This is a genomic window from Rhodococcus sp. IEGM 1379, from assembly GCF_030056815.1.
GTDB lineage: Bacteria > Actinomycetota > Actinomycetes > Mycobacteriales > Mycobacteriaceae > Rhodococcus_F.
In genome coordinates this window covers 57,672-115,342 of the sequence record NZ_JASHKR010000010.1, presented here as the reverse complement: position 1 = coordinate 115,342, position 57,671 = coordinate 57,672, and the positions used below count along the sequence as shown (strand labels likewise).

50 protein-coding genes (2 of these 50 cut by a window edge) are annotated in these 57,671 nt (G+C 61.8%); 23 read left to right on the top strand and 27 right to left on the bottom strand.

Features of this window, described 5'->3' with window-relative positions:
* The 3 genes from QM600_RS08840 to asnB form a co-directional block, all read left to right on the top strand.
* The coding region annotated (locus QM600_RS08840; protein ID WP_283261090.1) for a non-ribosomal peptide synthetase crosses the window boundary (this coding region is incomplete at its 5' end): on the top strand, window positions 1-1,190 show 1,190 of its 12,170 nt. 10,980 nt of the annotated region lie to the left of the window's left edge.
* 133 nt (window positions 1,191-1,323) lie between these two features.
* Window positions 1,324-2,343 (top strand): alpha/beta hydrolase, encoded by a 1,020-nt coding sequence (locus tag QM600_RS08835; RefSeq protein WP_283261089.1) that lies wholly within the window; start codon window positions 1,324-1,326, stop codon window positions 2,341-2,343.
* An 85-nt stretch (window positions 2,344-2,428) separates the two neighbouring features.
* Window positions 2,429-4,267 (top strand): asparagine synthase (glutamine-hydrolyzing), encoded by a 1,839-nt coding sequence (asnB, locus tag QM600_RS08830; RefSeq protein ID WP_283261088.1) that lies wholly within the window; start codon window positions 2,429-2,431, stop codon window positions 4,265-4,267.
* Window positions 4,268-4,292: 25 nt separating this feature from the next.
* Here the strand turns inward: asnB and QM600_RS08825 are convergent, their stop codons facing one another.
* Window positions 4,293-5,915, bottom strand: coding sequence for a flavin-containing monooxygenase (locus tag QM600_RS08825; protein WP_283261087.1), 1,623 nt, complete (start codon window positions 5,913-5,915; stop codon window positions 4,293-4,295).
* A 109-nt stretch (window positions 5,916-6,024) separates the two neighbouring features.
* On the opposite strand from QM600_RS08825, the gene QM600_RS08820 reads away from it, so the two are divergent.
* From QM600_RS08820 to QM600_RS08805, 4 genes are all read left to right on the top strand, one after another.
* Window positions 6,025-6,639: a TetR/AcrR family transcriptional regulator gene (locus QM600_RS08820; protein ID WP_283261086.1), complete on the top strand. Its 615-nt coding sequence runs from the start codon at window positions 6,025-6,027 to the stop codon at window positions 6,637-6,639.
* 89 nt (window positions 6,640-6,728) lie between these two features.
* Entirely contained in the window at window positions 6,729-7,709 is a 981-nt protein-coding gene (locus tag QM600_RS08815) for an alpha/beta hydrolase (RefSeq protein WP_283261085.1), read from the top strand.
* Window positions 7,702-9,435: an N-acyl-D-amino-acid deacylase family protein gene (locus QM600_RS08810; protein WP_283261084.1), complete on the top strand. Its 1,734-nt coding sequence runs from the start codon at window positions 7,702-7,704 to the stop codon at window positions 9,433-9,435. The genes QM600_RS08815 and QM600_RS08810 overlap by 8 nt, the downstream gene beginning before the upstream one ends.
* Window positions 9,436-9,478: 43 nt before the next feature.
* A complete protein-coding gene (locus QM600_RS08805) occupies window positions 9,479-11,092 on the top strand; it encodes an ABC transporter substrate-binding protein (RefSeq protein WP_283261083.1) in 1,614 nt (537 codons plus the stop codon).
* Window positions 11,093-11,182: 90 nt separating this feature from the next.
* On the opposite strand, the gene QM600_RS08800 is transcribed toward QM600_RS08805, so the two are convergent.
* From QM600_RS08800 to QM600_RS08790, 3 genes are all read right to left on the bottom strand, one after another.
* Window positions 11,183-13,501, bottom strand: coding sequence for an arylsulfatase (locus tag QM600_RS08800; protein WP_283261082.1), 2,319 nt, complete (start codon window positions 13,499-13,501; stop codon window positions 11,183-11,185).
* Between the two features lie 75 nt (window positions 13,502-13,576).
* Complete coding sequence (locus tag QM600_RS08795) at window positions 13,577-14,314, bottom strand: energy-coupling factor transporter transmembrane component T family protein (protein ID WP_283261081.1); 738 nt, start codon at window positions 14,312-14,314, stop codon at window positions 13,577-13,579.
* Window positions 14,311-16,344, bottom strand: a complete 2,034-nt coding sequence (locus tag QM600_RS08790; protein WP_283261080.1) for an ATP-binding cassette domain-containing protein — start codon at window positions 16,342-16,344, stop codon at window positions 14,311-14,313. The genes QM600_RS08795 and QM600_RS08790 overlap by 4 nt, the downstream gene beginning before the upstream one ends.
* Before the next feature lie 145 nt (window positions 16,345-16,489).
* Here QM600_RS08790 and dapB point away from each other — a divergent pair, with 145 nt between their 5' ends.
* Both dapB and QM600_RS08780 read left to right on the top strand, forming a co-directional pair.
* A complete protein-coding gene (dapB, locus tag QM600_RS08785) occupies window positions 16,490-17,251 on the top strand; it encodes a 4-hydroxy-tetrahydrodipicolinate reductase (protein WP_502942917.1) in 762 nt (253 codons plus the stop codon).
* Between the two features lie 11 nt (window positions 17,252-17,262).
* Window positions 17,263-17,745 (top strand): hypothetical protein, encoded by a 483-nt coding sequence (locus QM600_RS08780; RefSeq protein ID WP_283261078.1) that lies wholly within the window; start codon window positions 17,263-17,265, stop codon window positions 17,743-17,745.
* A gap of 55 nt (window positions 17,746-17,800) precedes the next feature.
* Here QM600_RS08780 and QM600_RS08775 read toward each other — a convergent pair whose 3' ends face one another.
* From QM600_RS08775 to QM600_RS08750, 6 genes are read right to left on the bottom strand one after another with little or no spacing between them, the layout of a single operon-like run.
* On the bottom strand, window positions 17,801-18,454 hold the full coding sequence (locus QM600_RS08775) for an isochorismatase family protein (RefSeq protein ID WP_283261077.1): 654 nt from the start codon (window positions 18,452-18,454) through the stop codon (window positions 17,801-17,803).
* A gap of 36 nt (window positions 18,455-18,490) precedes the next feature.
* The gene (locus tag QM600_RS08770; protein ID WP_283261076.1) at window positions 18,491-19,150 is read right to left on the bottom strand and encodes an isochorismatase family protein; all 660 of its coding nucleotides are present in this window, start codon (window positions 19,148-19,150) and stop codon (window positions 18,491-18,493) included.
* A gap of 2 nt (window positions 19,151-19,152) precedes the next feature.
* Entirely contained in the window at window positions 19,153-19,452 is a 300-nt protein-coding gene (locus QM600_RS08765; protein ID WP_283261075.1) for a Dabb family protein, read from the bottom strand.
* Window positions 19,453-19,483: 31 nt separating this feature from the next.
* Window positions 19,484-20,266 carry a maleate cis-trans isomerase family protein gene (locus QM600_RS08760; protein ID WP_283261074.1) on the bottom strand — a complete coding sequence of 261 codons (783 nt, stop codon included), beginning with the start codon at window positions 20,264-20,266 and terminating at the stop codon, window positions 19,484-19,486.
* On the bottom strand, window positions 20,263-22,416 hold the full coding sequence (locus QM600_RS08755) for an FAD-dependent monooxygenase (protein WP_283261073.1): 2,154 nt from the start codon (window positions 22,414-22,416) through the stop codon (window positions 20,263-20,265). Before QM600_RS08755 ends, QM600_RS08760 begins: the two co-directional genes overlap by 4 nt.
* The gene (locus tag QM600_RS08750; RefSeq protein ID WP_283261072.1) at window positions 22,409-24,157 is read right to left on the bottom strand and encodes a carbon-nitrogen hydrolase family protein; all 1,749 of its coding nucleotides are present in this window, start codon (window positions 24,155-24,157) and stop codon (window positions 22,409-22,411) included. The genes QM600_RS08755 and QM600_RS08750 overlap by 8 nt, the downstream gene beginning before the upstream one ends.
* A gap of 232 nt (window positions 24,158-24,389) precedes the next feature.
* Here QM600_RS08750 and QM600_RS08745 point away from each other — a divergent pair, with 232 nt between their 5' ends.
* Window positions 24,390-25,103, top strand: coding sequence for an IclR family transcriptional regulator (locus tag QM600_RS08745; RefSeq protein WP_283261071.1), 714 nt, complete (start codon window positions 24,390-24,392; stop codon window positions 25,101-25,103).
* Between the two features lie 20 nt (window positions 25,104-25,123).
* Here the strand turns inward: QM600_RS08745 and QM600_RS08740 are convergent, their stop codons facing one another.
* From QM600_RS08740 to QM600_RS08680, 13 genes are all read right to left on the bottom strand, one after another.
* Window positions 25,124-26,584, bottom strand: coding sequence for an aldehyde dehydrogenase family protein (locus QM600_RS08740; RefSeq protein ID WP_283261070.1), 1,461 nt, complete (start codon window positions 26,582-26,584; stop codon window positions 25,124-25,126).
* Between the two features lie 67 nt (window positions 26,585-26,651).
* A complete protein-coding gene (locus QM600_RS08735; RefSeq protein WP_283261069.1) occupies window positions 26,652-27,614 on the bottom strand; it encodes an ABC transporter permease in 963 nt (320 codons plus the stop codon).
* The gene (locus QM600_RS08730; protein ID WP_283261068.1) at window positions 27,611-28,543 is read right to left on the bottom strand and encodes an ABC transporter permease; all 933 of its coding nucleotides are present in this window, start codon (window positions 28,541-28,543) and stop codon (window positions 27,611-27,613) included. The genes QM600_RS08735 and QM600_RS08730 overlap by 4 nt, the downstream gene beginning before the upstream one ends.
* Window positions 28,540-28,827, bottom strand: coding sequence for a hypothetical protein (locus tag QM600_RS08725; protein ID WP_283261067.1), 288 nt, complete (start codon window positions 28,825-28,827; stop codon window positions 28,540-28,542). The genes QM600_RS08730 and QM600_RS08725 overlap by 4 nt, the downstream gene beginning before the upstream one ends.
* A 9-nt stretch (window positions 28,828-28,836) precedes the next feature.
* Window positions 28,837-29,904, bottom strand: a complete 1,068-nt coding sequence (locus QM600_RS08720) for an ABC transporter ATP-binding protein (protein ID WP_283261066.1) — start codon at window positions 29,902-29,904, stop codon at window positions 28,837-28,839.
* A complete protein-coding gene (locus QM600_RS08715) occupies window positions 29,901-31,013 on the bottom strand; it encodes an ABC transporter ATP-binding protein (RefSeq protein ID WP_283261065.1) in 1,113 nt (370 codons plus the stop codon). The genes QM600_RS08720 and QM600_RS08715 overlap by 4 nt, the downstream gene beginning before the upstream one ends.
* 11 nt (window positions 31,014-31,024) lie before the next feature.
* Window positions 31,025-32,074: a class I SAM-dependent methyltransferase gene (locus tag QM600_RS08710; RefSeq protein WP_283261064.1), complete on the bottom strand. Its 1,050-nt coding sequence runs from the start codon at window positions 32,072-32,074 to the stop codon at window positions 31,025-31,027.
* Between the two features lie 84 nt (window positions 32,075-32,158).
* Window positions 32,159-33,709 (bottom strand): ABC transporter substrate-binding protein, encoded by a 1,551-nt coding sequence (locus QM600_RS08705; protein ID WP_283261063.1) that lies wholly within the window; start codon window positions 33,707-33,709, stop codon window positions 32,159-32,161.
* 73 nt (window positions 33,710-33,782) lie between these two features.
* Window positions 33,783-34,079, bottom strand: a complete 297-nt coding sequence (locus QM600_RS08700) for a hypothetical protein (protein ID WP_283261062.1) — start codon at window positions 34,077-34,079, stop codon at window positions 33,783-33,785.
* 43 nt (window positions 34,080-34,122) lie between these two features.
* Entirely contained in the window at window positions 34,123-35,172 is a 1,050-nt protein-coding gene (locus QM600_RS08695) for a class I SAM-dependent methyltransferase (RefSeq protein WP_283261061.1), read from the bottom strand.
* 346 nt (window positions 35,173-35,518) lie between these two features.
* A complete protein-coding gene (locus tag QM600_RS08690; protein WP_283261060.1) occupies window positions 35,519-36,727 on the bottom strand; it encodes a CaiB/BaiF CoA transferase family protein in 1,209 nt (402 codons plus the stop codon).
* A 114-nt stretch (window positions 36,728-36,841) separates the two neighbouring features.
* Entirely contained in the window at window positions 36,842-38,311 is a 1,470-nt protein-coding gene (locus QM600_RS08685; RefSeq protein WP_283261059.1) for a dihydroorotase, read from the bottom strand.
* 87 nt (window positions 38,312-38,398) lie between these two features.
* Window positions 38,399-39,781: an FAD-dependent oxidoreductase gene (locus tag QM600_RS08680; RefSeq protein ID WP_283261058.1), complete on the bottom strand. Its 1,383-nt coding sequence runs from the start codon at window positions 39,779-39,781 to the stop codon at window positions 38,399-38,401.
* Window positions 39,782-40,080: 299 nt separating this feature from the next.
* On the opposite strand from QM600_RS08680, the gene QM600_RS08675 reads away from it, so the two are divergent.
* The 7 genes from QM600_RS08675 (at window position 40,081) to QM600_RS08645 (ending at window position 46,956) form a co-directional block, all read left to right on the top strand.
* Window positions 40,081-40,875, top strand: a complete 795-nt coding sequence (locus QM600_RS08675) for an IclR family transcriptional regulator (protein ID WP_283261057.1) — start codon at window positions 40,081-40,083, stop codon at window positions 40,873-40,875.
* Window positions 40,872-41,714, top strand: coding sequence for an HpcH/HpaI aldolase/citrate lyase family protein (locus tag QM600_RS08670; RefSeq protein WP_283261056.1), 843 nt, complete (start codon window positions 40,872-40,874; stop codon window positions 41,712-41,714). The genes QM600_RS08675 and QM600_RS08670 overlap by 4 nt, the downstream gene beginning before the upstream one ends.
* Before the next feature lie 70 nt (window positions 41,715-41,784).
* On the top strand, window positions 41,785-42,612 hold the full coding sequence (locus QM600_RS08665) for a cyclase family protein (RefSeq protein WP_283261055.1): 828 nt from the start codon (window positions 41,785-41,787) through the stop codon (window positions 42,610-42,612).
* Window positions 42,609-44,030: an MmgE/PrpD family protein gene (locus QM600_RS08660; RefSeq protein ID WP_283261054.1), complete on the top strand. Its 1,422-nt coding sequence runs from the start codon at window positions 42,609-42,611 to the stop codon at window positions 44,028-44,030. The genes QM600_RS08665 and QM600_RS08660 overlap by 4 nt, the downstream gene beginning before the upstream one ends.
* A 94-nt stretch (window positions 44,031-44,124) precedes the next feature.
* The gene (locus QM600_RS08655; RefSeq protein WP_283261053.1) at window positions 44,125-45,195 is read left to right on the top strand and encodes a class I SAM-dependent methyltransferase; all 1,071 of its coding nucleotides are present in this window, start codon (window positions 44,125-44,127) and stop codon (window positions 45,193-45,195) included.
* Window positions 45,196-45,238: 43 nt separating this feature from the next.
* Window positions 45,239-45,493, top strand: coding sequence for a hypothetical protein (locus QM600_RS08650; RefSeq protein WP_283261052.1), 255 nt, complete (start codon window positions 45,239-45,241; stop codon window positions 45,491-45,493).
* 254 nt (window positions 45,494-45,747) lie between these two features.
* A complete protein-coding gene (locus QM600_RS08645) occupies window positions 45,748-46,956 on the top strand; it encodes an FAD-dependent oxidoreductase (protein WP_283261051.1) in 1,209 nt (402 codons plus the stop codon).
* 48 nt (window positions 46,957-47,004) lie between these two features.
* Here QM600_RS08645 and QM600_RS08640 read toward each other — a convergent pair whose 3' ends face one another.
* The 4 genes from QM600_RS08640 to QM600_RS08625 all read right to left on the bottom strand — a co-directional run bounded on the left by QM600_RS08640 (window position 47,005) and on the right by QM600_RS08625 (window position 51,383).
* Window positions 47,005-47,658 carry a thioredoxin-like domain-containing protein gene (locus QM600_RS08640; RefSeq protein WP_283261050.1) on the bottom strand — a complete coding sequence of 218 codons (654 nt, stop codon included), beginning with the start codon at window positions 47,656-47,658 and terminating at the stop codon, window positions 47,005-47,007.
* A gap of 19 nt (window positions 47,659-47,677) precedes the next feature.
* Entirely contained in the window at window positions 47,678-48,634 is a 957-nt protein-coding gene (locus QM600_RS08635; protein WP_283261049.1) for an NHL repeat-containing protein, read from the bottom strand.
* Between the two features lie 132 nt (window positions 48,635-48,766).
* A complete protein-coding gene (locus QM600_RS08630; protein WP_283261048.1) occupies window positions 48,767-50,059 on the bottom strand; it encodes a lysine N(6)-hydroxylase/L-ornithine N(5)-oxygenase family protein in 1,293 nt (430 codons plus the stop codon).
* Between the two features lie 160 nt (window positions 50,060-50,219).
* Complete coding sequence (locus QM600_RS08625) at window positions 50,220-51,383, bottom strand: isochorismate synthase (RefSeq protein WP_283261092.1); 1,164 nt, start codon at window positions 51,381-51,383, stop codon at window positions 50,220-50,222.
* Window positions 51,384-51,583: 200 nt separating this feature from the next.
* On the opposite strand from QM600_RS08625, the gene QM600_RS08620 reads away from it, so the two are divergent.
* The 6 genes from QM600_RS08620 to QM600_RS08595 form a co-directional block, all read left to right on the top strand.
* Entirely contained in the window at window positions 51,584-51,814 is a 231-nt protein-coding gene (locus QM600_RS08620; protein ID WP_283261047.1) for a phosphopantetheine-binding protein, read from the top strand.
* On the top strand, window positions 51,811-52,599 hold the full coding sequence (locus QM600_RS08615) for an SDR family oxidoreductase (RefSeq protein ID WP_502942916.1): 789 nt from the start codon (window positions 51,811-51,813) through the stop codon (window positions 52,597-52,599). Before QM600_RS08620 ends, QM600_RS08615 begins: the two co-directional genes overlap by 4 nt.
* A gap of 36 nt (window positions 52,600-52,635) precedes the next feature.
* Entirely contained in the window at window positions 52,636-54,294 is a 1,659-nt protein-coding gene (locus QM600_RS08610; RefSeq protein WP_283261045.1) for a (2,3-dihydroxybenzoyl)adenylate synthase, read from the top strand.
* A gap of 37 nt (window positions 54,295-54,331) precedes the next feature.
* Window positions 54,332-54,979, top strand: coding sequence for an isochorismatase family protein (locus tag QM600_RS08605; RefSeq protein ID WP_283261044.1), 648 nt, complete (start codon window positions 54,332-54,334; stop codon window positions 54,977-54,979).
* A 45-nt stretch (window positions 54,980-55,024) separates the two neighbouring features.
* Entirely contained in the window at window positions 55,025-55,477 is a 453-nt protein-coding gene (locus QM600_RS08600; protein WP_283261043.1) for a flavodoxin family protein, read from the top strand.
* A gap of 172 nt (window positions 55,478-55,649) precedes the next feature.
* On the top strand, window positions 55,650-57,671 hold the start of the coding sequence (locus tag QM600_RS08595; RefSeq protein WP_283261042.1) for a non-ribosomal peptide synthetase. Its footprint extends 9,702 nt past the window's final position; 2,022 of the gene's 11,724 nt are visible here — the first part of the coding sequence; its start codon is at window positions 55,650-55,652; its stop codon lies off the right edge, out of view.

Here is a 57,671-nt window from a genome sequence, read left to right as displayed (position 1 = left end):
CGTCCGAGCGGCTGCCGACTCACATGGTGCCGGCCGCAGTGGTCGTGCTTGATCGTATTCCGATGACCCCGGTGGGTAAACTTGACCGAAAGGCGTTGCCCGCTCCGGAGTTCGGATCACTCGCTGCCGCATTCCATGCGCCGACGACGGACACCGAGCGCGTCATCGTGGAAGTGTTCGCGGAGGTTCTCGGGGTGGAAAGGGTGGGCACGGCTGACAGCTTCTTCGACCTCGGCGGAAGCTCTCTTGTCGCCACGAAGATCGTCAGTGCCCTGCATGCCAGGTTGGATCGGAAGGTGCCGCTGCAGTGGATGTTCCTCGACCCCACACCGGCCGGAATCGCTCGACGGCTCGACATCCCCACCCACAGTGCGGATGTGGAAGAGGCACTCGCCGTGGTGATTCCGTTGCGTGTGAAGGGAAGTGGAAGGCCGCTGTTCTGCGTGCATCCGGGAATCGGGTTGTCCTGGGGATACGCGGGGCTGGTGCAATACCTACCGCCGGACAGACCTGTCTACGGGCTTCAACTGCCCACGATCAGTGGCGACGGCGAATATCGGTCGATCGAACAGCTTGCTCACCGCTACGTCGAGGAAATTCAGGCCATCGCACGGACAGGTCCGTATGACCTGCTCGGTTGGTCGCTCGGCGGGATCATCGCCCACGCCATAGCTGTTGAATTGCAGAGGGCGGGTGAAGATGTCGGGACCTTGGCTGTCATGGACAGCTACCCCGAGAACGGCGAAGAACCAGAGTCCGGGGAACTCGACATCCGGGAACTCCTCCTCGGACTCGGGCTCGACGTAGGCGCCGAGGACGTGGGGATGGAGACAAACAAGGGCGATGAGATGACTTACGAGCGTGCAGCGGACTTGTTGGGGGAGACGTTCGGAACCGACACCGGGGTACGCGCGCGCGACCTCGCCCGGATCGCTGCCGGATACAAGAACTCCCGGCGTCTTGGTCACCAGTTCATTCCCCAGATCTATGACGGGGACCTGCACGTTTTTGCCGCGATGCGTGATGGGGACGGAGCCGCCAATGCGCGATCGCCGCTGGAGTGGACGCCGCTCGTGACCGGCCGTATCGATGTGCAGCCAGTGGACTGCGGGCACAACGAGATGATCGAACCGCATGCCTTGGCGATCATCGGACCTGCGCTTGCTCGTGCAATTACCGGCGATATCTGAAAGTGCAGCCGGGTGCGTCGGCGACTGCGGATGTTTTCCGGTCACCGCGACGGGGAATGTCCTCCAGTAGTCGGATGTTCACCACAAGCGACGGTCCGGCGTACGACACCGCAACCAAGCTCGAGGAGCGACTATGCGCGCGATCAGGCACCGCACGATCAGACGCTGTCGGACACTGGCGGTCGTTGCTGTCCTGGCCGCGTCAGGCATATTCGGGCAGGCAGCCGTAGCGTCGGCCGATGGTCCCGCTCTGGATCATGTCGAGCACATCAATGACCGCCAGATGAACATGTACGTGTACTCGGCCGCGATGGACAAGGTCATTCGCCTCGAGGTAATCCGTCCCGAAGATACGAGCGTGAGCCGCCCAACGCTGTACTTGCTCAACGGTGCCGGCGGCGGCGAAGACGGTGGCGTCGACGCGGCAACCTGGCAGACCAAGACCGACGTGACCGATTTCTTCGCCGACAAGAATGTCAATGTCGTTACTCCCATCGGCGGTGCGTACAGCTATTACACCGACTGGCAGCAGCCCGATCCTGTTCTCGGCCTGAACAAATGGACGACCTTCCTGACAGAGGAACTTCCCCCGATCGTTGATGCCACGCTGGGAACGACCGGCGTCAATGCCATCGCCGGACTGTCGATGGCGGGAACTTCCGTCCTCAACCTGGCCGAGTCGGCGCCGTCGCTGTACCGAGCAGTCGGTGCTTTCAGCGGGTGCGCCGAGACGAGCACCCAACCCGGCCAGAGTTACGTCACATTTGTCGTCAGCGCACGCGGCGGAAACGCAAACAACATGTGGGGCCCACCCAGCGATCCGGCCTGGATAGCTCACGACCCCGTAGTCAATGCCGAGAAGCTGCGCGGCATCAACTTGTACATCAGCAACGGCAGCGGAATGCCTGGCCCTCATGACACCCTCGACGATCCGCAGGTCAACGGAGATATCGGTACCCTCGCCAACCAGGTGATCGTGGGCGGAGCCATCGAAGCGGGAACCAACCAGTGCACCCAGCAATTGGCCGAGCGGCTCAGTTCTCTGGGAATTCCGGCCACGGTCGACTTCCGTCCTACCGGTACCCACTCATGGGGTTACTGGCAGGACGATCTGCACAACTCCTGGCCCATGATCGCCGGTTCCCTCGGCTGATTCCGGGTGACCCGGTGGTGTCCAAGGATCTGATCAGGCCGGCGGTTTCGGTGCCGGCCGCAATCAGTGCGGGCCCGAGGAAGCCATGTGTGGAATAACCGGATGGATCTCGTTCGATCGCGACCTACGGTCCGAGCAGCCGACAGTTGACTCTATGACCGAGACGATGAAGTGCCGTGGACCAGACGCGCGCGGCACCTGGGTGGTCGAGCATGCCGCGCTCGGGCATCGACGGCTTGCGGTCATCGATCTGCCGGGCGGGAATCAGCCGATGAGTGTCGACACGGCCGGTGGGCCGATCGCGATGGTCTACTCGGGCGAGGCGTACAACTTCGGTGAACTGCGCGAAGAACTGAGCAGGCGCGGACACGTATTCGTGACCGACTCCGACACCGAGGTTGTGCTGCACGGATATCTCGAGTGGGGAGAGGACGTCGCGCAGCGCCTCAATGGCATGTACGCGTTCGCTGTCTGGGATTCACGCGTCGATACCCTCGTGATGATCCGTGACCGCATGGGGATCAAGCCGTTCTACTACTACGAGACGCCGGACGGTGTTCTGTTCGGTTCGGAACCCAAAGCGATACTTGCCAATCCGATCTCCGAGTCGACCGTCACGATGGACGGGATCCGCGAGCTATTCGCGTTCGTGAAGACACCGGGTCACGCGGTGTGGGACGGAATGCGTGAGGTGGAACCGGGCACGGTAGTCACCGTTTCACACGCCGGTCTACGCACCCATCGCTACTGGACGCTGCATACCCGGCCTCACACCGATGACCAGGACACCACGGTGGCGCATGTTCGTGAACTTCTCGACGACATCGTGCGTCGGCAACTGGTCGCGGATGTGCCACGGTGCACGCTCCTTTCCGGTGGACTCGATTCGTCAGCGATGACTGCGATTGCGGCCCAACAGCTTGCCGAGGTCGGCGAGACGGTCCGGACGTTTTCCGTCGATTTTGTCGGTCAGACCGAACATTTTGTCGCGGATGAACTGCGTGGAACTCCGGACACCCCCTACGTCCACGACGTGGCCCGAAGATCGCGGACTGCTCACGAGGACATCGTGCTTGACAACGACGCACTGGCTGACCCCGCAGTGCGGGCGAAGGTCATCCGGGCGCGCGACATTCCGACGGGGCTCGGCGATATGGACGCGTCACTGTATTTGCTTTTCACAGCGATCCGCGGGCTATCCACGGTGGCGCTGTCCGGAGAGTCGGCTGACGAGGTATTCGGCGGGTACAAGCAGTTTTTTGATCCCGACGCGCAAAAGGCCGATACGTTTCCCTGGCTCGTGCACCGCGTAGAACGTTTCGGCGATGACAGTGACATCTTCACTCCGGAGGTGACTGCGGCATTGAACCTGGATGTGTACGTTCAGGATTCGTATGACAGCGCGGTTTCCGGAGTCGACAGGCTGGGTGGAGAATCCGACTTCGAGTGGAGGATGCGCAAGATCTGCTACCTGCATTTGACGAGGTTCGTGCGAGTCCTGCTCGACCGCAAGGACCGAATGAGTATGGCTGTCGGGTTGGAGGTTCGTGTGCCGTTCTGCGATCACCGGTTGGTGGAGTACGTGTACAACACGCCGTGGTCGATGAAGACCTTCGATGGCCGGGAGAAATCGTTGCTTCGGGCCGCGACCAGGGATGTATTGCCGCAGTCGGTGATCGAACGGGTGAAGTCGCCGTATCCGTCCACCCAGGATCCCAAGTATGCGGTGGCATTGCAGAAGCAGGGCAAGGAGTTGCTCAGTGAGCCTGCACACCCGGTGTTCGGGTTGATAAGCCAGGCCTGGCTGACGCGGGCGGTGTCCGTCGATACTCCGCAGGTCACTCAGGTTTCTCGCCTTGGTCTGGAGCGCACGCTTGATCTCGCGATGTGGATGGATATGTACAACCCCACCATCCGGCTCTAGCTGGAGATGTACCCGCGGGGAGAGTTCAGGTCGTTGTCGTGAATCCTCGGTAATCGTCGTCGGCGATCTGAGTGCAGAGTATTCGGTAGTTTCCGACGCCGCCGAGGTAGGGCAAGAAGATTCTCGGCTTGCCGGGGATGTTTGCTCCCAAGTACCACGAATCAGCTTGCATATACAGGCTTTCCGCCGCAATGCCGGTCACGTGGCCCGCCCAGTCATCCTGGGCGGCGCTGGTCGCCTCCGCGAAATAGGCTCCGGTCCGGCGCATGTGATCGATGTAGTCGACGACCCACTCGACGTGCTGTTCGATCGAGACGACGACGTTGGAGAGCACCGACGGACTACCGGGTCCGGTGACGATGAACATGTTGGGAAAGCCTGCGACTGCCACCCCGAGGTATGTTCGTGGTCCGGCCGCCCACGCGTCACGCAACGCCAGGTTGTCTCGCCCGCGGATGTCGATGCTGTCCAAGGATCCGGTCAAGGCGTCAAATCCTGTGGCGTAGACGATCATGTCGAGTTCGTGGAATCCGGCTGTTGTCTCGATGCCATCGCTTTCCAGTTGTTCGATCGGCGTCGCGCGTACATCTACCAGCGTGACGTTGTCGCGGTTGAACGTCTCGTAGTAGTCGGTACCGATGCACAACCGTTTTGTTCCCAACGGATACCCCTTGGGGCACAGCGCCTCTGCGGTGATTGGATCAGACACGGTATCGCGGATCTTGGACCGGACGAACTCGGCGGCAGTCTCGTTTGCGGCAGCGTCGAACATGAGGTCACCGAACGTAGTTTGGAACGCTATTCCGCCGTCTGCCCAGCGACTCTCGTACTCTTTGTCGCGGACTTCCGGCGAGGCCTCGAGCGCCATTCCGGCGGGCGGTGGCAGTATCCATCCACCGTGGGATTCACGCTGAAGCGCTCGGCGCGACGGGTAGTGCGCCTTGATGTCGTCGAGTTCGCCAGGGCTGAGAGGCCGGTTGCGGGCGGGGATGACAAAGCCCGGAGTCCGCTGAAATACCGTGAGATGGTCGGCTTGCTCGGCAATGATCGGGATCGCTTGCACCCCGGACGATCCGGTGCCGATGACGCCGACTCGCCTGCCCGTGAAATCGACCCCGCCGGCGGGCCAGTGGCCGGTGTGATGGACTTCGCCACCGAACGCGTCCTGGCCATCCATGTGGGGTATCCGGGCGGCCGAGAGTGCACCGGTTGCCATGATCATCCACCGCGCGGTGACGGTGTTGCCGTCGTCGGTGGCGATGACCCAGAGTCCGGCGGACTCGTCGAACTGGGCGGAGGTGACTCGGGTGCCGAAGGTGATGTCGTCACGAAGACCGAAGCGGTCGGCGACGTGCTCGAGGTAGCGGAGGATCTCCGCCTGCGCCGGAAAGCGTTCGGTCCACACCCATTCCTGCTGCAGGTCGTCGTCGAACGAATACGAGTAGTCGGCACTGTCGACGTCGCAGCGGGCGCCCGGATAGGTGTTCCAGAACCATGTCCCGCCGACGCCGGTGCCGGCCTCGAACCCGTGCACGGACAGTCCGCGCTGTCGGAGGCTGTGCAGCGCGTACAGCCCGGCAAATCCGGCGCCAACGACAACTACGTCGTAGATGGCGTTATGTGACGTGTTGTTCGACAAGGTGGACATCCTCATTTCGTGGTGAGCGTTCTTGTGGTCGGTTGTAGTGCCAGTAGCATCAGTGCAGGCAGTACAGGTGTTCCGCGATACGAGCGGGTGCAACGGGAGGAATGCAAGCGTGGACGCAGGGCCCATGGACAAGCCGAATCGGGCACAGCAGCTCGATCTTGCATCGTTGCCGAAGGGGCAGCTGGCGAGACGTCAGCACATCATTGACGTCGCGGGTGAACTCCTGGTCGCGGACGAGTTCGAGCGGATCCAGATCCGTGACGTTGCCGAGGATTCCGGCGTTGCACTCGGAACCGTGTACCGCTACTTCACATCCAAGGAGCATCTGTACGCAGCGGTGTTGCAGGACTGGTCGGCGACGGATCCCGCAACTCTCGGAAGGCCGGTGGATCCGTCCGTGTCGGACTCCGATCGGATGCGAGCACGCCTGCATCACTCTGTCGACAGGTTTGAGAAGTATCCGACTTTCCTTCGCCTGCAAGGAGTTTTGCGGCAGTCCACCGATCCGATCGTGTGCGAGATTTTTGCGGAGTTTTCGGAACAGGTGCTGTCCTCGTATCGTGAGCAACTTGTTGATTTGCCCATTGAGGAGGCCGCGGACATCGTCGCGATCGTGACTGCCGTGCTGGGCCACGAGTTGAATTTGTTCGGTCTGGGGCGCCAGAGCGCCGCCGAGGTGCACCGACTGCTCGATCGCACTGTGGACTTGATCTTCACAAGCTGAGGTGACCCCAGCGCGGTACGGACTGCCCGCGCCTTCCGGCTTTGATGTGACCGTTGTCATATCGACAGACTAGAGTTAGATTCTAGTTCATGACAAGTAGTGTGCGGCGAGTACAAAGCGAGTTGGATCCCGCTCTGCGGGCCGTGGCTGACGCGGTCGAGGGCGCGGGGCTTCCGCCGATGATCGACCTCGCGCCGGGTGAGGCGCGCGAACGGATCCGCGCGGCACTGGCCATGTGTGCACCCGGACCCGAGATGTCCGCAGTCGACTCGCATGCCATCGGAGACAAAGTATCGGTTCGGATCTACCGACCGTTGTCGGTGAAGGCGTCCGGCACGGTTGTGCACTTCCATGGCGGAGGCTGGGTGACAGGGGATTTCGACTACGCCGACGCTACCTGTCGATTGTTAGCCGACGCTGCCGGCGTTCCGGTCGTGAGCGTGGATTATCGACTGGCGCCGGAACATCAGTTTCCTGCTGCTGTCGACGATGCGTCGGCAGTACTGCGTTGGGTTGCCGCCGGATCCGAAGGACTCGATCCGCGGATTGTCGTCACCGGAGACAGTGCGGGCGGAAACCTTGCGGCGGTTTGCGCACAGACGATGCGTACCGACAGTGAAGTTTCCTTGGTGGGTCAGGTGCTCGTCTATCCAGTCGTCGACGCCGATCTGACGCGAGACTCGTATGTCGCCAACTCGGGAGTGTTCCTCGGCTCCAAGGAAATGCAGTGGTTCTTTGATCATTACTGTCCCGAAGCTGCGGATCGGAATTCTCCAAGCCTGGCACCGATTCGCGCAGCAGACCTTGCCGGCCTGCCGCCTGCGATTGTGGTTGTAGGTGGTCACGATCCATTGCTCGACGAGGGCTTGGAGTACGCGGAGCGGCTGACGGCGGCTGGTGTGTCTGTGGAGCTGCTGCACTACCCGACGCTCCCGCATGGCTTCCTTCAGTTCACGGCCGTCTCCGCCGATGCCCGGGAGGCGGCTGCCACGGTGGCGTCCGCTACTGCACGACTGTTCGAAGATGCTGACCTACAGACTGATTCGATCGAAGGAGTTGCACATGCATGATCTCGTGATTCGCGGCGGGCTCGTTGTTGACGGGACCGGTGCGGTGCCGAGACAAGCGGATGTGGCCGTCGACGACGGCCGTATCACTGCGGTGGGCGAGGTGTCCGAGTCCGGACGCCGTGAGATCGACGCTGCGGGCATGCTCGTGACGCCAGGCTTTGTCGATATCCACACCCACTACGACGGTCAGGTCACGTGGGACGCGCTGCTGACGCCGTCGTCGCTGCACGGGGTTACCACCGTGGTGATGGGGAACTGCGGCGTGGGGTTTGCACCGGTCAAACCGGAACAACGGGACTGGCTCATCAGTCTGATGGAGGGCGTGGAGGACATCCCCGGAAGCGTGCTGGCCGAGGGGATGACGTGGAACTGGGAGTCGTTCCCCGACTATCTCGACGCGATCGACACCCCGCACGCCATCGACTTCGCTGCCCAACTTCCGCACGGCGCGCTTCGAACGTATGTGATGGGGGAGCGGGGCGGCGACCATCTCGTCCGACCGACCAACGACGAGATCGATCAGATGTGTGACCTCGTGGCTGAAGCTGTCGAGGCCGGCGCGCTCGGCTGGTCGACGTCGCGATCCGCAGTGCACAAGACATCAGCCGGTGAACCGACTCCTAGTTTGACCGCGTCTCGCGAGGAATTGATCGGACTTGCCCGCGGGCTGGCCAAGGCCGGTGCCGGTGTTGTCGACTTCATCTCCGACTTCATGGAAGAACCCGCGGAGATGACATTGGTGAGCGAGATCGTCGAGGCGGCGCAGCGGCCCATGTCGGTTTCGATCGTGCAGAGCGACCGCGCTCCGGACAAATGGCGATCGTTGCTTGACGGATTGGCGGAAGTTTCGGCGGAACAGAACATTCCGATCACCGGTCAAGTTGCTCCGCGAGCTGTCGGTGTCATGCTCGGCTGGGAGTTGAGTTGGCATCCGTTCATGGCGTATCCCACCTACGCTCCACTGGCGGACCTCCCGCGTGAGGAGCGCGTCGAGCAGTTGCGCCGACCCGAGGTCAAGACAGCTCTACTGGCTGATCAGCCGGTGACGGACAGTGACTTCGTTGCGAGGCTGTCGACACGATTCGAGCATGTGTACCTCCTCGGTGATCCGCCCAATTACGAACCGGGACCGGGTGATTCAGTCGCCGCACTTGCAGAACGATATGGCGTCTCGGCCGTCGAGGTTGCCTACGACGCGATGATGGCGCAAGACGGCCGTGCCCTGCTGTATTTCCCGATGCTCAACTATGCGGGCGGAAACCTCGACGCTGTCCGGGAGATGCTTGCCCGGCCGGATACCGTGCCGGCACTCGGTGACGGCGGCGCCCATTGCGGTGCGATCTGCGACGCGAGTTTCCCGACGACCCTGCTCACACACTGGGGGCGTGACCATCGGAAGAGTGAATCGCTGTTTCCGGTCGAGTGGTTGATCAAGCGGCACACCGTCGACACTGCCGCAGTGGTGGGGTTGCTCGATCGGGGTCAGGTGCGACCCGGGTACCGAGCGGATCTCAACGTGATCGACTTCGATCGACTCCAGGCGGACCATCCGGAGGTGTTGTACGACTTGCCCACTGGTGGTCGACGGTTGATGCAGACCGCCACGGGCTATGTGGCGACAGTGGTGGCAGGTGAGGTCGTCTTCGAGGAAGGCGAGCACACCGGTGCGCTACCGGGGCGGCTCGTGCGCGGCGCCAAGTCAGCTCCCGGACCAGATGTTTCTTGACCGTCATTCCCACCTTTCACATTCTCAGCGAAAGCCGAACTATATGAAGCGTTGTTCATTCACCCGAGTCGCTACTGCGCTCATCGCATTGACAACCGTGACAGCGCTGGTGGCGGGCTGCGCCGGAGGTACCTCGACAACGGCGACCGATGCGTCGGATGTGACAACGGGACTCGTCGGCAATCAGGAAAGCGGCGGCAATCCGCAATCGGGAGGAACGCTGTCGTTCGCGACGTACAACGGCGTCAGCAGTCTCGATCCGGCCGATCGACAGGACGGCGGTGCGACCGGCGGCAACGAAATGGCCGCTATCTACGACCTGCTCATGCGGTACGACCCGGAGACGAAGGAGTTCGAACCTCAGCTCGCGAAGTCACTGGAAGCCAACGGAGACAACACCGTCTGGACGTTGAAGCTGCGCAGCGATGCCAAGTTCAGCGACGGTTCAGCAGTTGACGGTGCCGCCGTAGTGTGGAGTGTCAACCATTACCTGGAGAAGAAGGGCACGCACACCCAGGTGTGGAAGGCGAGCGTCGCCGACGTCCAATCCCCGGATCTGTCGACGGTCGTCTTCACTTTGAAGCAGGCGTGGAACGACTTTCCGATCATGTTCACCACCGGTCCCGGGATGATTGTGGCGCCGTCGTCGATGGCGTCGGGTACTTTCGCTCCGATCGGTGCCGGCCCGTTCCAGGTCGAGAAGTTCGCTTCGCAAGACGAATTGGTGCTTTCCGCTAGCCCTACCTACTGGAACGGCAAGCCGAATCTGGACAAGTTGCGCTTTCCCGCGATCGTCAGTGAGCAGGCCAAGGTAGATGCTCTCCACGCCGGCGGAATTCAAGCCGCTTACCTCCGTGGTGCCGACGTCGTCCACAATGCGCTCAGCGCCGGCGATGTGGGGTACGTCTACACGGTCAACATGGGTGGCGTCGGCAACATCAATCAGCGTGAGGGGCGGGCAGGCGCCGACGTACGGGTTCGCAAAGCGATTGTCGCAGCGTTCAATCCCGAGACTTTCAACGAGCGGGTCGAGGGTGGCTACGGAATGCCCGGCAGCGACATGTTCGCTTCGTGGTCGCAATGGCACGGATCTGTGGCGGGCAACGGTTACGACCCGGATGCAGCCAAGCAGTACCTGGGTGTGGCAAAGGCGGACGGATACGACGGCAAACTTACCTACGTGGGCCTGAACGATCCGGCTGCTCAGAGGAGTGCATTGGCGTTCCAAGCGATGCTGCAGGCCGTCGGTTTCAGCGTCGAGATCGTGTACGCCACCAGCATCAACGACCTCGTGAAGGCCATGTACGCCAAGCATGACTACGACATCGGATATGCGGGATTTAACGTCCTCGACGAGTCACCCTTCGTTCGTATGTACGGAAATCTCTACAGCGAATCGTCCTCGAATGTATTGGGCTACCAGAACACGACGATGGATTCGCTGTTAGCCAAGTTGCAGAGCGCTGCATCAGATGACGACCGAAAGAAGGTTGTCGAGGAGATTCAGACTTTGGTCAACGAGACGGCGCCGATGGTGACCGTCAACACCGGCAAGTACTTCATCCCCTGGAACAAGAACGTCCATGGGATCACGCCCAGCGCTGATGGCATCATGCTGTTCGGAAGTGCTTGGATGGCTCCGGATTCCACATCCTAGTCCGGAAGCGAACTACTGCAGACAGCAGTAACGGCGGGGTCTTCACGACCCCGCCGTTACCGGTTTTCTGCACAGAATTGCGTGCCGTCGCTACTGCGTGGCAGCGCCCATTTCCCTGAAGTGGTCGAGCATCGTTGCCATGGCATCGGGCGCAAAGTTTCCCGGCCGGAAGGTAATTCGGCTGAATCGGCCCGAGTACGCGAATACGCCGCGGCGCAGATGCAGATCCCACGAGATTGGCGAGCGGCGCATTGCTCCCACGTAGAGTCCGCTGAAGGGAACCAGCCACGACAATTGGACGAACTGAATGTCGCTTCGTACGCACTCGTCGTCAACGAAAATGCTGGCCAGCCAACGAGCTTTGCCGGGGGCATCGATTGTCACGCGGATCCGCTGAGTTCCGTCGCGCAACGGCACCGGTTCAGCCGCGATCATCCGTCCCCACGCATTCTGTACGAGATGCAGGTTCCCGGCCTCGATGTAGAGCATGTAGCCGCTCTCCTGGCCGCCGTGTGCCAGCAGTACGCCTTCGTCGGCAGTGGTGAAATCGGTGAGCTCCACCTCGAATTCGAACGATCGGCCGTCGATCAGTTGGCTCGCACGGAATCGCTCGAGCGTCGGGGTTTCGGGGAGCAAGACCACGTCCGTTGCGAAGCGCGCATCCAGCGGATCCCGCTGGAACCAATGCAACGGACTGCCATTCGCCATCGGAAAAACCTGATTGCGTTCAGCTGCGTCCCGCCAGGCTGCGATCAGTTCTTCGACCCGCTCCGGATGCTCGGCGGCCAGATCGTTGAGCTGATTGAAGTCCTCGGCGGTCTCGAACAGTTCCCAGCGATCCTGATCGAAGGGGGTCATCGGAGTGCGTTGTGCGACGGCTTCCCAATCGCCGGCGTAGTAGGCGCGTTCGCCCAGGCACTCGTAGTACTGCTCAGTGTGATTGCTGACGGCGTCGCCTCGGCGCAGCAGCTCCGCCATGCTTGTGCCGTCGAGGGGACGAGCGGCAATACCGTGGCGCTCGGTGGACACCGGAAGGCCGATGAGTTCCATCAGTGTCGGTGCGAGGTCTGTGACGTGCGCGTACTGGTGTCTGATTGCGCCGGCGGACTCCGGCAAACCGGCCGGCCAGGACATCAGGAACGACACCTGATGCCCGCCGCGGTAAGTGCTGAACTTGTGGCGGCGGAACGGGGTGTTGGACACGGTCGCCCAGCCAGTTGCGTATTGCGGCCAGCTTGTGGGGCCGCCGATCTCGTCGATATGAGGCAGTTGTTCAGCGATGCGATCAGCGTTCGTCACGACGCGAGATCGATCGAGATTGGCGAGGTGATTGAAGGCGCCGACGTCGTGGCCGCCGCCGCCGGAAGCGCCGTTGTCGCTCAGGAAGACGAAGATCGTGTTCTCGAGTTTGCCGAGTCGATCCAGAACATCACGGAGCTTTCCGACGCTCTCGTCGATGGTACCGACCATCGCTGCGAAGCCTTCCATATGGCGCGCGGCGAGAGCCTTTCCGTCGTCGGAGAGTTCGTCCCAGCCGGGGACGTCGTAACTGGACTCTTCGCTCAGTGGAGAGAGATCGGTTCCGGGAGGGACAACCCCCAAGGCCTTCTGGCGTTCGAGGCGCGCTTCGCGGATCGCATCCCACCCCTGGGTGTACTTGCCTCGGAATCGTTCCAGGTCTGCAGGTTTCACGTGCATCGGCGTGTGGACCGCAGCGTGCGCGAAGTACATCATGAACGGCTTCGACGGATCCGACGCCTGGGTATCTGCAATCATCTGAACGGCGCGGTCCGTCAGATCGTCGGTGAGGTAATACCCCTGCGGGTACTGGTCGACGTGGACCGGGTTGTTGCCCTCGTAAAGCTGATGCGGAAAGTGCAGATTCGACTGCGCTTCCAAGAATCCGTAGTACTGATCGAAGCCCCGCTGCAACGGCCACGAATGGCGGTTGCCGGCGGAATGCATGTCGGATTCCCGGCACAGATGCCATTTTCCGATTGCCATGGTGGCGTAGCCGTTGTCGCGAAGCATCTCTGCGATCGTCGGCTGATTTGCCGGTAGTTCGGCAGCGTAGCCGGGGAACCCGGAGTCGACATTGGCGACGGCTCCCATGCCGACAGCGTGAGAGTTGCATCCGGTCAGCAGGGAGGCGCGCGTCGGAGAGCACGTCGGTGTCACGTGAAAGTCGGTCATGCGGACGCCTTCACCGGCAACTGCATCCAGGTGGGGGGTCGGAATTTCCGATCCGAAGGCTCCGATGTCCGAATAGCCCATGTCGTCGACGAGCATCACGATGACGTTCGGGGCGCCCGCCGGTGGAGTCGGATGCTGCGGCCACGACGGTTGGGAACTTGCGATTGATTCGGTGATGATCCCGGCAAACTCGGGACTATTCGATTGGGCTGTCATTCTCGAGACTGTAGAGACCAGGGGTCGCTGAGTCAGGTGAGAATTCCGATCATCGAGACCGAAAACGTGGTTGAGTTATCCGCGCAGAACCACCGTCAATACGATTGCGCCGACGCACGATACGGTGACAAAAAGTGTGGAAATCAGATCAGCGCGCCTGGGTCGTTTGGGGTACGCGGCGATCAAGCCGGTTCCGCCGCGGGCAGAGATCGCCTCACCCATTTCGGCGGATCGGCGGATTGCCACCGACATCGTGGTGGTGATCAGGTCGATGATCGTGTTGTCGGAAGCACTGTGCACCACACCCTTCGGCCGAAGGCGTCGCGCAGCAGCGAGTGTGAGCATCTCCTCGATCAGGAGGGGGAGTGATCGGATGCAGAGGGCTGCCGCGATAGCCCACTCGTCCACGGGGATTCGCAGGAATCGCAGCGGACGGCCGAGCGTTGCGAGTGCGGGCGCGACATCACTCATGGACGTGGTCAACGCCAACATCAGTGAGGCACAGAGTAATACGATTCCGAAAGTGATGGCTCGGAGATAGAGATAGACGGCGTCGAGGCCGATCGGAAGGTTGACCAGCGCGCCGCCCATCAACAGCAGCCAGATCCACCACGGTGGCCGCGGGAATGCGGTCAGTGGAACTCGGCCGATGATCGCGGTGACGAGAAGCAGTCCGACGATGACTGCGATGGACGGCCACGACGGTGCGATCACCAAGACGAGGCTGATGAGAACAACGGCGATGATCTTTGTACCCGCCCACAACCGGTGGATCGGCGAGGTGGTGGGTACTTCACGCAGGAGAGTGGTCATCGCTGTGCCTCTTCCATGCTGACGGGGTTTTCGGCAAGAATGCCGTCGGCAAGGTGAATTGTTCTGCTGCACACGGCGTCCATACCGTCGACGTCATGGGAGATCACGACAATGGCGGTGCCGTTGCGGCGAATCCAGGACAGGACGTTCATGATGGCTGCTCTGCCGGGCGGGTCGAGTCCGGCCAAGGGTTCGTCGAGAATGAGCAATCGGGGTTGGCGGACGAGGAGTCCGGCCAGTACGAGCCGCCGCATCTGTCCGCCGCTGAGTTGGTCGATGCTGCGGCCCGCGAGGTTCCGATCGAGGCCGACCGCGTCGAGAGCCCAGGATACCTGGGTGGTTCCGATTTCGGGTCCGCCCGCAGCTTCGATGTCTTCGGCGACGGTGCGGCGTTGGAGTTGGAGTCTCGAATGCTGGAAGGTCAGTCCCACCGAACCGACCTCCTTCGCAATGGGCTTGCCCTCGAACAGTGCGGTGCCGGCTGTGGGAACCGTCAACCCGGCCATAATCCACGCCAGTGTCGATTTGCCGGAACCGTTGCCTCCCAAGACGAGTAGACCGTCACCGGCGCCGATAGTGAGGTTCACATCGGACAGTGCAGTCCGAGACCACGGCGTCCGATGGTTATAGGTGTGCGAGACATTGTTGATCTCGAGAAGCGGACGGGTGCTACGTGGCCAGGGGGCAGAGGGCGTCGTTGGTCCTGCGCCGAGCATCCAGTGCGGCTGATGCTCGATCTGACGTCCGCCTTGGAGCTGGATTACGCGGTCGGCTCGGCGCGTATCGGCCTGATGATGCGTGACGAGGACGACCGTCATGTCATGGCGCCGCGGGAGAGTGGCCAGCAGTTCCACCAGTTCTTCGCGGCCGGCGCGGTCGACCATCGCGGTAGCTTCGTCAGCGATGAGCAACGCGGGTTTGCGAGCGAGGGCAGCGGCAACAGCCAGACGCTGCATCTCGCCTCCCGACAGCGACGATGTTTCACGCATCGCCATACCGCCCAGGCCGACCTCGGTCAGTAGTGCCTCGATGTCGGGAAGATGGTCGGGCTGCAAGCCCCACACCACGTCGTCGGCCACCCGGGTGCCGAGGATCTGACTCTCGGGCCGTTGCAGTACAACGGCTGTTCCACCAGTACGCCCGAGTCCCGCCGCTCCTGGTCGCACCACAATGCCGGTCGACGGCGCTCGTCCGGCAAGCAACCGGGTCAGGGTGGATTTACCGGAACCGTTGTGGCCGACGATGGCGATGAATTCGCCGCGGGCGATCGTGAAGTTGATGTCGGTCAGGGATGCGGAGTGGGCCCCGGAGTACGTGAAACCGACGTGTTCGAGAGCGAGCGGCAAGGGGCCGATCGGCCGAGTATCGAGAGCTGATTCCAGTTGATCCTCGGTAGGAATGGCCGCCAACCGATCAAGAACCGCGCCGAGTACGAAGTACGACACAACAGTGGTGAAGACGATGCCCAGGGTGGCAGTCGCGGCAATCCAGACCCACCAGTAGTCGACGATGGTCCCCACGCTGTTTTCGATCCACTCGGCCGCGCCGATCAGTGGCGGCCACCGTTTCAGGATTGCCGCGACGCCACGTGCCGTGTAGTCCAACGAGTCCAGAATCAGATTTCGCAGTGGAGAGAGAATCAACAGCAGAACTATCGAATACAAGGCAACGAGTGGGCCGACGACAAACGACGCCAGTAATGCGGAGAAGAACCCGCGCCCGCGTCGTTTGACGTTGCCGATAATGCCGCCGATCAGGACGCACAGCGCAACTGCCGACGCAGATCCCGAACCGGCTGCGACAAACGCCACGACCGTTGCCGATATGCCGGAGGCAACTACAGCGCGAAGCCGGAATCTCTGGGCAACGATTCCCATCGGCACCGCGGCAACAAAGTGAAGCGCACTAGCGAGTGGGATCACCGTTGCGATGACCGAGAGCGCGACCGTGAACCCGGCCATCACGGCACCGGTCGCCAACTCGAGTGGACGTAGGTTGCCGGTGGTGCGGACTTCGGGGCGGCTGCTCACCGACTCCAGTGTGCCAGTTGTGTCGAAATTGCTGAGTTGTCGAAACTGCTAGGTGATGAAACTCCCGTCCCACTGATGGTGAGACGATCTGCCCGGTTGCGTAGGCTTCGCCTTACAACAATGCATCGGACGGAGCGTGGAAGACGTGAGTGCAGCACCCATCAGGGTCGGGGTTCTGGGAGCCAGGGGCAAGGTCGGCCAGGCGATCTGCGCAGCAGTGGAAGCCGCTGCTGATCTCGAATTGGTCGCGCAGGTCGATGCCGGCGATCGCATCGAAACGTTTGTCGACACCCGCACTCAGGTCGTGGTCGATTTCACGCATCCTGACGTCGTAATGGGAAACCTCGAGTTTCTCGTAGCCAACAGGATTCACGCTGTCGTCGGCACCACCGGATTTGACGACGCGCGTCTGGCCACAGTCCAGTCCTGGCTCGACGCGCAGCCTGCTACCGGTGTGCTGATCGCACCGAACTTCGCGATTGGCGCAGTGCTGATGATGCGCTTCTCGGCGGCAGCGGCGCGGTTCTTCGATTCCGTCGAGGTCATCGAACTTCATCACCCCAACAAGGCTGACGCTCCGTCCGGTACCGCATTCCGGACCGCTGCGATGATCGCCGCGGCCCGCGCCGAAGCCGGTGTCGGAGCCAGTCCCGATGCCACGACCGTCGAAATCGAAGGAGCCCGCGGCGCCGACGTCGACGGCGTTCGCGTGCATTCGGTTCGTATGGCCGGCATGGTTGCCCATCAGGAAGTGATCCTGGGTACGCAGGGCGAGACCCTCACCATCCGCCACGATTCCATCGACCGAAACTCGTTTGCCCCGGGCGTCCTGCTCGGTGTTCGTCAGATCGGGTCCCGTCCGGGTCTGACGGTCGGTATCGATTCGTTCCTGGACCTGGACCTGTGAGTACTGCATCGATGAGTAGCAAATCCGTGAACAACAAGACCACTCGCACGCTCATCCTGATCACAGCGATCTGCCTTGCGCTCGGCGTGTACTTCGTGCTGCTCGGTCAACGCGGAATCACACTGATTCAGCAGGGCGGCGTTGTACCCATCGGCCTGGGAATCGGCGTGATGATCCTGCCGTTCCTGGGACTGTGGCTGGTGATTTCAACGCTGCGCGCCGGTTTCACCCATCAACGTCTGGCTCAGCAGATTGTCGACGAAGGCTTGGCCGTCGACGCGTCGACGCTCCCCAAGTTGCCGTCGGGCCGTATCGAGCGCGCTGCTGCCGACGAGTTGTTCGCCAAGGTCAAGGTCGATTGGGAAGCTGATCCCGACAACTGGAAGCAGAACTTCCGCCTTGCTCGCGCTTACGATTTCGCGGGCGACCGTAGCCGTGCCCGCGAAACCATGCGTCGCGCAGTGGAATTGGAGCGTCGCGAGCGCGGTAAGTAGGTAGTGGATCGTCGAACTCAGTGCGTTGTTCCGGTAACCCGATTGCGCAGGCGGGTTACCGGAACCGTTCGAGAGTGTCGGCGAGGGTCACGACATCACCGAAGCGATCCTGGATATCCCACAGAGATGCTTGCGCCGACAGAATACGGAAGTCGTCGACGCACTCTTCGACGACGCTGACGCGGAGATTGCGATAAGCGGCGTCGGTGACTGTCGCCCGCACACATCCGCTGGTGCTGGTACCGGCGACGATGATCTCGTCGATGTGCAGTTCCGTGAGCAGGGATTCGAGTCGGGTGTTGTAAAAGCCACTGGCAACGGTCTTTTCGACGATGTGGTCGCCTTCGAAAGGTGCGACCATGCCGTGGATCGCGGTCCAGGGGTTTCCGCGTTCACACACCGTGGTCAGTGACGATCGCACTCGCTGAGCAAGCATGCGGTCGTCGAGCGAGTCGAGAATCATCACCAGATAGATGACGGGAATTCCGCAACGCCGTGCCGCGTCGAGCAGAGTTGCCGTGTTCGCCAGTGCTAGGCCAGCGGATCGACTGCATTGATTGTGCTCGGTGAAGGCGCGTTGGAAATCGACCACGACAACTGCGGGTGACACACCGGGTCCGACTTTGGTTCGGGTAGAGCGTAATTGACGAATACGGGCCATTTCCGTATTCCAATCGATTGCAGTGTGCGACTCGGACCCGGTGTTCACGTACTTTTCCTGTCGATTCGAAAGCGGCGCCTGGTGTCAGGCGTCGAGTGTGCGGATAAATGCGAGTGCCTGATCGAGGCTGCGCACTTCACCACATTTAGCCGCGATATCCCGCAGGTTCGATTCATGTGGTTCCCGATGGCGGTCCCCCACGGCGTCGGAGACAACCACGGGCACAAAACCGTGTTGAAGGGAATCGATAGTGGTGGCCCGGATGCATCCGCTGGTCGAGAACCCTGCGATCAGCACGGTATCGACCTTGGTCGCGGTCAGTGCCGCGGCCAGCGAGGTGCCGTGGAAGGCGCTGGGGTAATGCTTGGTGATGACCATCTCGCCAGGGTGTGGCTCGAATCCGTCGATGAACTCCGCGAGGGGATTACCCGCGACGAAGTAACGCAGTGCCGGCACCTTGGTGAAGAACAATCCGCCGAGAACTCCGGCTTCGTCGTCGTAGAGCACCTGGGTCAGGTAAACCGGAATCCCCGCGGCAGATGCCGCTGCTCGGAGGGTAAGCATGTTCGACACTGTCTTCTCAGCACCGGCATAGAGCGGCGACGTCGGTTCGTTGTATGCCTTGGCCGGATCCACGATTACCAGTGCCGGACGAGAACCCAGGGGTAGTGAGCCACCGAATCCCGAGAATGTGTAGTCCGGGGCGAGATCGTCGCCGGAGACTGCGTTCATATGTTCGGTCACGACTACAGACTTTCGTCAATCTGTACAAACGTCTTCGACGCGAGAACAGGCTTGATGTGATCGGTCAGCACGGCGACGTGTGCGGCGTGCGTACGGTAGGCCTCCCACGAGGCCTTCGAATCGAAGGTCATCGTGAACATCAGGTGGGCGTTGCCCTCGGACAGGCCGGCATCAGTGCATACCTCTGCCTTCTCCAACCCAGCGATCTGCCCGGGTAGCGCGCGGAGCGCCTCGGCGATGCCGTTGCGGTTGGTGGTGGTGGCCTCGTCGTTGAGGGTGAGTAATCCGACGTGACGGAACATGATGGTGGATCCTTTCGGCCGAGTGAATACGTCAGAAGCGTTCGAGGAGTGAGCCGTAGCCCTCGATCTTGTCGGTGATGCCGTTGGTGCGCAGTGCATGCCAGACGGTGGCGATGTTGATCGCGACGACCGGCTTGCCGAGTTCTTTCTCGAGTTCGGCAGCGACCGCGACGGCTTCGAGGTTGGTGCCGGCCTGGATCAGAGCGTCGACGTCGGGGCCGTCGACGGCCAGGAACGCAGCCCGGATGTCCTCGGGTGTTTCGTCGGCGATGGACGTTGCGGAGGCGGACTTCAGACCCTGGATGCCCGCGACCTCGAATCCGAGTTCCGTGAAGTACGCGACAACCTGCTCGTCGCCAACCGGCTGGTACGGAGTAACGATTCCGATCTTCTTGGCACCGAACGCTTTCAAGGCTTCTGCTGCGGCTGTAGCACCGGTGGTCACGTCGAGTCCGGTGAGTTCGCGGACGTTCTGCTCGAATGCGGCGTTGCCTGCCACACCGCCCCAGAAGGTTTCGGCGGACATGCCCATGACGATGTAGTCCGGCTTTGCCGTCATGACGATCTCGAGTGCCGCCGGCAATGCTGCGTTGAGATCTTCACGGAAGAGACCGAACGCGTCGGCGGAATCGAGAGCCGCAGCTTTGATCATGATCCGGCCGGTGTGCCAGGAGCAGTCCTGCGGGCGGATGTGGTGAAACTCCCGTTCGACCGACGTATTGGTGGACGGAACGATCAGTGCGAAACGCTTGCCTTTGGTGGTGGATACAGCGGTCTCGAGTGCGGCGATATCAGGTGTGGCGGGGGCGGTCATACGAGACTCCTCGAGTTAGCAGTGTCGATCTGTGCCGTTGCGGATGCAGCGAGCACCGCGGTCTGTTCGAGCTGTGTGTCCTGCCCGGTCAGGGCGGTGAACTGAGCCCAATCCTGTTGATTCAGGCCCGAAGAGCCGGTGGTGTGGATTTGCGCGTACATCGAGGTGATCGCCTCGGTGGAAGCGAGGATCGGGGCAACCGGGTAGATCATCAAGGCAACGCCGAGTTCGTGGCAAATTCGCGGATGGGGCAGCGCCGAGTGGTCGCCGGCTTCGCTGACGTTGATCATCAGCGGGGTGCCGCCGACAGCGTCGCGGATGGTCCGGAGCAGTTCTTCGCTGTAGGCGCCCTCGACGAACACGAGGTCGGCGCCGGCTGCGGCGTAGGCGCGCACTCGGGTCAGCGCCGCATCGAGGCCGTCGACGGACAGTGCGTCGGTGCGAGCGATGATGAGCGCGGACCGCCTACGGTGTGCGGCGATTTCGATCTTGGCAACCATCTCCTCGATCGGCACCACCTGGCGGCCGGTCAGATGTCCGCAGCGTTTGGGTGCGACCTGGTCCTCGAACTGGATAGCTGCGGCACCGGCACGCTCGAGGCGGGTGACCGCCTCGCCGACCTGCAGCACACCGCCATACCCGGTGTCACCGTCCACGATCAGAGCGATGTCACTGACCGCTGTCATGCGGCGTACCTGCTCGGCCATTTCCGTCAGGCCCAGGTATCCCAGGTCTGGTTGGCCGAGTGCGGCGGCGGACACGGCGGCACCCGAGACGTATCCGGCCTTGAAGCCGGATTCGCCCAGTGCCTTGACCGAGACGCCGTCGTACACGCCGGGTGCCAGAACTGTTCTGTAGCAGAGCATTTCGGATAGCCGACGTCCGGCGGGTCGGGTTGCTGCCGGAACGGCGCGCAATTCACGGGCGATGCGGCCCATGGTGATACGCAACGAGGTGAACATGGCCGCTGTGCGTAGGTGCTCACGCTTGTCGAGGAGATCGCGGTCCATGGCGGAGAGCATGTCTGCGCGGGCAACACGTTCGGCGTTGTCGTCTTCGCTCATCGAGTCGTAGTTCTTCTGTGCTTGCGCCTGCACGTGATTGAGTGCGGCGTCGCGTCGAAGTTCGCTGTAGAGAGATGCGGCATGAACGGCGTCGGTGCCGGTCAGGGCAGCGTCGATGACCTCGGCGGCCGCCCAGGCATCGTGGATACCGCTGTTCATGCCCATCCCACCGAGTGGGTTGTTGACGTGGGCGGCGTCGCCGGCGAGCAGGATCTTTCCCACGGCGAAGGTGGCGGCGGCGCGCATGTTGACCTTGTAGATCGATGCGTGGGGCACGTCGTATTCGGTGGGCTGCGGCGCGAGGCGCTGTAGGCGTGCTTCCATCGCCGCGGGGGAGAGCGCCGTCTCGTCGCTTTCGTCGTCGAGGACCGGGAACAGTGCTCGCCAGTGGTTCGGCGTGCGCAGCAGTACACCCCACTCGTCGGGGTCGGAAATGTACGAGACGTAGGCCAGGTCGGGAAAGTCGTCGCGGAACTCGTGGGTCGTGGAGATGACCAGGAAGCGTTCGTCGTAGGTGCGGCCTTCGAACGAAATTCCCAGGCTCTTACGGATATTCGACTGGGCTCCGTCGGCGGCGATGACCCAGCGCGCGCGAATCGGATGGTCGCGGTCGGTGTCGGGCAGGAAGATGCGTACATGCTCGAAGCCTTGTTCGACGCGGGCGACGGGGCTCGAGTACTGCAGTGTCACGTTCGGCATCGTCTGCAGGTGGCGACGGATGATGTGCGTGAGGTTGTTCTGTTCGCTCTGTAAGCGGTACGGGTACTTGGTCTCTCCGGCAAGCAGACTCATGTCCATTTCGGAGAGTACAGCGCCGGTGCGTTCGCGGTACTGGAAGACCGGTGCCTTCAGACCCACTGCGTGGAGTTCGTCGACAACTCCGAGTTCCTCGAGCAGTTCGAGGGAAGACGGGTGGAACGTGGAGGCGCGTGATTCCTCGGCGAGGTCGTCGCCGGCCTCGAGGACGAGAACCTGGTATCCGAGTTTTCCGAGTTTGAGGGCGGCGACCATGCCGACCGGACCCATGCCGACTACGACGACGGTGTTCATGTCGGCATCGGCTGCGGTGAGGGTGGTGTCAGACATCGGTTGACGTCCTTTCGGCGAGAAGTGGACCGTAGAGGTTCGGCTGGCGTGTGCCGACGGGATCGAGGTGGAATCCCATGGTCTTACTGTGGGATTCGCGGAGATCGAGTCGCTGGATCAGTTGCTCTTCGAAGCCGTACCGCGTCCACTGCGCCGACGGATACCGCATCAACGCGATGGGTTGACCGGGGATGAAGAGATCGGCGCGCACGATTTGGCTGCCGACCTTGGCGGGGCTGTCGAGACGGTTGACGGACACCAGGTGGACCCGGTTTTCCTCGGTACGCTCGGTGGCCGCCATGTCGGGAGCTTCCTGGCGATCCCAGTTGGTGGGGTGCAGGACCAGTTCGGCTCCGCGCAACGTCAGCAATCGCATGACCTCGGGTAGCCAGACCTCGTTGCCGATCATCAGAGCGATGGAACCGAGTGCCGTGTGAGCAACCGACAATTCGTCTCCCGCGGTGGCCCAAAGGCTTTCAGCGGTATCGAGATGGGTCTTGCGGTATTTCAGTGCGATTTCGCCGTCCGCGTCGATCAAGTACGCGGTGGAGTAGAAGGCATCACCGTCTTGTTCGACGAGGTGCACGGCTACCCAGAAGGAATGCTCGGTGGCGGCGGCACGGATACGAGCGAGCACCTCGGTGGAGGTGGCTGCTGCGGCGGCGGGATCGGCATCGACCTCACCGGGTTTGAAACAGAACAGTTGCGGCAGTACGCCCAACTGTGCCCCCTGGCGGGCGGCGTGCGAGATCTGCCCGATCGCACGTTGAACGGTCCATTCCTGGTTGTGGAACCAGGACACCTGCAAAGTGGCGACATCGACTGGCTTGGGTGCCATCTCGGGGGAGAGAGGTCCGAGCATGTCGGCGACGGGCAACTCCTCGTGCGGCACCATCAAGTCGCCGTACAGGTCGGGACGGCGCCAGCCGAAGACGTCCGCAAAGCCGGGAACGTTTTTGTCGTCGGCGGCATCGACGTCGATGTCGGCCCAGATGAGGCCTTCGGACTCTTCGCCGGCGCTGGCCAGGATGTTACCGCGCGGGGAGACGACTTGCGATCCACCCATCCATGGCCAGCCGTCCGCAGGGCCACCGACGGTATTCGACGAAATGTGCCAGACGTGGTTTTCCAGGGTGCGGAGCGGCACGTGTACCCGAACTTCGTCCGGCCCACGAGAATTGAGCGAATTGCAGAAGATCTGGGCGCCGAGCAGACCGAGGACACGAGGAACGTCGGGGACGATACCGTCGGCGCACATCAGGAGGCCGATGCGGCCGATCGGGGTGTCGACCACCTCGAGTGGTTTCGTGCCGGCCACGAAGAGGGTGTACTCGTAATCCCAGAACACGGTCTTGTGGTGCACGTGTTCGATGTCGCCGTAGGGGCCGATCAGAACCGACGCGATGCGTACGGTCGGCTTGATCTCTTCGCTGAGGTCGATCCCCACCACGGCGTACATGCCGAGTTCGGCGCAGGCTGCGGAAATGGTTGTGACGAACTCGCCGTCCAACCTCTCGGACTTGTCCCAGCATTCGTCGCGGTCGGCGTAGTCGCGAACACGGTTGCTGTTCTCGGGGAACACGACCAGTTTCACGCCCGCGTCGTGTGCAGTCCGGAGGTAGTTGACGACGGTCTGCGCGTTGGCGGCAACGTCGGTGCCGGAGAAGAACTGTGCGGACGCCACTCGGAGCGTGCGCCCGGTGGAAGCGATGTCCAATGGCGCCGAATCAAGAATTTCCATGATGTGGTTTTTATCCTTCCAGATTATGGATATGAGATTAGTGGCAAGTGTGGGAGGGTGCAAGCGGGCCGAATGGCGGTTCACCGTATTGTGGGTACGCTTCTTCATATTCTGGAAGGCTTGCGGCCGAAGCATGCAGGCCACGTTCGAATGGTGAGTAAAGAAAGGCCTCGAATTGCCCATCCCGAGTAGTCACAACAAAGTCAGTGGCGCTGGCAGTAGCCGGAAGCTGTTGTCTGCCTTGCTGTGTTTCACCGAGGAGCGGCCGACGTGGACGGTAGCCGACCTCGCTTCCGAACTCGACCTCTCGGTTACCTCGACCTATCGGTACGTCGCTTTGCTTCGCGAGGTCGGTCTGCTCGACGGCGCGTCTCAGAACTCTTATCGGGTAACAGATTTGGTTCTGAGCCTGGCCCGGGCATGCGAGGCGGCGCAAGCTCCTCTGGCCGAGATCGGGCTGCCGATCATGGCCCGCGTCCGCGACGAGATCGACGAGACGGTTCTCATTGCCCGTCGGGGCGGTGACGCGGCGTACTGCGTCGACCGGGTGGAATCCCGACGGCCGGTGCGACTGCAGTTCGACAAGGGACAGGCGATGTCGCTGCACGCGGGGTCGATGTCGCGAATCTTGCTGGCATCGATGTCGCGCTCCGAGCGCGGCGCTCACCTGGCAGCGATTCTGCCGACGTTGCCCTCCGCGCGGGTCACGATGCTGACCGACGAGGCGCTGGATCGGACGCAGGCGGAGGGATGGACCGAAAGCTTCGAAGAGGTTGACGAGGGTATCTGGGGTTGCGCTGCTGCAATCACGTCTCATGGCACAGTCGTGGCGTCGATCGGAACGGCAGCCCCCATCTTCCGTTCGGACCAGACACGCCGAGATCGGATGATCGAATTGATCCGGGGCGCGGCCGCGGAAATCTCGGAACTGCTGGACCAGTACTGATCGGGAGGGGGCCACCGCGTTCACGGCCGGAGGACGTTGACGATCATGCTTTGGCTGTGTTCGTGGACTCCGAGTCCGCCGTAGTCGATACCGATACCCGATGCCTTGGCGAAAGGCATCGGGACCGCAGGTTCGAAAGCGCCGTGTTGGTTGACCCACGCATTACCCACGTCGAGTTGCACTGCTAGCGACTCCGCGCGTTCGATGTCAGCGCTCCACACCGATCCGCCCAGTCCGTAGGGTCCGGTATTCGCCTCGACAACGGCCTCTGCCGGATCATCGAACGCGATGATCGGCAGTAGTGGACCGAACTGTTCTTCCTGAACCAGCGGATGACGGCGGCTCAGCCCGGTGACGACCGCGGGTGCGAGAAACAGCCCTCGGTCGGGGACCGGGCCAGCGCTACGGTGCAGGGTTGCGCCGGATTCGACTGCTGCATTACGCAGTCCCAGAACACGTTCGAACTGTGGACGGTTCTGGATGGGCCCCATATCTGTTATCGGGTCGAAGGCGTCACCCAAGACGACATCACGTAGGCGGGCTGTGTATCGATCGACGAGCTCGTCGTGAATCGAGCGTTCGACGTACACCCGCTTCACGCCGGCGCAGAACGCTCCGCAATTCAGCAGTCCGATCTGCGAGGAGAACTCGACGAAGGTGTCGAGGTTCGCGTCGGCAAGCACGATGGCGGCGTCGTTGCCGCCCAGCTCGAGGGTGAGTCGTTTGAGTTGCTGTGCGGCTGAGACGGCGATGAGCTTGCCCGTTGCAGTCGAACCGGTGAACGAGATCTTGGCGACGCGGGGATCGCTCACCAAAGCTGCGCCTGCAGTGCCGTCACCGTTGACGACGTTGAGAACACCGGCGGGAAAGATAGCCCGCGACAGTTGCCCGAATCGGAGTGCGGCGAGAGGAGTGAACGGAGAAGCCTTCAGTACCAAGGTATTTCCGGACAGGAGTGCGTTGGCCACCTTGACTACAGCCAGCAGCACCGGGGAATTCCACGGCGCGATTGCCCCGACCACTCCCAACGGGCGACCGATGTGACGGACCGAGGATCGCTCATGTGGAATCTGGTGCGATTGCGGGGTGGTCGCGGCGATGGTCCGGACGAAGCGGCCGGCGCTCAGGACCTCGCTGTGGCAGCGCCGGAGAGTGCGGCCTGTCTCGGCCGTCAGGATCAGCGCCAGAGTGCTCGCATCCCCTTCGAGCGCAGCGGCGAACCGCTCGAGTAATTCGCGACGCTGTTCCCACGGAGTATGTGACCAGCGTGGGAAAGCCGCATGGGCCGCGCGGACTGCGGCGTCGATCGTTGCCGAGTCTCCGAACGGCGCGGTGGCGATTGTTTCCTCGGTGACGGGATACGGCACGTCGACGGTGGACGCCGGCGAGAAATCCTCACCGCCCACCGTCTGCTGAAGCCGAAGGCCGGCCAACCACTGCGTGATATCGACGGGGACATCCTGGTACATCGGTTCAGTCATAATTTCTCCGTAATCGGGGAGTGCGCAGTAGTTGGCCGGCGCGCGGGACTTGTCGTTGTGCGTGAACTCAGGTGAGCTCGGGGTTGTGCGGTTTGGCGGCGGAACTGGGGTTGAAGCCGTCGCGAAGCGCGTCGCCGATCATGTTGAACGCGAGCACGATCAAGAGCAGTGCCAAGCCTGGGAAGGCCACCGACCACCAGGACAGGCGCAAAGCGGTCTGGCCGTCGGCAAGCATCGATCCGAGGGAGAAGCCTGGTGCCTGGACTCCCAGTCCCAGCAAGCTCAAGCCGCTCTCCGCGAGGACGGTGACGCCGACGCTTGTCGACCACAACACCACGATTGGTCCGACCACGCTGGGGGCGATGTGCCGCAGCATGATCCGGGGCGTGGATGCGCCGAGTGTGCGGGCCGCAGTCACGAAATCGAGGCGTCGTACCTGGGAGACAGAGTTGACGATGGTACGGGCATACAGGGTCCAAGCCCAGATTGCTAGGACCGCAACAAGATTGAAGATTCCGGGGCCGAGTACCGCAGTCAGTGCGATACCGACGGCGATGAACGGGATCGCGAACTGGATATCGGCGATTCGGAGCAGGAAACTGCCGAGGAATCGCTCGTAGTAGCCGGCAAGGATACCCAGAATGAGCCCGAGTGCGGCGCTGATCGTGGCGGTGATGACACCGATCGCAAGGCTCAGTCGAAGGCCGTGCAGCACACGGCTGAAGACGTCGCGGCCGAGAGCATCCGTACCGAAGAGATAGCCGCCTTCTCCGCCGAGCCAGAACGGCTTGGTGTTGGTTGCCGACAGGGTCTGAACGGTGGGATCCTGACCGGCCAGCAGCGGAGCGAACACCGCTGCGATGACCAGTATCCCGAGAATAACGAAGCCGATCTTGCCGGTCGGGTTCGACCAGGCTTTGCCGAACACCTCACGGGTGCGTCCGGGTGATCGCTGCGCAGCCTTGGGTGCTTGCTTTGCGGAGGCAGTATTGTTGCTGATGGCGTTCTTGCTGGAGGCTGTAGACGTCATGCGGACACCTTCGTTCGGAGTCGGGGGTCGAGAATGCGCACAACCGCGTCCATCGCGATATTGACGACGGTGATCAGAACGGCCATGACAAACACGCAGGCCTGCACAGTCGGGAAGTCTCGCGAAGAAACGCTGCGAACCAGCAACTGGCCGAGTCCGGCGTAGTTGAGTAGAGGTTCGAGAATCAGCAGTGAGCCCATCATCAGCGAGAACAGGATGCCGAGGAATGCGACCAGTGGGGGAATGGCAAGTGGCATCGCGTGTTTGACCAGCACTGTGCTCGGTGAAAGGCCCTTGGACTTGGCCATGGTGACGGGCCCCTGACCCAGTGCGTCGATCAACTGTCCGCGTGTCAAACGCGTCATGGTCGAAAAGCCCTGCACGGTAAGGACCGTGACAGGAATGACCAGGCTGAGCATTCCCTTCGAACCGGTGGCGGGAAGCCAGCCGAGGGTGATCGCGAAGATCAGGACCAACATCAGAGCGAGGATGAAGTACGGGATACCGTCGAGGATGAAGGCGCCGGCCATGAGTGCTCGGCCACGCTTGTTTGCCTGGTTCAGCGCGGCGTAGGTGCCGATGCAGGCTGCGAGCAGAGCCGCGAGAAGGATCGAGGGAATCACGATCGAGAGACTCGGGACGAGACGGTCGATCGCCAACGTTCCCGAATCGACCTTGGATACGAAGGACGTGCCGAAGTCGAAAGTGAAGGCGCCCTTGATCGAGTCGAAGTACTGAACGAGCAGCGGGGCGTTGAGGCCGAGACGCTCACGGGTGGCGTCGATGACGGCGTCGCTGGACTCCGGGGGAGACATCAGTACGGCCGGGTCGCCGGACATGCGGGAGATCGCGAACAGGAACGTCGTGACACCGACGATGACGATGGCAAGAAGGAGAAGCTTCCGCCAGAGGTAGTCGAGAACGTTCATGACGTCGCCGGTACTTCGTAGCGATTCGACGCGGCTGCGATCAGTCGCGTAATGAGTTGGTCACGTTCAACTTTGACCGTCTCGCGCAGTTCCGGATCGGTGATCGGTGCATCCAACTCGTCCGCAGTCAGTGTGTTGCTCTTGCGAAGCGCGCTCTCGAGCAGAATCTGGCGGTCGCGCAGTACCCACACCTCGGAAGCAAGTTCGAGGAGCATACGCATCAGCGCGTCGTTGTCGGTATCTGCGTTCAGATACCGGGGGTCGTCCAGTGCGAATCCTGGCATGGGTTCGTCCTAACTACTGGTGGAGGTGGAGAGAGCGTGCGAGCGCGTCTCGACGGTCAGCGGCAATGGCGACCGCGGCGCAGTCACACTGTGTGTGCTCGAGTTCAGGGTGAGTTCGCCGGGGAAGTGGCAGGCAACCTGACGGCTCTCTCCTCCGGATGTGCTGGGAACAGTGGTCAGTACCGGCTCGTTCACCGCACACGTGTCGCGGGCGATGGCGCATCGGGTGTGGAACGGGCAGCCTGACGGCGGGTTACTCGGTGAGGGGAGATCGCCACTGGGCAGGATGCGGTTCTCCGGACTGAGCTGCATCGAGGCCAGCGACACCGCGTACGGGTGCAGCGGTTCGTCGAAAACCTCGTCGGACGTTCCGGTTTCTACGATCCGGCCCAGATACATCACCGCGATGCGGTGGCTGAGGTGACGAACCAAAGACAGATCGTGGCTGATGAACAGGTAGGACAGTCCACGCTCGGCCTGAATGTCCTGAAGGAGATTCACCACCTGCGCCTGAACCGACACGTCGAGTGAAGCAGTGGGCTCGTCGGCCACAATCAGCGTGGGATCGAGCATGAGCGCACGGGCGATGCCCACCCTCTGACGTTGACCACCGGAGAGTTCGTGGGGGTAGCGGCCCGCCATCTCACTGCCGAGTCCGACTTGATCGAGCATCTCGGCTGCGGCTCGGCGGCGAGCGGACTTGTCACCGATACCGTGCACGGTCAGGGGTTCGGTCAGGACGTCCTCGAGCTTGAGGAACGGATTGAGCGAGGTGGACGGATTCTGGAACACCATCGCCGAGCGACGGCGCAGAATCTGGGACAGCTTGCGGCCCTTGACGTTACTGACGTCCTGACCTTCGAACACGATCTTTCCGGAGGTAGGCGTGTAGAGGCGAAGTGCGGTTCGGCCGACCGTGGTCTTGCCGCTGCCCGACTCGCCGACCAGGCCCACCGTCTCACCCTTGCGAACCGAGAGGGAGACACCGTTGACGGCTCGGATGGTCTGACGACCCTGGCCGGGGAAGTGTTGGTGGACGTCCTGGAGATCGAGAATTGTTTCGGGTTGGGAGGTCATCGCTGGGCGCTCGCTTCCAGAGTCGGATCGGTGACAGTGGGATCCAGCGGATCGGTGTCAATTAGATCCAGCGGATCGGTGACAGTTGATTCGGCGACTGCGTCGTCCTGTACGCGCAGGCACGCGGTCATACGATTGCCGGTGGCGTCGAGCGTGACCAACTGTGTTCGGCGCGTGTGGCATTCGTCGGCGGCGAAATCGCAACGGGGTGCAAACGAGCAACCGGGGGGCAGGTTGTCGAGTGCCGGTGGGCGGCCTTCGATGGTGCGGAGGCGGGCTCCGGAATTGTGCTCGGGGGCCGTCTGCAACAAGGCCCACGTGTACGGGTGCTTCGGGTTGCTCATGACCTCGGCGACCGGGCCCTGTTCAACGACAGCGCCGGCATACATCACGACCAGGCGATCCGCGATGCCGGCGATTACGTCCAGATCGTGCGTCGCGATGATGATGGTCAGACCCATCTCGCGGTTCAGCTCACGGAGCAGTTCGAGAATCTGCGCTTGCGTCGTGACATCGAGTGCGGTGGTCGGTTCGTCGCACAGCAGCAGAGAAGGCTTGGCTACCAATGCCATTGCGATGACAACGCGCTGCAGCTGACCGCCCGACATTTGGTGCGGGTAGCTCTTGAGACGGGACTCCGCGTCGGGAATTCCGACCCGCGCCAGAGTTTCGGCAGCCAGGGTGCGGGCATCCGTTTTGGACAGATTCGAGTCTGCCGATCGTGCCGATTCGATCAGCTGTGCACCGATGCTGTGCATCGGGTGCAGTGAACTCCACGGGTCTTGCAAGATGACGCGTGCTTTGCCGGCGCGAAACTGACGCAGTTCCGCTTTGCTCATCGTCGCGATGTCGTTGTCGCCGGCCATGATCGAACCGCCGATCCGAGCTCCCCACGGGAGCAGGCGCATGGCGCCGAGCATCGCAGTGGATTTTCCGGAACCGGACTCGCCGGCGAGGGCGACTACCTGCCCGGCCGGTACCTCGAAGCTGACACCGTGCAGAATCTGCAACTCGTCCTTGGTGCGGGGTAGGTGGACGGTGACGTCGCGAAACGACAGCGCGAGTGGCTCAGTAGTGGAGGGGCGCGCAGTGGGGGGTGCAGTTCTCACGTCAGAAATCCTCATTCGGGCTTGCAAGCGGTAGTCACCCACGGGTACGACTCGGGTCCGTGAGCTGCTTGGTTGATGTCGACGAACCCAGCGTCAGCTGCTGCTTGCACCAGGTCGATGGTTGCGGAAGTGCGCCACCAGGGCTCGTTTCCATGGGCGGCGTCCCAGTCGTCGAGCCAGGCTTGGTAGGGGGAGCGTTCCGAGTACGGCGCAACGTCGGAGAAATGAACGTGCCCACCGGGCTTCAGGAGCCGGAAGGCTTCGACGAACACTTGGCGGATCGTGTGCGGGGGAACCTCGTGCAACAGGATGAAGGACGTGACCAGATCGGCTTCACCAGCGGGTAGACCGGTGTCTTCGGCGGCGGCGTGGACACCGGTGATGGTGACACCGGCGTCTTCGGCTCGGCGGAGCGCGTACTGAACCTGGGTGCGGGACAGGTCGACAGCGGTGATCTTTGCCTTAGGGTAGGTTTCGGCGATCTTGAGCGTGTATTGTCCTGTGCCACAACCGAGATCGACGATGTTATCGTACGTGTCCGCGGGTGCCGCGGCAGCGATCATGCCGCGCTGAGCAAAGAGATCCCCGGGGAAGATCTTCTTCAGGAGGTAGTGGTAGATCATTTCGTGGTGGATGAACCCCATGTGTGGGTGTCCGTCCCAGCCGCCGGCCGTGCCGTGGAACTCGTAGTCCCAGTAGCGGGGAACGTCGTCACCGATGTAGTCGACGACCTCGCTGACGGGCGTTGCGAGCAGTTTGAATTCGGATCGCTTGCGATCGAAAGCCGCTGCAGCGCGGGGTGTTGCAACTCCGCGGCTCCAGGACAGGATGGCACCGATCAGGCGGTGAGCCTGGAGTTCGTCGACTACTCCGTCGACACGAGTACGCAGTTCTGCGATGTCCTCGTACGGGGTGTCGAGAACGCCCGTAGCGTCGACGCGCTCGCGAACTTGCGTGCGCAGTGGTGTCAGTCCAGCTCGTAGTGCTTGCAGGAATTCCAGTTCGGAGCGCCCACGCTGGTCGATGAGCTCACCCTTGGGCAATGGCGTGCTTGTGGTCACTGGGACTCCTACTTCAAACATTCACGAGCTGATCGACAGAGGAAATGCGGGGCCACCCCTCATGCGTGGCCCCGCACGGGTAAATCAGGCGCTGGTGGTGGCTTGGTCGAACTGGAGCATGATGCCGGTGGTGAAATCGACGCCCTTCGTGCCGGCGCTCACGCCGCCCACGGACGGGCGAGCATAGGTGAAGAGGATGTACGACTGTTCCTTGATGTACTCGCTGCAGGCGAACAACTTCTTCTCACGGGCAGCACGATCGAGCTCTTGGCGACTGGCGGCGTACAGCTCGGTCCATTTCGGGTCTGACACCATCGGACGCTTACCCGACGAGACGAACGAGAACGGGCGATCCGCGTCGAAGACGCCGGTGTAGGAGGTGCCGCGGAAGAAGAGGTCCGCGTCGGTGCCTTCGCGAAACTGGCTGATCCACACGGAGGCTTCGTTGGCCTGGATGGTCGGCTTGAAACCGACTGCAGCCAACTGCCCACCGATTGCTTCGAGGAGCGGCTTGTACAAGTTCAGCCCGGAGATCAGGATCTCGACGCCTTCGGCACCGGCTTCTGCGAGTAGCTTGCGGGCCTTGTCCTTGTCGAATGCAGGCGCGGTAATGGAGTCGGTGTAGCCGAAGACGGACTTGATCGGCAGCTGGCCGGCTTCCAGCGTGCCGGCACCGTAGGTCAGGGCGTCGATCAGGCCCTGCGCGTCGATCGCTGCGTTGGCAGCCTGGCGGACTCGGATGTCGTTGAACGGCGCCTTTGCCGTGTTGAACTGCATCATGTTCTGGCTACCGCTGAATGCGGAGGTGACCTCGAAGTCGCTGTTTCCGGCGAGCGTCTGCAGTGCGCTGCCCGGAAGTTCGTGAGCGATGTTGAGCTGTCCCGATTCGAATGCAGCAGCCATGGCGCTGGAATCGGAGAAGTAGCGCAGTTCTACCGTCGGGGTGACCGCCGGGGTGCCCCAGAAGTCGGCGAAGGCCTCGAAGGTGACTGCGTTGTCGATATCGAAACCGGGGGCGATGCGATACGGGCCGCTGCCGATCGGGTTCTGGGCGAAGCCGTCGGCGCCACCGGCAGCCAGGAAAGCGGCCTTGGGGACGATGAAGACCTGCGCGACGATGTTCATCAGGAGCGGTTCGGGCGTTTTGGTCACTACGCGCACAGTGGTGGGATCGATTGCGACGACGCTGGCGATGTTTGCGAGGACCGTCGCGGTGGCGAACTTCTTGTCGATGCTCTCGGTGAAGGAGAAGGCGACGTCTTCGGCGGTTACGGTGGTGCCGTCGTGAAACTTCACGCCGTCACGGATGACGAAGTCGGTGGTGACGGAGTCGACGGTGGTCCAGCTGGTCGCGATTCGGGCTTCGGGTTCGCTCGAATCGGCGAGCAACCGGACGATGGAATCGAAAGCGTTGTACTGGTAGGTCTGGTAGGACGAGTTCAGGCCGGTCAACGGATTGATCGACGTGGTGGTGCCGATGACGAGGCGGTCGGCGACAGTGCCGGAGGATTCTGCTCCGGTAGAGCAAGCAGTCAACGCGCTGCCGGCCAGGAGGAAGCCCGCGCCCATAGCGCCGAACTGCAGGAAGCGTCGGCGGTCCACAGAGACGCCGGAGAGGGGGTTGCGGGGGGCCACGAGAACTCCTTGATTAAATGAACTGTGCGAGTGAGGTTTTCGAGAGATTGAAAGCGAGCTATGTGCGAGTTTGTCAGTGCTCGAGCGCGCGGGCTACACGGTCGTCGGACGGCAGAATTGCTCCGAAGATGCGCTCTGCCAGTGCTCGACGCTCGTCGAGAAGGCTTGCCGACAGGGTTGCGTCGGGCTGGTATTCGTCGACGGCGCTGCTGGTGAGCACGCCGCTGTTTTCGAGGATCTTCTCCAGGATCATGTTGCGGTCCTTGAGAATCCATAGCTCGGAGGTCAGTTCGGTGACCATGCGGGCGAGATCGTCCAATCTCGCGGATTCGAGGTACTGCGGGCGGTCGGGCGCGACTGCTGCGGACATGTCGTTCTCCTGTATCGGCTGTTGGGTCGGTGGCGCGGCTAAGTCAGAGCGGCTTGGTGGCCCGGGTGACCCAGGGGTACACGCCACCGCCTACGCCGTAGGCCTCGATCTCGGTGAAGCCGGCATCGGCAAGGGCCGCAGGCCAATCCGTCGCCATCACGTCGCGCCAGTACGGTTCGCCGCGGTTTTCGGTCTCCCAGTCGAGTACAACCGCGCGGAATGCCGATTGCTTGTCGTACGGTGCGATTTCACTGATAAGGAGGTGTCCACCGGGTTCGAGTACTCGGAAGGCCTCGGCGAGGATCTTCTTGTTCGCTGCGACCGGGACCTCGTGCATCAGGGTGTAGAACGCGACCAGGTCGGCTGATTCGGATTCGAGGCCGGTCTGCTCGGCGGATGCGTGAATCCATTCGATATCGAGCTGCTGGTGCGAAGCCAGTGCGAAGGCATGTCGCAGAGCGGACTGGGACAGTTCGACACCGGTGATGCGTGCGTCGGGGAACGCGCCGCGTAGTGCGAAGGTGAACCTGCCGGTGCCTGCGCCGAAGTCGATGATGTGCTTGTAAGTATCGCGGGGTGCTTCGCCGGCTACCAGTGCACGCTGGTCGAGCGGGTTGGAGCCGGTACGCACTGCGCCGACGCCGCCGGGGGTGAGAACGTAGTTGAAGACGAGTTCCGAGATGGCCGGACCCATCAGGTCGTGGCCGTCCCAACCTCCGGGGGTAAGATGGAATCCATGTTCCCAGTATGCGGGAACCTCGATATCGGCGTTCAGGGTTAGCGATCCACTGGGTTCCTTGACGTCGAGCCAGGCCTCGACTTCAGGGCGGACCTTCTCGATTGCAGGTAGTGCGCGAATGTAGATCTCTTCGGCGACCCAGCGGGTGAGGAGGCGATCGAATTTCCAGCATGCGGAAGAATCCAACGTTGAGTTAACGGATTCGCGACGAGCATCCAGGTCAAGCGGAGGGTTCGGCACTGCGGCGGTGTATTCGGCTTCGGCGGCAGACTGGAGGGTCTTGCCGGAAAACTCCTGCACAGAACCGATAAACTGCAGTCCTGCACGTCCTCGTTGCTTCAGTTCAACCTTCATGTCTGTCCATTCGCTATGTGGTGAGAGTATTGCCACAGTGTGGATAGCCAGACTGTAGGCGGTTGCTGAACCCTGCGTCAAGGCGGTATTTGTGTTGCCTGTCAGGGAATCTCGGCGGTTATGGGCCGTAATGTTGCCGTTGTGTAAACCTGGAGCTCTGAGGCAGGTAACGGCCGGTTCACGATGTTCTCGCGCGCCTCGAATCGTCCCAAATTTTGGGAATAAGAGTCACACAGTATGGGAATTGTTCGATGAGTTGGTGTTGAGAGACCCTTGAGCCCTCAAAACGTCGCGGAATGTTACTTCGCGGTAAATCTCGAGATCCGTGTTGCCGGCGTGGGCTGTGTCAGACCACGTTGCGCGCGTGTAGCGCAGCAATATCGGTCTCGTCGAGACCCAAGTCGCGGAGGATCTCGACGGTGTCGGCGCCATGAGCACGCCCGGTGTATCGGATGTTGCCGGGCGTCTCGCTCATTCGCCACATGACGTTCTGCATCTGCATCGGGCCCAGATCGGCGTCGTCCACGGTGGTGGTCATGCCGATGGACTGAACCTGGGGATCGCTGAGCAGATCGCTGGGCTTGTACACGGGAGCTACGGCGGCACCGGCTTCCTCGAATGCTGCGATGACCTCGTCCCGGGTGCGAGCTCGAATCCAGTCACCGACGTAGCCGTCGAGCAGATCGGCGTGTTTGGCGCGTTCGCGGCCGGTGGCGAACCACGGTTCCGCGATGACCTCGGGATGTCCGACAAGTTCAAGGACACGCTCGGCGATGGAGTTTGCGCTGGTAGAGATGGCCAGCCAGTGTTCGTCCGACGTGAGATACAGGTTCCGGGGTGCATTGTTACTGGAGCGATTGCCGGATCGCTTCTGGTCGATGCCGAGTTGATCGGCGTAAATGACGCCCGGCCCGACAGCCGTCATGATGGGGCTCAGCAGGTCCAGATCGATGACCTGGCCCTTGCCTTCGTTCTGAGTCCGGCTGTACAGCGCCATGGACACGGCGGATGACCCGGCGATCCCGGCGATCGAATCTGCCAACCCGAAAGCGGGCAGAGTAGGGGGACCGTCGGCAGCACCGGTCAGATGCGCAAACCCACTCATTGATTCCACCAGCGTGCCAAAAGCCGGACGCGTGGAGTAGGGGCCGGTTTGGCCGAAACCGGTGACACGCAACATGATCAGCCCCGGATTGTGTTCGGAGAGTACGTCGTACCCGAGACCCCACTTCTCGAAGGTGCCGGGGCGGAAGTTTTCGATGACGACGTCCGCGTCCGCGACGAGTTTCTTGAATATCTCGGCTCCTTCTGCGGATCCGAGATACAGCGACAGGGTCTTCTTGTTGCGGGCCACCATCTTCCACCACAACGGTTGGCCGTCCTTCTCCAAGCCGTGGCCACGCATTCCGTCCGGCTTGCTCGGATGTTCGATCTTGATGATGTCGGCACCGAAATCTCCGAGGATCTGGGCCACCAGGGGCCCGGCAAGAATCGTCGAGACATCGAGGACTCGAATGCCCTTCAGTGGGCCGGTGGGTTCAGTTGAAGCGGTCACGGTTCCTCGGGATCTGTGGGGCGCAGTTACAGGAGAAGGTCGGGGTGGAGCACCGGCGGGGCAGGGTTCGAAGCGCGACCGCCCCGCCGGGCGCTGTGGAGTGAGGCGCGAAGATCAGTACGGGCGGTGCAGGTAGCGACCGACAGGCTCTCCCGACACGGTGCCGTCCGCGAACACATGGTTGCCTCGAACGAAGGTGTCGGTGACCTTGGCCGTCAGCTCGAAGCCCTCGAACGGCGTGTATTCCTGAGCCGACTCGGAATCTTCGGCACGCACCGTGTAGGTGTGCGCGGGGTCGATCAAGGCGATATCGGCGTCGAATCCGACCTCGATGCGTCCCTTGCCGGGTAGGCCGTAGCGCTCGGCCGGGTTGGATGCGGTCAGTTCCGCGATGCGGCGAAGGCTCAGGCCGCGCTTGCGTCCCTCGGTGAGCAGTCCGGGCAGCAGGTATTCGGCACCGCCGAAGCCGGACTTGGCCGCAAAGATGTCGCCACGATCTTCGGCGAATTTCTTCTCGTCCTTGCAGCATGCGTGGTCGGAGACGACCCAGTCGATGTCGCCGGCAACGAGGTGCTCCCACAGCGCCTCGACGTCTTCACGCGGACGCAGCGGCGGGTTGACCTTGCCGCCGAGGCCGTAGGCGGTGTCGATGTCGGCGAGCAGGTGCCCGATGGTGACTTCGCGACGGAAGTTGATGTGCGGGAATGCCTTTGCCATACGCATCGCGGCGGTTAGGGCCTTGCGTGAGGTCAGGTGCAGCAAGTTGATGTTCGGGAGTTGTGTCTCGTCAGCCAGGAAGGAAGCGATGGTGACGGCCAGGCCCTCGGAGTGCGGCGGGCGTGACGCGCTGTACGCGGCCAAGCCGGTCAGAGTGCCTTCTTCTTCGACGATCTTGGTATAGGCGCTCATGATCTCGGCGGTCTCGCAGTGCAGCGAGAGCGAGATGTGATCAGCCTTGTCGCCGAGTTGCTCACGGGCAGCCTGAATACCCCGCATCACGAATTCGAAGTGAGCGATGTCGTAGCGCTCTTCCTTCGGGATCATGAGGAATTCGCTCTGGTCGCTCGAGCGGCCGTGCAGGCCGTGGCTGCCGTAGAACATGAAGATCTTGAAGGACGTGACACCGTGATCGGTGATCAGCGAGGGGATCTCACCGATCTGTTCCTTCGACATCGGAGCCAGGTGGTACGCGTAGTCGACGTACGGCTTCCCTTCGGTCTCGGCGAGAACTTCGGGGAACACGTCGGCATACGCGCCGCCCTTGTTCATGTAGTACTGGCCGGTGCGCATGTACGACAGCGACGTGGTGACGCCGCCCTGTGCGCAGGCGCGGGACTCGATCGAGGCGTCCTCGCCGAGCGGGTTGTAGATGCCCCAGTGCTGGTGACCGTCGACGACGCCGGGGAACGCGACCTTGCCGGCCGCGTCGATAACCTTCTCAGCTTCTTCTGCCGCAATGTTTGCTTCGAGGCGGGTGATTTTGCCGTCGACGATGGCGATGTCGAGCAGTTCGCCGTTCTCGGGGGCGTCGGCGCCCGGGCGCACGACCAGAGCGTTCTTGATCAGGAGCGAGATACTCGTCATGAGGATCCTTTCGTCGTCGGTGGCATTGGGCCGCCGGAGCAGTTCAGGTGAACCGAGGTTGAGGGGTTTCTAGTGGTCTTGTCGGTTTTAGTGCTGTGCGGCAATGGAATTGGCGGCAAGGTATGCCAATCCCAGTGCGGGCAGCAGGCCGTTGCCGGCCAAGTATCCGGAGGCGCCGTGCCCGGAGATGCCCATGGCAGCGCCGCCCGAGGCGTACACGCCGGTGATGGGGGTGCCGTCGGGGCGCAGTACCCGGGCATGTTCGTCGACGACGAGCCCGCCTTGTGTGTGGAAGAGCGCCGGTACGATCTTGACGGCCGCATACGGGGCAACAAGCGGGTTCGCGAAGAATGTTCGGCCGTGTGAATCGGTCGCTGCTCCGATCGCTACCGCAGCGATATCGGCAAGTTCCTGCGCTACGGCGTCAGTGGGGAGGCCGGTGACCGGAGCCAGATCGGCGGCTGTATCCGCCCAGACAAAGGCGCCGGAATCGGCCGTCTGCTGGAAATCGGTGAAGGCCAGGCATTTGTCGAAGATGGCCGAGTCGATGACGATCCAACCTTCGGAACCGGGCTGCGCGGCCAAGGTGGCGGCATATTCGGAGTATCCGGTGGTCTCGTCGCCGAAGCGTCGACCATCTTGTCCGAGAACGATACCGCCGTGCATGATCGTTGCCCAGCCGACCAGCGAGGTGGCCTTCTTCGACAGTGCAGCGTGGCCCTGGTAGGCGTCCAGGAAAGCGGTGTCCGCGCCCAGTTCCGCTCCGATTCGCAGAGCGTCACCCAAGGATGTTTCGCTGCCGTGGTAGCGGGCATCTGCAATCTCGGGAACAAGCTCGCGAACAAGTTCGGGGCTACCGCCGTATCCGTTGGTTGCGAGAACGACAGCGCGCGTGGGGATTTCTTCTCTGCTGCCGTCGGGCATTGCTACTACGACGGCGCGAACAGTGCGATCATCGTCGAGCAGAACTTCGGTCAACCGGGCGGGGGTCAAAAGGTCGATCTTCTCGCTCACGGATACGGCCTGGACGAGATAGTCCAGGAGTACGGAGCCGTGACGACCTTCGATGGTGTGGCAGCGCAATGCCGAGTGGCCGGGGTAGGCGAAATCGGTAACCAGGGTCAGCGGAATCGCGAGGTGATCGGCCATCCATTCCACCAGTGGCGCACTGACTTCGGCCATGGCCTGCGTCAACCGCGCATCTGCGGAACCCTTGGTCTTCTTCATCACGTCGGCGACAAACTGCTCCGGGGAATCCTCCACACCTTCGGCTACCTGCCAGCGTGATCCGGCCCCCGGGATCATCGCCGTCGACATCGACGTGTTGTTGCCGCGGCGGAAGTGCTCGCTGGCTTCCACGACGAGGACGTCGAGGCCGAGTTCGGCCGCCCGTAGCGCAGCGGCCAGTCCGCCGCCGGCACCCGCCACGACGAGGTCGGGTCCTTCGGTGCTCGATGCTGGTGCGTTCATGGCGGGACCATGCCTCCTTTATTTTTCTGCGTGCCACGCAGCGTAGACAGCCTGGAATGCACCAGGGTTTTGAGTTCACCTTATCGTTCCGCTTAGCGAAACGCCGACCTTGAGTCTGTGTGCAGACTCTTTCACAGTACTTCACTGCAGGTCAACGTCAATCTTAGAGAACGAATGTTACGTCCGGGTTAGCTGTCTCCCTGAGTCAACCGACAGATGTCTGGCATCAGTGTTCCGCTCATGGAAACATGCTATACATTGAATGACAATGGTCGAGTACGGCGAAAGGCGGCAGCCCAGTGGTAACCCAGGGGACTACCTCGGCGGATAGAGCCGCAGACATTCTCTTGCTCTTCGTCGACGGCGACGAGACTCTCGGTGTCTCCAAGATTGCCCGCGATCTCGATCTGTCGAAGGCGGTGGTGCACCGTGTGCTCACCAGCTTCGTGGATCGTGGGTTGCTTGTCTCCGGTAGCGCTGACCGCGGCTATTCGCTGGGACCTGCCGCGGCCGCGCTCGGCGCTCGCGCATTGCGCACGTCGCCGTTGCGGGAAGTCGCCAGGCCTGTGCTCGAAGAAATTGCACGACTCACCGATGAAACAGCCACGTTGTCGGCGCTGGTAGGGGGCGGGCGCGTATATCTCGATCAGATCGAAAGTCCGCGAGATATCAAGATGGTGGTGGAGTTAGGCCGGCGCTTCCCGCTTCACAGCGGCAGTTCGGGACGTTGTATCCTGGCCTTCCTGCCGCCGGAACAGATCGAAGACGCTCTTACGCATGAACTTCCGCCGCTGACGTCGCAGACGATCACTGACCCCGCCGTGCTCGGTGATGTGTTGGAGCAGATACGACGCGAAGGGTACTCACAGTCCAGGGGCGAACGGCAGGAAGATGCCGCGTCGATGGCGGCACCGATATTCGACCTCGACGGCAGAGTTGTCGGATCGCTTTCGGTCTGCGGCCCGGCACATCGTATTACCGAGACCTTCCGTCAAACCCATACCGATTTGATCGTCGCGGCATCCGACCGTGTGTCCCGCGCACTCGGATGGCGTGGTGGTCTTCCCGATCCGATCGTAAGAAAGAATCCATGAGAGCACCCGCACGTTCCTGGCTGTACGTCCCCGGACATAAAGAGGGGTTGATACCGAAGGCGCTCGGCAGCGGTGCCGATGCGGTCATCATCGATCTCGAGGATGCGGTACCGGCCGATGCAAAGGCACGGGCTCGCGCCAACGCAGTCGCGGTCGCGGCCGATCACGGGAATTCCGTTGACGGACCAGAGGTCTGGGTCAGGATCAACCAGGCCGGAAGTCCGTGGCATGAGCGCGACATCACAGCTCTGACAGGTACGTCGATCGCCGGACTGCGTCTTCCGAAAGCCGAATCGGTAGAGTCGGTGTGCGCGGTCGCCGGAGCTTCGCAGTTGCCACTTCAGCTGATCCTCGAGACTGCGCGGGGACTGCTCGATGCGCCGACACTGGCGCGTGCACATCCCGGCGTCGTCGGCATCAGCCTCGGCGAGGCCGATCTTTCCGCGGATCTTCGAGTCGGCCCGAACGGGCTGGACTGGGCCCGTGGTTGGCTTGTAACTGCCGCTCGGGCAGCAGGATTGCCGTCGCCGGCTCAGAGTGTCTGGACGCACGTGCGAGATCTGGAAGGACTTCGCGAATCAAGTATTCGCGCCCGCGAGTGTGGGTTCCACGGCCGCACCGTCATCCATCCCTCTCAGATCCTGATCGTCAACGACGTTTTCACTCCCACCGATGCCGAGATCGCTACAGCACAGGCCGTCGTCGATGCGGCCCAGCAGGCTGCCGACAACGGATCAGCCGCTTTGCTCACCGCCGACGGCCGTTTCATCGACCCGGCCGTCGTCGAGCAGGCTCGTGTGGTTCTCTCGCTCGCACGGCGCGAGAAACCCGCATCCTGACTTTTTCCCGCCGAGCTGAACACTGGCCTCGGCGAATCACCTTTCCTCCCAGAACCTCTCAGGAGTTGTTATGACAGCACTGACCACCACAGATTCGTTGCTCGGCGCGGTATCTGCCGGCGTGCGTTCGATCGAGTTGGGTCACCCGTACTTCACCGGGATGCCGTGCTCCCCGAATCACCCGGGCTTCCGGATGACGCTCATCCGTCGCCACGGCGACATGGTGCGCCCCGACGGCGGCTCCGCTGCCAACGAAATCATCGTGACCGGTGGACACGTCGGCACACACGTCGACGCTCTCTCGCATGTCAGCGACTGTGGCAAACTCAACGGTGACGTCGACGCCTACGAAGCCCAGGCCGGAGGCCGATTCAAAGACAAAGGTGCCGAGCAGATTCCGTTCATGATGACGCGGGGCCTGCTCCTCGACGTCGCGAAACTGCACGGCGTCGATACCTTGCCGGCCGGTTACGCAATCACGGCCGACGACTTGAAGGGTGCTGCCGACGCAGCCGGCGTCACCCCACGCAAGGGTGATGTGGTGCTGGTGCGCAGCGGCTGGGCACGTAACTTCGGCGACCAGGACGTCTACCTCGGCCAGACCGACGGTGTCCCCGGCCCTAACGTCGAAGCTGCCGAGTGGTTGGCAAGTTTCGGTATCGTCGCTACCGGATCCGATACCACCGCGTACGAGCATATTCCGGCCGGGTCCGGCCACAGTGTCCTGCCGGTGCACCGAATTCTTCTGGTGGTGAACGGTATTCATATCATCGAGCATCTCAATATGGAGGATGCGTCGGAGCAGAATCTGACGGAATTCACTTTCGTGATGGCGCCGCTGCGCATCGTCGGCGGAACCGGTTCCCCGGTCCGCCCCGTCGCGGTCCTGAGCGCATGAGCACCTCGATCGCCGCAGACCTGACCGTCGTCCAGCAGTTGGCCGCATTGGCGTTCAATGTGTCTGCGACTGGATTGCCGGCGGACCTCCGTGAGGACGTCGCCAGGCGGGTGCTGGACCTGCTCGGCAACAGCGTCGCCGCCCGCGACGAGACCCCAGCCAAGGCGGTGACCGCCGTCGTCAAGAACTGGGGCGGTCACGAGTCCTCGACCGGTATCGGGACTGGAGCCAAATTCCCGGCCGCCGCAGCGGCTTTGGTCAACGGCACGCTGGCACACTCGATGGACTCCGATGACACCCACCTGCCATCTGTCCTGCACCCGTCGGCCTCGGTGATTCCTGCAGCGCTTGCCGTCGCGGAAGCAACCGGCGCCTCCGCCGAGACGATGCTCGACGCCGCCGGTGTCGGTATCGAGGTGGCTGTTCGACTCGGAATGGGCGGCTACGACGAAGAATTGGGTAACTCCGAGTTCTTCGAGCGTGGACTGCACGCCACCTCGATCTGTGGTGCCGTCGGTGCCGCCGTCGCGGCTGCGATGGTGTACGGCCTCGACGCCGATCAGATCGCCCACGCAGCCGGCATCGCCGCTAGCATGGGCGCCGGCCTCATCGAAGCCAACCGGACCGGTGGCACCGTCAAGCGCGCGCATTGCGGGTGGGCGGCGCACTCCGGTGTGAGCGCGGCAGAGTTGGCCAAGCACGGACTCACAGGACCGCCGACGGTGATCGAGGGTCGCTTCGGCTTCCTGTACGCCTACTGCGGTGAGCGTTCCAATGCAGCAGCGGTGGTCGATCGCCTCGGTGAGCATTGGGAGTTGCCCGGGGTCTTCTTCAAGCCGTACCCGTGTAATCACTTCACCCACGCGGGTATCGATGCTGCCCTCGCGATTCGTGGACAGGGTGTGCTGCCCGAGCAGATCGAGTCGATCGAACTCGGCGTCTCCGGTCCGGTACTGCGCACCATCGCGCAACCGGTCGAGGAGAAGGCCCGACCCAAGTCGGGTTACCACGCAGCGTTCAGTGGCCCGTACACCGTTGCGGCAGCACTGTCGGGCGGTAGCGGTCTGGGCCTAGGTCACCACGATTTCACCGATGAAGCGGCCAAGGACGAGCAACGTCTCGCTCTTGCAGCCAAGGTGACGTGTGTCGAGGACGAGCGCTGTAACGAGATCTACCCCCACCAGTTCCCAGCTGTGCTCCGGGTGGTGACCACGGACGGACACCGCCATGAGGTCAGAGTGGACTTCAACCGCGGCGGTCCCGGAAATCCGCTTTCTGCAGAAGAACTCATCACCAAGTTCAAGCTCAATGCGGACGCCAAGCTTGGCGCCGAGCACGCCTCGATCATCGCCGAGCAGGCACTCGGTCTTGCCGGCGGTGGCAGCCTGACCGAGCTGATGAACCAGTTGCGGGGGTAAGTCCCTGCCCACGTGATGTTTTGGGCGAACCGCTCTCAATCGGAATGTCGGCACTCGCTGCCGAGCGCACCTGACGAAAGGAACGATTGACCCGATGGCAACAGGACTCAAGCAACGTGGCCGCGCCAACTTCAACTTCCTCGCGGACCTCGCTGCGTGGAGCGGCAAGGAACTGCAAGGCAGGGCTGCGCAGGATCTCGACGTCCTCCTCGACGGCGTCGAACTGCCGGAAGGTGAGCAGCAGCGGATCCGCGCTGCTGCCGCTCTGCTGGAGCAGTCGCAGAGTTACACCTGGGACCGCTTCTACACCCGTTTCTCCGGTGAGCGGCAGTTCGTCGCCGCCCGTGAGGCGTACGACGACGGTAGCGACGTCGTGGAAGCCGAATACGCTGCGAACGCCCACAAGGGTGGCGCGATCGTGCTCGATCCCAGTGTCGTACCGCCGAAGTACTGGAGCGAGACTGACTTTCACCTCGCTCCGGGCGGCTGGGAAGGCCACGAGCGCATGGGCTTCATGATCCATGATTACGTGTACGACCTGCTCTTCGCCACGGGTGGCATCGGCGCGGTTAAGCCCGGAGAGTCGTTTGCCGATCAGCGGTATACCGCAGCCCAGCAGGGCCGCGCCGACCGCTACGACCGGATTCTGGAAATGGGCATCGGAACCGGTCGCTACGCCTGTGCCATCCAGCGTGCCTACCCGGAGGCGAAGATCTCCGGTGTCGATCTCGGCCGTACCGAACTCGAACACGCGAAGCTGATCGCTGGCCGCAACGGTTTCGAATGGGACCTGCGGCAAGCGGCGTGCGAGGCCACCCCGTACGAGGACGACACCTTCGATCTGACGACCGCGTTCATCCTGCTGCACGAGGTGCCGGTGCCAGCGGCGAAGGACATTCTGGCCGAGTCGTTCCGCGTCACCAAGCCCGGCGGTGAAGTCCTCCTGGCCGACGTCGCCCCGTACCGCTACCAGGATTCGTTGTTCCGGTGTGTGGTCTTGGACTGGGAGACCGAGAACCGAGACGAGCCGTTCTGGCGTGGCGCGTTGCTGCAGGACCGGGCAAAACTGTTGCGTGACGCCGGTTTCGTCGACGTCGAAGAGTTCGGCGTCGGCCAGGGTAACTATCCGTGGGTCACCCGCGGCGTCAAGCCGGCCGACGCGTAAGCACTTCGACCGAGAACTACTCCTAGAGAAGGACTTCGAATACATGGCCAGCCCGTCATACCTTCAGAATGCGACGAACGATGAGCTCGCGCGCATGGTCACCGCCCTCACCGAGGAACTGTGGATCCTTCGTGACCGGGTGATGACCCTCGAACAGGTACTTGAAGACGCTGATGTCGTCACTGTCGACGACGTCGATCTGCACGAGCCCGCCGAGGCGCTCGGCACTCGGTTGCGTCGCGAGCGTCAACGCGTGATCCACAAGGTTCTCGGGGCACCCCTGCTGGTGGCGCGATAACTACTACGAAAGGTGCGCGGTATCCACAGTCTGACGACGGCATCGTTGCTTCCTTCGCCATCGTCGGTACCGAAATGCGTGTAACGATGGACACAATCTGCCGTGGTAAACGTTCAACCGCGCTAACCTGTCGAAGTTAAACGGAACGCGCAAAAAATAGCTCCAGAATGGTCTTTCAGAGCTGCGCCCTCGAGGCGTCATTCCCTCCGTGGAATCCAGTGCTTCCTTCGTGAGAGAAAAACGAAGGCAGGGCTATGCAAAAAAATCGAGTCATGATCATCGGCGCCGGACTCGGCGGTCTCGTGCTTGCGCACGGGCTCAGCAGTCGCGGCCTTGATGTCGCAGTGTACGAACGAGATTCGTACCCAGGCGAACGCCCCCAGGGATACCGGATCCAGCTAGGCGAACCCGGACTCGCTGGTTTACAGCACTGCTTACCGCCGCACCTGTTCGAGCTGTCGCTGGCAACCGCAGGATCACCTCCGCCGCGAGTAACCGTCCGAAATCGCCAGCTCGAAATGCTGTCGGACCCTGCCACATCCGCGCAAAGTCGGTCGGCGGGTGCCACTTCCCCTCGGTCGTTCAATCGCGCAACTCTGAGGGAAATTCTGTTGTCGGGCCTCGGGGAGAACGTGAACTACGGGGCGCAGTTGCTGAGCTACCGTCAGGAGGAGGACGGCACGGTAACTGCGGAGTTTGCCGATGGGCGGGTCGCGACTGCTGATCTGCTCGTAGGTGCTGACGGTGTCGGCTCAACGGTGCGCAAGTTTCTCCTTCCGGATGCCGAAGTCAAGGATGCCGGACTGCGCCTGATCTACGGCAGGATACCGCTCGACGCCGAAACATCGGAATTGTTGCCCGCGTGGGTATTCGAGAGCATCTTCAGCGTCGTAACTGCAGGACCGGGCCAACCGCATGTCGGTATCGGGCCGGTGCAATTTGACCAACGACCTGATCTGGCGGGGCTGGCCACCAATCCGCCGGTCAGGGTTACGGCCGTTGACGACTATCTCGCATTCATGGTCGGAGCTCCGGCCGACCATCCAGCCATGCCATCGGTCGGTGCGCTACGCCAACTCGACTACCAATCCCTCTATGGGGTAGCCGAAAAGCTTGTCGACGATAACTGGCACCCGGAAATACGCCAGCTCTTGGCACTCTGGGAAAAGGAATCGCTTCTGGCTCTTAGAGTCTCCACGGCGGCCCCGGTGCCGGTCTGGGAGCCGAGTCGCGTCACACTGATCGGCGATGCCATCCACGCAATGAGCCCGGTACTGGCGATGGGAGCAAATACCGCGATACGGGATGCTTCCGAATTGACTCGAGCGCTCTCCGATGCGGTGGCCTCTCAGGGCTCGCTGGTCGGAGCAATCTCCGGCTATCAAAACAGGATGGCAGAGTACGCCTCTGTGCTCGTCGCCGACTCACGAAGGACTGGTCAGGCGCGCGTCGGACAAGCTTGATCTTCGCAGCCTACGGTGGCATGAGTCTTTACGGCCGTTGAACCCCGACTACTCCGGAATCGTGTAGGGAGAACTCGGATCCGGAGTAGTGGGGTCGAACGGCGGCGGGTTGTTCGGGTCGAAGCTCGACGGCGGTACCGAACAGGTGGCGCCGACCTCGGGGTATGTCGTGGGGTTGAGTCGCAAGGCCGAGATGAACTGATCGATTCGTGGGTCGTCGGCACGCTCGAGTTTGAGTTGATGGCCCCACGACTGCAACGAGATCGGGGCGTCGAGCGTCGGATACGGAGACATCAGCGTGTAGCTCATTCCGTCGACGCGCTCGGCGAGTCGCTCGATGTCGCTATCCGACACCTGGTCGGGGTTGTACGTGATCCAGACCGCGCCGTGTTCGAGTGAGTGGACGGCATTTTCGGTTCGGATTGCCTGGGGGTAGACAATTCCCGTGCATTTTGCCCACACACTGTCGTGCTGACCACCGAACGGCGGTGAATGTGTGTATGCCACACGTTCATTGGGTCCGACATGCAACGCGGCCGAGTACTCGACAAACGTGACACCGTCAATTGCTTCTGACGGATCGGGATTGTCGGCGCTCGGAACAAACCGATCGGGGAGCGCTGTGCCCTGAACTGTCTGGGCACATCCAGCGATCCCCAGTGCTGCGGCTACCGCGATGATTGCCCGAATTCGTGTGTTCACTCCGCGATGATATCGGCAGTCAGGAACCCGTCGAACCCAGCGAACCCATTGAACCGGTTCCGGCACCTGATTCTGCGATCGCAGTGGCTCCCCGGAGAATTTTCAGTGGAGGTAGTGGGCCCTGATACGCCTCGGAACCGCTGATCAGATCGCCGTCGTCGTTGAACGTGATTGCCTCACCCTGCGGTTCGTTGGGAAGGGGAACTCGGATTGCTCTGGTGGACAGGGCTTTCACGACGTCGCCGTCCGGTGCCAGATACAGATACACATCCGTGTAGGTGCGCAGAGCCACCACTGTCCCGTCCTTGCTGACTGCGCCGCCGGTGACGGCCATCGTTCCGGCGCCGTTGATCGGCCCGCCCGGCGTCGTGGTCGGCGTGAACTGAAGGTGCCCGACTTTGCTCAGCGGTGTCGGTACCGATGTGTCGAGGCTGTGAACGCTGGTCCGATCGGCGGGCGTGTAGACGTAACTTGAACCGAGGTAGTCCTTGGTCACGATGACCGGTAATCCGTCGTTCTGGATCAACAGGGCCTCGGCGTCGTGCGCCCCGTCGGGATAGGACAGCGGGTGCGTCGTGGCTGTTGCAGTGTCGGGATCGAATCCGATCAACGCAACCGACGAGCGCACCTTGTTGTTGTCCCCGATATCGGCAAGCCACAAGGTGCCGTCGGCGGTGGAGTCGAGATCTTCGACATCGACGGTTGGCGCGCCCACTGAGACCCATCGAGTGACCTGGCACGTTGCGTCGAGTTCGGCGATCCGGTCGTCTGCACCGCTGTCCCCGATCGCGTACATTCGACTGTCCGACACGGCCAAACCGGAGAGTTCGGATAGTCCCGTATCAGTGGGTGTGCAAAGAACATCGAAACTGGTGGCGGCTTGCGCGGGCGCAGTAAGGCCACCGATGGTGACAGTCATTGCGGATGCGATGGCAACAGTTGCCGCCTTGCGGACGGTTCGTTGTTTCGATGTCACTGCGTATTCCTCCGTTGGGAGAAGTCGATTGCTACCGCTGCGAGACGCAACGGTCTCAGACTAATTGCGCAATCGGGACTTCGGTGGAGAATGCGGGACAAAGGTAACTGGACGCGGTGGGAGACCGGTGTGTCAGGCGGCCACGGTTGCCCTTCGTGACACGACCGCCTGAAGGATCTCGCCCGATCGCACGGCAATGTTCGACAGCAGTGACGAGGTGAGCCCGTGTGAGTGCTCCGTACCGCCCTGGAGAAAGATTGCCCCGTCGCAGTCCTGATTGGTTTTCAAGCGGTAGTCGCGCGTCACCGAAGGACCGTGCTGATCAAAATCATCTCTGTCGCACAGCGGTCCGAGGATGGCCGGTAGGTCCATGGGCTTGAACCCCGTCGCGTATACGACGGCGTCGTTGCGGAAAGTCTCGGTAAGCCCGGTAGGGCGGTGCTCGACGGTGACATTCACTCCGTCGGCATCTTCATGGACGTCGGTGATCGACGAAGCCCCATGGATGAACAGGCGCCGCGGGCCTTGTACGCGTTCGGCATACTCCAGCGCGTACAGCTCTTCGATCAGTGGCAGGTCGACCGCCGAATAGTTGGTTCCGCGGTGGTATTTGAGTAGTTGCTCCCGAACATCCGGTGACGACGAGTAGAAATCGTCAACAGCGACGGGGTCGAATATGCGGTTGGCGTAAGGGCTGTCGTCGGACGGGCTGTACCCGTATTTTCCGAAGACGGCGTGCACCTCGGCCTGCGGGTACGTCGAATGGAGATACCGTGCCACTTCGGCAGCGCTCTGTCCCGCGCCGACGACAACAAAGGAATTGTTGCGGACCGGCGGTAGTTCCGCCAGATCGAACAAGAGGTTGTGATTGTGGAACTGGCGGTTGGTGGGGGAGACGCCGTCGGGCAGTGTGGCCGTCAGCCCGCCGGCCATGACGATGTTGCGTGCTCTGAGCGTTCCTTCGGCCGTGCCGTTGGTCGTGACCTCGAAATAGTCTTCGGTGCTTCTGATCTCGACTACCCGAGTGCCGTAGTCGACGGCTGCGTCAACGGTGGCGGCTGCCCATTCCAAGTATTTGTGAAATTCGATCCGCGTGGGAAAGAAGGTCTGGTAGTTCACGAAATGACTCAGTCGCTCGTGCTCGGCCAAGAAGTTGAGAAACGTGAAGCGACTGGTGGCGTTGCGTTGTGTAGCCAGGTCCTTCAGGAAGGAAACCTGCATGGTTGTGTCAGGAATCAACATGCCGGGATGCCAACCGAATGCAGGCTTCGATTCGACGAACCGAGCGCAAATGTGGTCCCGCGAATCCCGAACCTCGTTGTACTCTCGAATAGCGATGGCCAGGCCCAGATTCGACGGACCGAATCCGACTCCGATCACATCGATTATGTCGTCATGGTGTGGTGTCGAATGGCCGGGTTGCATGATCTCCTCTTGATATTTTCGTGAAAATGTCAGTGAACCGTGTTGTCCACCTAAGGATATGAGAATTCGCGCGTGACCTGTATCAAGCAGCGATCGATGTCAAAGTATCAAAACTCGGCCACGCTATGTCGCCTACGTGCCCAGTGGACAGATGGGCGCGTCATGTGTCGAGATCGCTTTCGGCGACACCGAATGCGGTGAGAACGGTTCGGAATTTGGTGCGCGTCTCGCGCAATTCAGCCTCGGGATCGGACGATGCCACAATTCCTCCGCCGGCATACGCACGAGCAGACATGCCGTCGGCGGCGATCTCGGCACATCGTATGGCCACCATCCACTCGCCGTCGCCTGTCCGGTCGCACCACCCGATTGCGCCGGCGTAGAAGCCGCGATCGGATTCGGTCGCAGTGATGTGGTCTCGGGCCGAATCGGTTGGTGTCCCACAGATTGCCGGAGTGGGGTGCAATGCCAGCGCGAGTTCCAGTGCTGTCAGATTCGGATCGGCCAACACCCCCTGGATCTTGGTCCCGAGGTGCCAGAGTTGTGGTGTGCGAAGCAGTTCCGGAGTGTTCGGCGCAGAATACGACCGGCACAGCGGTCCGAGAATCGCGGTGATCGAATCGACTACAAAAGCATGCTCGGTCAAGTCTTTCGCGGATGCCACCAGTTCGCGGGCATTCGCCTCATCCTGCTGTGGATCAGGTTGGCGCGCAATCGAACCGGCGAGAGGGTGACACGTTACGACATTTCCGCGACGTTCAATCAGGACTTCGGGCGTCGAACCGACCAAAGAACGTCCGCGATATTCTCCGCCGGCCGGAGAGAGGTCAACACAAAATCCGTTGTGCGATTGATCGAGTGCGATCAATCGGCTTGCCAGTGTGGTGGGTGAGATCGGTGATTCCGTCTCGATTGTCAGTGAGCGTGCGAGAACCACTTTGTGTAGTTCGCCGGCCTGCAGTCGTGTGATCGCGCCGCGAATGCGGTCCGTGTGCGCGCGGGGTTTCGGTTCGAGATCGGTAACCCGGGCGGGAGGAAGATTGAACGGTTGATCGTGATGTAGGTCACCTCGAACTCGGGTGAAACTCAGCGGTGCAATGAGAGCGCAGGGGGTTGTCGGGGCGAATGGAATGGCGCCCACGACCGAGTCGATACGACCGGTTTTGAGGGCTTCCGTCGCGTCGAACGCCGAGTTGAATTCTTCGACAACTCCCGAGGTTCGAACCGACGTTTGCCTGCGTGAGAGCAAGAAAACCGAATCCGCGCTGGTGTCAGATCGGTTGGTGTGCAACGGGTATTCGGCGACTGCGGCGACTGCGAACATGGGCACCTTTCCAGGTTGATCGAGACCCTTACTATGTTGAGGCTAGCCTTAGTTGTCCGAAAATTGTGTTGCAGGTTTTGATGTTGTGTACTTGCGTACCAATGTGGTTAGGCTGTCCAAAGTCACCGCGGTTGTGTGAGGTCGAGATGAGGTTGATGCGATCCGCGCCGAGCGTGTCGATCACTACTTCGAGGAGATCAATGAGCAGCACCGTAGACCGCGATCGGATCGTGCGCGACGTCGCCGAGGTTCTGTCGATGAGGGCAGAACAACTCGGCGGCGACGCGGATCTCGGAGATGAAGGATTGGACTCGGTCCGCCTCATGACGCTCGTCGAACGCTGGCGGGCAGACGGGGCGGATGCAGATTTCGCGGAGTTGGCGGAAGAGCAGACGATCAATGCCTGGGCAGCGGTTCTGTGCCCCCGGTGAATTCGCGCTCTAGGGTTGCCGTTGTCACGGGCGCCGCTGCGGGTATCGGCGCCGCGGTGGCTCGGATGCTGGCCTCGGACGGGTACTCTCTGGCGCTGCTTGATCGTGATGGTGTTGAACTCAGCAGTGTCGCAGCTGAATTGGCTGTAACGTACGGCGGTGAGATCGTCACCTACGTCGTCGATGTGACTGATCGAGACGGCGTCGACATGGCGATCGAGTCGGTCGTCGAACGATTCGGAACGATCGATGCTCTGGCACACGCGGCCGGTGTACTCGATACGGGCGCTGTGCTCGACTCGGATCCGTCAGTGTGGCGCAACGTCTTCAACGTCAACGTCTTCGGATTGCTCAATGTCATGCAGAGCGTCGGACGAGTGATGCGTACGCGTCGGGTGGGTTCGATAGTCGTCGTCTCGTCCAACGCCGCGGGTATTCCTCGGATTGGTATGGGTGCCTACGGATCGTCCAAGGCTGCAGCAACGATGCTGGTCCGTACTGCCGGACTCGAACTGGCCGGCGACGGAATCAGGGTCAACGTCGTAGCTCCCGGGTCAACGGATACCGCCATGCAGCGTTCACTCTGGGTCGATCCTAACGGCGACGCGGGTGCTCAGGCCGTGATCGAAGGTAACCTCGCCGCGTATCGCCTGGGAATTCCGTTGGGTAAGCTTGCAACTGCAGCTGATATTGCCGACTCTGTGCACTTCTTGTTGTCCGATCGGGCAGCGCACATCACCATGCAGGCGCTGTACGTAGACGGTGGCGCCACGCTCAAAGCATGAGAATTATCCGTCGAATCTTCGAAGAGGAGTCTCCGCATGACTACGAGGATTGCCCGCGAGCCCTTGGCTCCGGTGGCACAGTATCCGCCCGAGTTGGTGAAACATTATCGTGAGCAGGGCTATTGGACGGACGATACGCTCGCCGGGTTTTTGACTGCTGCATCTGCACGTTTTCCCGACAACGAAGCCGTTGTGGGTCGTGACGGGGGTGGAGTCGATATACGCCTGACCTATTCCGAACTCGACCGTCGAAGTTCGGCGGTCGCCGGCGGTTTGTCAGCACTGGGCATCGGGCCCGGTGACCGGGTCCTGGTGCAATTGCCGAACATCGTGGAGTACACCGAGGCGCTGTTCGCCGTGCTGAAGTTGGGTGCACTACCGGTCTTCGGGCTGCCCGCGCATCGGCGTACCGAAATCGGATACTTCTGCGAGTTTGCTGATGTCGCTGCGTATATCGTCGCTGAGCGGCACGGAGGGTTCGACTACCGAACCCTCGCTCGCGACGTGATCGAGATGCTCGAAATGCCGCCGATCGTGATCGTTGCCGGCGAGGCCGGAGAGTTTGTCAGCTTCGGTTCGTTGAGGGAAAGCGAGGCGCTGGTACCGGCCTCCGTGGATCCTCTCTCGGTTGCGTTTCTTCAGCTTTCCGGCGGTACGACCGGTGTCTCCAAGCTGATTCCGCGCACCCACGCTGATTACCTGTATTCGGTGCGAGCATCCAACCCCATCTGCGGCGTCGACGAATCGACACGCATGCTGGTGGTACTTCCGGCAGCACACAATTTTCCGATGAGTTCGCCCGGAATTCTGGGCGTACTTCACGCGGGCGGCACAATTGTTTTTGCCCCGGATGCCATGCCGTCTACCGCTTTCCGGCTGATTGACCAGGAACGCGTCACCCATGCGTCTCTGGTACCGCCCATCGCATTGGCGTGGATGGCAGCTCCCGGCAGGTTGGATCATGATCTGTCGAGTCTGCGGGTTCTGGGCGTCGGAGGCGCGAAGTTCAGTGCGGAAGCCGCAGCTCGGGTTCGCACGGAACTGGGGTGCACGCTGCAGCAGGTGTTCGGAATGGCTGAAGGTTTGGTCAACTACACGCGGCTCGACGACAGTGATGAGCTGATCGTCGGTACTCAGGGCCGGCCGATCTCGCCCGATGACGAGGTGCGAGTTGTCGACGATGCCGGTGACACCGTCGGACCCGGAACCACCGGACACCTTCTGACCCGAGGGCCGTACACAATTCGCGGGTACTACCGCGCGGACGCCCACAACTCCGAGGCCTTCGACGCCGAAGGTTTCTACCGCACCGGCGATTTGGTCAGTGTCACCGAAACCGGGCATCTGATTGTCGAGGGCCGCGCAAAAGACCAGATCAACCGCGGCGGCGAAAAAGTGGCCGCCGAGGAAATCGAAAACCACCTGCTCTCACACCCAGCGGTTCACGATGCGGCCGTCGTCGCCGTTCCCGACGAATTCCTGGGGGAGCGGACCTGCGCGGTGTTGGTTGTCTCCGGTGAAGCGCCGAGCGTCGGCGATATCAAGCGATACATCCGTGCGCGAGGCGTTGCGGCATACAAGGTTCCGGATCGAGTGGAATTCGTGACGGAGTTCCCGGTCACCGGAGTCGGCAAGACCAGCAAAGCGGCGCTGCGCCGCGAAATCAGTGAATCGATAGCCGCTCAGATGTCCTGAGTTGTTCGATTCCACCTGACATCTCGAGGAGAATCTCATGGCTCTACCCACCGCGGTGCGATATGCGATGCCCACCGAATTTCCCGAAAACCGTGTCGACTGGACTCTGGATCGGTCGCGCGCTGTGCTGCTCTTGCACGACATGCAGGAATATTTCGTCAATGCCTACGACCGAAGTGTCGATCCTCTCGAGACCATGGTCCCGAACATCGACCGACTTCGCTCTGCTGCCCGCGCTGCCGGAATTCCGATTGTCTACACCGCGCAGCCGGGAGATCAAGATCCCGAGGAGCGAGCGCTGTTGTCGGATTTCTGGGGACCAGGTTTGAAAGCTGACCCCGCGCACACCGATGTGATCTCCGAACTGGCACCGCACCCGGAAGACGTGATGCTCACGAAGTGGCGGTACAGCGCATTCATCAAGACGGACCTTCGGGAACGGCTGAGCGCGAGTGGCCGCGATCAGCTGATTATCACCGGTATCTACGCGCACATCGGTTGTCTGACTACCGCTTTGGACGGGTTTATGCAGGATGTTCAAATCTTCTTCGTCGGAGATGCGGTGGCGGACTTTTCGTTGGAAGAGCACGTCGGGGCTCTCGAATACGCCGCAGGGCGCTGCGCTTCGGTCACCCGTACCGACGATCTGGTCAAGGCAATGAGTGCCGAGACCGTTCCGGCTTGAGCGAGAACAGCGACGGGCATTGCGCTTCGCCGTATTCTCGTGTGCGTGAAGACTCTGTTGGTGGTTCACCATTCGCCCTCGCCCACTACGCACGAACTGCTCGATGCCGTGCTGGCCGGCGCTCACGACCCCGAGATCGAGGGCGTCGATGTGAAGGTGATTCCGGCATTGGCCACGACTGTGCCGGATGTCCTGGCTGCTGATGGCTACATCTTCGGAACTACGGCGAATTTCGGGTACATGTCCGGAGCGTTGAAGTATTTTTTCGACACCACCTACTACCAATGCTTGGGCGCGGTTGCGGATCGGCCCTACGGGCTGTGGGTGCATGGCAACAACGACACGGCAGGAGCCGTGTCGTCGGTGCGCACACTTGCGGCCGGGATGGGTTTGGTTGCGGTAGCCGACGCACTCGAAGTGATTGCGCCGGTGGATAAGTCGATTCGGGAACAGTGCTACGAGCTGGGCGGAACGGTTGCTGCAACGCTGATGGAGTGAGAACTCCCGCAGTGTTTTGTTGACACTAGTCTGTTGAAGCTCCAACTCTCCCTGGACTATTCCATGGTCCAGGGCATCGACGTTCCCCATTTTTTCCAGATTTAGTTTAGGCTACCCATCGTAAGGTAAGGCCATCCTTGTATGGCGTTTGTCTGTAGACGAGGGGATCAGTGTGAGCGTTCTTCCAGGTTCGAACTCCAGCGTGCCGAGCAGCGATTCGTTGGCTCTCACAGGAGCTCAACTCGGGATCTGGAACGCACAGAGACTCGATCCCGAATCTCGGAGCTATCTCGTCGGTGAAGTGCTCGAAATTTCCGGCGACGATGCGATTGATACCGCACTTCTGACGCAAGCCATCAAGGCCACCATCGGTGAGGCCGAAACCATGCGCCTGCGGATGGTCGAGACCGAAGACGGCCCGCGTCAGATCATTTCCGACACCCCACTACGCGACATTCCGATCACAGATCTGCGCGCCGAGCGCGATCCCATCTCGGTCGCCAACGCGCTTGTCGACGCGGAGCGCAGTCGAGCATCCGAATACTGCCGCTTGATGGTGGACCGTCCGTTGTACACGTACTCGCTGATCAGGCTCTCCGATCGTGAGGTGTGGTGCATCCAGCTTTACCATCACCTGATCGTCGACGGATACAGCGCAGCCATGATCTCGCGCCGCGTTGCGGCTCACTACACAGCGTTGAAGCACGGAACCGAAATTGCGCCAACACGATTCGGATCGATTGCGCAGTTGGTTGCCGAGGACGAGGACTACCGCGCGGGCGAGCAGTTCGGCCGAGACCGCGATTACTGGCGCGACGTCCTGACTCCGTTGCCCGCGCTGGACGGACGCGGCCAACAGGTCGCAGGGCCCGCAGAACGAACCATCCAGGTTCGCGACGTCATCAGCGCGAAGACGCTGACCGACCTCAAAGCGGCAGCCGACGCGACGGGGACAACCTGGGCTGAGGCGCTCATCGCTTGCTATGGCGCATTCCTGCATCGATTGCTCGGTGAGACGGACGTCGTCATCGCGATGCCGCTCATGGCCCGCGTCGGACGTACGGCTCTGCGGACGCCCGCAATGGCGGTCAATGTCCTGCCCTTGCGTCTGACGGTCCGCAGCCATGACCGACTGAGCAACTTGAGCAAGCAGGTAGCGGAGTCGATGAAAAGCCTGCGCGCACACCAGCGTTACCGCGGCGAGAACCTGGCTCGAGATCTCGGTGTTGCCGGGACCGGCGCGTTGCTCCACGGAATCGGTATAAATCTCAAGGCTTTCGACTTCGCCTTGGACTTCGCGGGCGCCGTGGGGGTTCTGCGCAACGTAGCCGGCGGACCACCTGAGGATCTCGGTTTGACCGTGACGCCGATTGCCGACGGTGAAGTTCTTCTCGGCTTTGAGGTTGATGCCCGTACCAATACTCGTGATTCGGTTTCGCGCCGACTTGCGGGCTTTGTCAGCGTCATCAATGCAATGGTGGGGGAGGACGATCCCGCTGTCGGTCACGTGGATATGGTGCCCGCTCTCGAAGGCGCGGGACTGCTCGCTGATCGGGTGAGCGCGCCGATCGTGGGTCGCGTTGACCTTGTGCCCGATGTGTTCGATCAAGTTGTGGCCGACCACGCTGACACCACCGTCCTTGTTTGCGGCGAGGAGCGACTGACCGCTGCAGAACTTGGCGCACGAGTACATCGACTGGCGCGCGCATTGCGTGCACGAAGTGTCGGCCCGGATGACATTGTCGGAATAGCGCTTCCGCGTACCGCTGACATGATTGTTGCCCTACTTGCGACTCTCGATGCCGGTGCTGCGTACGTGGCGCTGGACCCACAGCATCCGGGCGAGCGACTGCGCGATCTGATCGACGACGCGCAGCCGAAGGTTGTGCTCACGACAGGCGCTGTGGCGGAACAACTCAGCGGGGATTCCCGGCCGGTCCCGGTGGTCATGGGTTCCAACACGTTCAGTGAGGAACTTGCGGGCTACTCCGATGTGCCCTTGGCCCCGGCAGAACTGGCGGCGGCCCGCCATCGAGATCATCTTGCCTACGTCATCTACACGTCCGGATCCACGGGCACACCCAAGGGTGTTCTGGTGCCGAGCGGCGGACTCGCGCATCTGTTGCATCATCACAGCGCGACGATCTTTCGCGATACTGCTGCCCGCGTCACCTACCGGCAGTTGCACACGGCG

Bases quoted from the DNA above. Each gene is read 5' to 3' on its own strand.
- QM600_RS08795 (WP_283261081.1), bottom strand. From the start codon at position 14,314: ATGACCACTCTCCTGCGTGAAGTACCCACCACCTCGCCGATCCACCGG.
- QM600_RS08680 (WP_283261058.1), bottom strand. From the start codon at position 39,781: ATGAACGCACCAGCATCGAGCACCGAAGGACCCGACCTCGTCGTGGCG.
- QM600_RS08630 (WP_283261048.1), bottom strand. From the start codon at position 50,059: ATGCAACCCGGCCATTCGACACCACACCATGACGACATAATCGATGTG.
- QM600_RS08645 (WP_283261051.1), top strand. From the start codon at position 45,748: ATGCAAAAAAATCGAGTCATGATCATCGGCGCCGGACTCGGCGGTCTC.
- QM600_RS08810 (WP_283261084.1), top strand. From the start codon at position 7,702: ATGCATGATCTCGTGATTCGCGGCGGGCTCGTTGTTGACGGGACCGGT.
- QM600_RS08735 (WP_283261069.1), bottom strand. From the start codon at position 27,614: ATGACGTCTACAGCCTCCAGCAAGAACGCCATCAGCAACAATACTGCC.
- QM600_RS08695 (WP_283261061.1), bottom strand. From the start codon at position 35,172: ATGAAGGTTGAACTGAAGCAACGAGGACGTGCAGGACTGCAGTTTATC.
- QM600_RS08835 (WP_283261089.1), top strand. From the start codon at position 1,324: ATGCGCGCGATCAGGCACCGCACGATCAGACGCTGTCGGACACTGGCG.
- QM600_RS08800 (WP_283261082.1), bottom strand. From the start codon at position 13,501: ATGACAGCCCAATCGAATAGTCCCGAGTTTGCCGGGATCATCACCGAA.
- QM600_RS08685 (WP_283261059.1), bottom strand. From the start codon at position 38,311: ATGACGAGTATCTCGCTCCTGATCAAGAACGCTCTGGTCGTGCGCCCG.
- QM600_RS08730 (WP_283261068.1), bottom strand. From the start codon at position 28,543: ATGAACGTTCTCGACTACCTCTGGCGGAAGCTTCTCCTTCTTGCCATC.
- QM600_RS08805 (WP_283261083.1), top strand. From the start codon at position 9,479: ATGAAGCGTTGTTCATTCACCCGAGTCGCTACTGCGCTCATCGCATTG.
- QM600_RS08780 (WP_283261078.1), top strand. From the start codon at position 17,263: ATGAGTAGCAAATCCGTGAACAACAAGACCACTCGCACGCTCATCCTG.
- QM600_RS08760 (WP_283261074.1), bottom strand. From the start codon at position 20,266: ATGACCGCCCCCGCCACACCTGATATCGCCGCACTCGAGACCGCTGTA.
- QM600_RS08650 (WP_283261052.1), top strand. From the start codon at position 45,239: ATGGCCAGCCCGTCATACCTTCAGAATGCGACGAACGATGAGCTCGCG.
- QM600_RS08660 (WP_283261054.1), top strand. From the start codon at position 42,609: ATGAGCACCTCGATCGCCGCAGACCTGACCGTCGTCCAGCAGTTGGCC.
- QM600_RS08670 (WP_283261056.1), top strand. From the start codon at position 40,872: ATGAGAGCACCCGCACGTTCCTGGCTGTACGTCCCCGGACATAAAGAG.
- QM600_RS08765 (WP_283261075.1), bottom strand. From the start codon at position 19,452: ATGTTCCGTCACGTCGGATTACTCACCCTCAACGACGAGGCCACCACC.
- QM600_RS08605 (WP_283261044.1), top strand. From the start codon at position 54,332: ATGGCTCTACCCACCGCGGTGCGATATGCGATGCCCACCGAATTTCCC.
- QM600_RS08610 (WP_283261045.1), top strand. From the start codon at position 52,636: ATGACTACGAGGATTGCCCGCGAGCCCTTGGCTCCGGTGGCACAGTAT.
- asnB (WP_283261088.1), top strand. From the start codon at position 2,429: ATGTGTGGAATAACCGGATGGATCTCGTTCGATCGCGACCTACGGTCC.
- QM600_RS08750 (WP_283261072.1), bottom strand. From the start codon at position 24,157: ATGGAAATTCTTGATTCGGCGCCATTGGACATCGCTTCCACCGGGCGC.
- QM600_RS08625 (WP_283261092.1), bottom strand. From the start codon at position 51,383: ATGTTCGCAGTCGCCGCAGTCGCCGAATACCCGTTGCACACCAACCGA.
- QM600_RS08740 (WP_283261070.1), bottom strand. From the start codon at position 26,584: ATGACTGAACCGATGTACCAGGATGTCCCCGTCGATATCACGCAGTGG.
- QM600_RS08825 (WP_283261087.1), bottom strand. From the start codon at position 5,915: ATGTCCACCTTGTCGAACAACACGTCACATAACGCCATCTACGACGTA.
- QM600_RS08620 (WP_283261047.1), top strand. From the start codon at position 51,584: ATGAGCAGCACCGTAGACCGCGATCGGATCGTGCGCGACGTCGCCGAG.
- QM600_RS08655 (WP_283261053.1), top strand. From the start codon at position 44,125: ATGGCAACAGGACTCAAGCAACGTGGCCGCGCCAACTTCAACTTCCTC.
- QM600_RS08725 (WP_283261067.1), bottom strand. From the start codon at position 28,827: ATGCCAGGATTCGCACTGGACGACCCCCGGTATCTGAACGCAGATACC.
- QM600_RS08665 (WP_283261055.1), top strand. From the start codon at position 41,785: ATGACAGCACTGACCACCACAGATTCGTTGCTCGGCGCGGTATCTGCC.
- QM600_RS08755 (WP_283261073.1), bottom strand. From the start codon at position 22,416: ATGTCTGACACCACCCTCACCGCAGCCGATGCCGACATGAACACCGTC.
- QM600_RS08720 (WP_283261066.1), bottom strand. From the start codon at position 29,904: ATGACCTCCCAACCCGAAACAATTCTCGATCTCCAGGACGTCCACCAA.
- QM600_RS08815 (WP_283261085.1), top strand. From the start codon at position 6,729: ATGACAAGTAGTGTGCGGCGAGTACAAAGCGAGTTGGATCCCGCTCTG.
- QM600_RS08700 (WP_283261062.1), bottom strand. From the start codon at position 34,079: ATGTCCGCAGCAGTCGCGCCCGACCGCCCGCAGTACCTCGAATCCGCG.